The organism is Kitasatospora sp. NPDC059088 (genome assembly GCF_042738155.1).
Lineage (GTDB): Bacteria > Actinomycetota > Actinomycetes > Streptomycetales > Streptomycetaceae > Kitasatospora.
Genome location: NZ_JBHYGR010000041.1, coordinates 1 through 42,321 on the forward strand (window position 1 = coordinate 1; position 42,321 = coordinate 42,321).

41 protein-coding genes and 1 riboswitch are annotated in these 42,321 nt (G+C 74.4%); of the genes, 20 read left to right on the top strand and 21 right to left on the bottom strand.

Translation table 11 applies throughout. From position 1 onward, the window contains the following. Positions 1-141 precede the first annotated feature (141 nt). The gene (locus ACFWXO_RS19865) at positions 142-834 is read right to left on the bottom strand and encodes a transcriptional regulator (protein ID WP_380525162.1); all 693 of its coding nucleotides are present in this window, start codon (positions 832-834) and stop codon (positions 142-144) included. 193 nt (positions 835-1,027) lie between these two features. After that, positions 1,028-1,159, top strand: a riboswitch (cobalamin riboswitch). Positions 1,160-1,257: 98 nt separating this feature from the next. Between ACFWXO_RS19865 and ACFWXO_RS19870 the strand changes: the two genes are divergently transcribed. The 7 genes from ACFWXO_RS19870 (at position 1,258) to ACFWXO_RS19900 (ending at position 8,919) form a co-directional block, all read left to right on the top strand. Continuing rightward, positions 1,258-2,223: a cobalamin biosynthesis protein gene (locus ACFWXO_RS19870; protein WP_380525163.1), complete on the top strand. Its 966-nt coding sequence runs from the start codon at positions 1,258-1,260 to the stop codon at positions 2,221-2,223. Next, the gene (locus ACFWXO_RS19875; RefSeq protein ID WP_380525164.1) at positions 2,220-3,734 is read left to right on the top strand and encodes a cobyric acid synthase; all 1,515 of its coding nucleotides are present in this window, start codon (positions 2,220-2,222) and stop codon (positions 3,732-3,734) included. The genes ACFWXO_RS19870 and ACFWXO_RS19875 overlap by 4 nt, the downstream gene beginning before the upstream one ends. After that, positions 3,731-5,818, top strand: coding sequence for a putative cobaltochelatase (locus tag ACFWXO_RS19880; RefSeq protein WP_380525165.1), 2,088 nt, complete (start codon positions 3,731-3,733; stop codon positions 5,816-5,818). The genes ACFWXO_RS19875 and ACFWXO_RS19880 overlap by 4 nt, the downstream gene beginning before the upstream one ends. A gap of 6 nt (positions 5,819-5,824) precedes the next feature. After that, positions 5,825-6,430: a cob(I)yrinic acid a,c-diamide adenosyltransferase gene (cobO, locus tag ACFWXO_RS19885; RefSeq protein WP_375894599.1), complete on the top strand. Its 606-nt coding sequence runs from the start codon at positions 5,825-5,827 to the stop codon at positions 6,428-6,430. A gap of 4 nt (positions 6,431-6,434) precedes the next feature. Continuing rightward, entirely contained in the window at positions 6,435-7,808 is a 1,374-nt protein-coding gene (locus ACFWXO_RS19890; protein WP_380525166.1) for a cobyrinate a,c-diamide synthase, read from the top strand. 25 nt (positions 7,809-7,833) lie between these two features. Continuing rightward, positions 7,834-8,376, top strand: a complete 543-nt coding sequence (gene cpt / locus ACFWXO_RS19895; RefSeq protein WP_380525167.1) for a chloramphenicol phosphotransferase CPT — start codon at positions 7,834-7,836, stop codon at positions 8,374-8,376. A 66-nt stretch (positions 8,377-8,442) separates the two neighbouring features. After that, the gene (locus ACFWXO_RS19900; RefSeq protein WP_380525168.1) at positions 8,443-8,919 is read left to right on the top strand and encodes an OsmC family protein; all 477 of its coding nucleotides are present in this window, start codon (positions 8,443-8,445) and stop codon (positions 8,917-8,919) included. 7 nt (positions 8,920-8,926) lie between these two features. Here ACFWXO_RS19900 and ACFWXO_RS19905 read toward each other — a convergent pair whose 3' ends face one another. Then, positions 8,927-10,606: a serine/threonine-protein kinase gene (locus tag ACFWXO_RS19905; protein ID WP_380525169.1), complete on the bottom strand. Its 1,680-nt coding sequence runs from the start codon at positions 10,604-10,606 to the stop codon at positions 8,927-8,929. Between the two features lie 59 nt (positions 10,607-10,665). Continuing rightward, a complete protein-coding gene (locus tag ACFWXO_RS19910; RefSeq protein ID WP_380525170.1) occupies positions 10,666-11,253 on the bottom strand; it encodes a TetR/AcrR family transcriptional regulator in 588 nt (195 codons plus the stop codon). Between the two features lie 139 nt (positions 11,254-11,392). Between ACFWXO_RS19910 and ACFWXO_RS19915 the strand changes: the two genes are divergently transcribed. Next, positions 11,393-12,574 carry an FAD-dependent monooxygenase gene (locus tag ACFWXO_RS19915; protein ID WP_380525171.1) on the top strand — a complete coding sequence of 394 codons (1,182 nt, stop codon included), beginning with the start codon at positions 11,393-11,395 and terminating at the stop codon, positions 12,572-12,574. A 139-nt stretch (positions 12,575-12,713) separates the two neighbouring features. Here the strand turns inward: ACFWXO_RS19915 and ACFWXO_RS19920 are convergent, their stop codons facing one another. Together ACFWXO_RS19920 and ACFWXO_RS19925 are read right to left on the bottom strand one after the other, a co-directional pair. Beyond that, positions 12,714-12,857 carry a hypothetical protein gene (locus ACFWXO_RS19920; protein ID WP_380525172.1) on the bottom strand — a complete coding sequence of 48 codons (144 nt, stop codon included), beginning with the start codon at positions 12,855-12,857 and terminating at the stop codon, positions 12,714-12,716. Between the two features lie 4 nt (positions 12,858-12,861). Then, the gene (locus tag ACFWXO_RS19925) at positions 12,862-13,173 is read right to left on the bottom strand and encodes a hypothetical protein (RefSeq protein WP_380525174.1); all 312 of its coding nucleotides are present in this window, start codon (positions 13,171-13,173) and stop codon (positions 12,862-12,864) included. A gap of 119 nt (positions 13,174-13,292) precedes the next feature. Between ACFWXO_RS19925 and ACFWXO_RS19930 the strand changes: the two genes are divergently transcribed. Then, positions 13,293-13,949, top strand: coding sequence for a class I SAM-dependent methyltransferase (locus tag ACFWXO_RS19930; protein ID WP_380525175.1), 657 nt, complete (start codon positions 13,293-13,295; stop codon positions 13,947-13,949). Between the two features lie 7 nt (positions 13,950-13,956). Here the strand turns inward: ACFWXO_RS19930 and ACFWXO_RS19935 are convergent, their stop codons facing one another. After that, on the bottom strand, positions 13,957-14,409 hold the full coding sequence (locus ACFWXO_RS19935) for a hypothetical protein (RefSeq protein WP_375894577.1): 453 nt from the start codon (positions 14,407-14,409) through the stop codon (positions 13,957-13,959). A gap of 76 nt (positions 14,410-14,485) precedes the next feature. Beyond that, positions 14,486-14,995 carry a MarR family winged helix-turn-helix transcriptional regulator gene (locus ACFWXO_RS19940; protein ID WP_375894574.1) on the bottom strand — a complete coding sequence of 170 codons (510 nt, stop codon included), beginning with the start codon at positions 14,993-14,995 and terminating at the stop codon, positions 14,486-14,488. A gap of 138 nt (positions 14,996-15,133) precedes the next feature. Between ACFWXO_RS19940 and ACFWXO_RS19945 the strand changes: the two genes are divergently transcribed. Then, positions 15,134-16,090, top strand: coding sequence for an EamA family transporter (locus ACFWXO_RS19945; RefSeq protein WP_380525176.1), 957 nt, complete (start codon positions 15,134-15,136; stop codon positions 16,088-16,090). A 70-nt stretch (positions 16,091-16,160) separates the two neighbouring features. Here ACFWXO_RS19945 and ACFWXO_RS19950 read toward each other — a convergent pair whose 3' ends face one another. The 4 genes from ACFWXO_RS19950 to ACFWXO_RS19965 all read right to left on the bottom strand — a co-directional run bounded on the left by ACFWXO_RS19950 (position 16,161) and on the right by ACFWXO_RS19965 (position 20,529). Beyond that, positions 16,161-17,054, bottom strand: coding sequence for a hypothetical protein (locus ACFWXO_RS19950; protein WP_380525177.1), 894 nt, complete (start codon positions 17,052-17,054; stop codon positions 16,161-16,163). A 96-nt stretch (positions 17,055-17,150) separates the two neighbouring features. Then, on the bottom strand, positions 17,151-18,185 hold the full coding sequence (locus tag ACFWXO_RS19955; protein ID WP_380525206.1) for a TolB family protein: 1,035 nt from the start codon (positions 18,183-18,185) through the stop codon (positions 17,151-17,153). A 71-nt stretch (positions 18,186-18,256) separates the two neighbouring features. Further along, entirely contained in the window at positions 18,257-19,588 is a 1,332-nt protein-coding gene (locus ACFWXO_RS19960) for an MFS transporter (protein ID WP_380525178.1), read from the bottom strand. Positions 19,589-19,593: 5 nt separating this feature from the next. Next, a complete protein-coding gene (locus ACFWXO_RS19965) occupies positions 19,594-20,529 on the bottom strand; it encodes an alkaline phosphatase family protein (RefSeq protein WP_380525179.1) in 936 nt (311 codons plus the stop codon). Positions 20,530-20,803: 274 nt separating this feature from the next. Here ACFWXO_RS19965 and ACFWXO_RS19970 point away from each other — a divergent pair, with 274 nt between their 5' ends. Next, a complete protein-coding gene (locus tag ACFWXO_RS19970; RefSeq protein ID WP_380525180.1) occupies positions 20,804-22,246 on the top strand; it encodes a cobalamin biosynthesis protein in 1,443 nt (480 codons plus the stop codon). Further along, positions 22,243-23,385 (top strand): Rv2231c family pyridoxal phosphate-dependent protein CobC, encoded by a 1,143-nt coding sequence (cobC, locus tag ACFWXO_RS19975; RefSeq protein WP_380525181.1) that lies wholly within the window; start codon positions 22,243-22,245, stop codon positions 23,383-23,385. Before ACFWXO_RS19970 ends, cobC begins: the two co-directional genes overlap by 4 nt. On the opposite strand, the gene ACFWXO_RS19980 is transcribed toward cobC, so the two are convergent. The 8 genes from ACFWXO_RS19980 to ACFWXO_RS20015 all read right to left on the bottom strand — a co-directional run bounded on the left by ACFWXO_RS19980 (position 23,351) and on the right by ACFWXO_RS20015 (position 30,928). Next, entirely contained in the window at positions 23,351-24,190 is an 840-nt protein-coding gene (locus ACFWXO_RS19980; RefSeq protein ID WP_380525182.1) for an MOSC domain-containing protein, read from the bottom strand. The two genes, cobC and ACFWXO_RS19980, sit on opposite strands and share 35 nt — an antisense overlap. Further along, positions 24,184-24,732 (bottom strand): hypothetical protein, encoded by a 549-nt coding sequence (locus ACFWXO_RS19985; RefSeq protein ID WP_380525183.1) that lies wholly within the window; start codon positions 24,730-24,732, stop codon positions 24,184-24,186. The genes ACFWXO_RS19980 and ACFWXO_RS19985 overlap by 7 nt, the downstream gene beginning before the upstream one ends. Continuing rightward, the gene (locus ACFWXO_RS19990; protein ID WP_375894546.1) at positions 24,729-25,265 is read right to left on the bottom strand and encodes a hypothetical protein; all 537 of its coding nucleotides are present in this window, start codon (positions 25,263-25,265) and stop codon (positions 24,729-24,731) included. The genes ACFWXO_RS19985 and ACFWXO_RS19990 overlap by 4 nt, the downstream gene beginning before the upstream one ends. Positions 25,266-25,306: 41 nt before the next feature. Further along, complete coding sequence (locus ACFWXO_RS19995) at positions 25,307-26,413, bottom strand: LLM class flavin-dependent oxidoreductase (RefSeq protein ID WP_380525184.1); 1,107 nt, start codon at positions 26,411-26,413, stop codon at positions 25,307-25,309. A 266-nt stretch (positions 26,414-26,679) separates the two neighbouring features. Next, on the bottom strand, positions 26,680-27,702 hold the full coding sequence (gene glnII / locus ACFWXO_RS20000) for a glutamine synthetase GlnII (RefSeq protein ID WP_375894540.1): 1,023 nt from the start codon (positions 27,700-27,702) through the stop codon (positions 26,680-26,682). 162 nt (positions 27,703-27,864) lie between these two features. Next, positions 27,865-28,830, bottom strand: a complete 966-nt coding sequence (locus tag ACFWXO_RS20005; RefSeq protein WP_380525185.1) for an SCO1860 family LAETG-anchored protein — start codon at positions 28,828-28,830, stop codon at positions 27,865-27,867. Between the two features lie 215 nt (positions 28,831-29,045). Further along, entirely contained in the window at positions 29,046-29,723 is a 678-nt protein-coding gene (locus tag ACFWXO_RS20010) for a uracil-DNA glycosylase (protein WP_380525186.1), read from the bottom strand. Between the two features lie 113 nt (positions 29,724-29,836). After that, positions 29,837-30,928: an amidohydrolase family protein gene (locus tag ACFWXO_RS20015; RefSeq protein ID WP_380525187.1), complete on the bottom strand. Its 1,092-nt coding sequence runs from the start codon at positions 30,926-30,928 to the stop codon at positions 29,837-29,839. A 175-nt stretch (positions 30,929-31,103) separates the two neighbouring features. Between ACFWXO_RS20015 and ACFWXO_RS20020 the strand changes: the two genes are divergently transcribed. Further along, complete coding sequence (locus ACFWXO_RS20020) at positions 31,104-32,183, top strand: pyridoxal-phosphate-dependent aminotransferase family protein (RefSeq protein ID WP_380525188.1); 1,080 nt, start codon at positions 31,104-31,106, stop codon at positions 32,181-32,183. 52 nt (positions 32,184-32,235) lie between these two features. Here the strand turns inward: ACFWXO_RS20020 and ACFWXO_RS20025 are convergent, their stop codons facing one another. Continuing rightward, positions 32,236-33,876 (bottom strand): APC family permease, encoded by a 1,641-nt coding sequence (locus ACFWXO_RS20025; RefSeq protein WP_380525189.1) that lies wholly within the window; start codon positions 33,874-33,876, stop codon positions 32,236-32,238. A gap of 299 nt (positions 33,877-34,175) precedes the next feature. Here ACFWXO_RS20025 and ACFWXO_RS20030 point away from each other — a divergent pair, with 299 nt between their 5' ends. After that, on the top strand, positions 34,176-35,765 hold the full coding sequence (locus ACFWXO_RS20030; RefSeq protein ID WP_380525190.1) for a TauD/TfdA family dioxygenase: 1,590 nt from the start codon (positions 34,176-34,178) through the stop codon (positions 35,763-35,765). 60 nt (positions 35,766-35,825) lie between these two features. On the opposite strand, the gene ACFWXO_RS20035 is transcribed toward ACFWXO_RS20030, so the two are convergent. Continuing rightward, positions 35,826-36,605 carry a GntR family transcriptional regulator gene (locus ACFWXO_RS20035; RefSeq protein WP_375894522.1) on the bottom strand — a complete coding sequence of 260 codons (780 nt, stop codon included), beginning with the start codon at positions 36,603-36,605 and terminating at the stop codon, positions 35,826-35,828. Positions 36,606-37,004: 399 nt separating this feature from the next. Here ACFWXO_RS20035 and ACFWXO_RS20040 point away from each other — a divergent pair, with 399 nt between their 5' ends. The 6 genes from ACFWXO_RS20040 to ACFWXO_RS20065 all read left to right on the top strand — a co-directional run bounded on the left by ACFWXO_RS20040 (position 37,005) and on the right by ACFWXO_RS20065 (position 42,198). After that, positions 37,005-38,174 carry an ABC transporter substrate-binding protein gene (locus ACFWXO_RS20040; protein WP_375894520.1) on the top strand — a complete coding sequence of 390 codons (1,170 nt, stop codon included), beginning with the start codon at positions 37,005-37,007 and terminating at the stop codon, positions 38,172-38,174. Between the two features lie 8 nt (positions 38,175-38,182). Further along, positions 38,183-39,172 carry an ABC transporter permease gene (locus ACFWXO_RS20045; RefSeq protein ID WP_380525191.1) on the top strand — a complete coding sequence of 330 codons (990 nt, stop codon included), beginning with the start codon at positions 38,183-38,185 and terminating at the stop codon, positions 39,170-39,172. Next, positions 39,172-39,981, top strand: a complete 810-nt coding sequence (locus ACFWXO_RS20050; RefSeq protein WP_375894617.1) for an ABC transporter permease — start codon at positions 39,172-39,174, stop codon at positions 39,979-39,981. The genes ACFWXO_RS20045 and ACFWXO_RS20050 overlap by 1 nt, the downstream gene beginning before the upstream one ends. A 31-nt stretch (positions 39,982-40,012) precedes the next feature. Continuing rightward, entirely contained in the window at positions 40,013-41,098 is a 1,086-nt protein-coding gene (locus ACFWXO_RS20055) for an ABC transporter ATP-binding protein (RefSeq protein ID WP_375894514.1), read from the top strand. A gap of 64 nt (positions 41,099-41,162) precedes the next feature. Further along, positions 41,163-41,870, top strand: coding sequence for an HAD family hydrolase (locus ACFWXO_RS20060; protein WP_380525192.1), 708 nt, complete (start codon positions 41,163-41,165; stop codon positions 41,868-41,870). 7 nt (positions 41,871-41,877) lie between these two features. After that, on the top strand, positions 41,878-42,198 hold the full coding sequence (locus tag ACFWXO_RS20065; protein ID WP_375894509.1) for a DMT family transporter: 321 nt from the start codon (positions 41,878-41,880) through the stop codon (positions 42,196-42,198). The last annotated feature ends 123 nt before the right edge of the window (positions 42,199-42,321 follow it).

The window sequence follows — 42,321 nt, forward strand, 5'->3', positions numbered from 1 at the left end:
CTCCGCACCCACCCCCTCCACCGCCCCCTCCCGCAGCGCGTCCCTCTCGCCTGGGTTGGGTGGTGGGGGGAGGGGGGTGGTGGGCGCGCGGGGCGTTGCCCGCGCGCCCGTGCAGGTGGGTTTCCGGCTCCTTGGGGGTGGTCAGACGGGGATGGTGGGGTGGTGGGTGCTGAGGAGGTGCCAGAAGCGGGGGGTGAGGGGTGGGGTGGGGGTGGTGGGGTGGGTGGTGGTGCCCCAGTGGGAGGGGATGTGGTGTTCCTGGTGGAGGACGGGGAGGACGGCGGCGAGGTCGGGTTCGGGGACGGGGACGAGGCGGGCGATCGGGCGGAGGTGGGGTTGCCAGCGGCCGGCCACGCACTGGCGGAGCAGGGCGTCGAGGGTCTCGCGGCGGCCGGTGGCCTCGACGAGTTCGGTGAGGCGCAGGCCGAGGACCTGGGCGAGGGCGTGGGTCTGGTCCGGGTCGCCGTCCCAGTCGCCGGTCAGTTCGGCCTGGCGGTAGGTGGGCAGGGGGATGCCGACCCGTTCGGCGACGGTTTCCGGGGGGAGTTCCCGGGCGAGGCGGTGGTCGCGCAGGCTGACGGGGTGGCCGGGCATCAGGGCGGCGGCCGGGCACCAGAGGGCGCGGGCCAGGGCGATGAACTCGGTCTCGCCGGGGCGCAGCACGCCGTCCTCCCAGGCGAGGACGTGGCCGGGCAGCAGTCGGACGCCGTGTGCGGCCATGCCCTCGGCGACCTGCTCGGGGGTCAGCCCGAGGCCGGTTCGGTGGGCCCGGGCGGCCTCCGGCGAGAACGGCACCGGGGCGGGGGCGGCGACGGGGGGCTTTCTGCGGCGCATGGCCGAACCGTAGGCGTGGCCTGCGGCGCGGCCCCAGCCGCCGAACGCACGAAGCGGGGGCGCCGGGCTCTTGGTGGTACTGGGCGATCGCACAGGGCGGGGGCGGGTGCGTCGTGTGACCAACCCCTCCGTGACCTCGGTTGACTCCCGGTTCGGGCGCGTGATGGGATCCTGGGGCCAAACGGAGGCATGGAGAGGAAGCCGGTGCGAGTCCGGCGCGGTCCCGCCACTGTCACCGGGGAGCACGCTCGGAAAGTGCCACGGCGGACCGTCAGGGGCCGTTGGAAGGCCCGGGGGTGCGTCGGACCCGGAAGCCAGGAGACTCTCGCCCCCGGTACGTCGATCCAGGGCGCGGACCCTGAGTGAGGACACCCACGCGATGCAGGCTGCCCCGCCCGGTTGGATCCCCGGCTTCTCGATGTTGTGCGCCCGCTGACCCGGGCCGCGGCCTTCGCGGTGGGCGCCGTCGTGGGCTACGCCGCCGATGCCCGGTACGCCGACCCGCGCCGCGGCCACCCCGTCGCCCTGTTCGGCACGGCCGCGGGGCGGCTGGAGCGGCGGCTGTGGCGCGACGACCGGGCAGCAGGAGCCGGGTACACCGCGGTGTGCGTGGGTGCGGTCGCGGCCGGCGCGCTCGCCCTGGACCGTACGGTCGGGCGCCGTCCGCTGGGCCGGGCCGCGTTGGCGGCGGCGGCGACCTGGACGGTGCTCGGCGGCACCTCGCTGACCCGGGAGGCCCGCACCGTCGGACGCTCGCTGGCCGCGGGCGACCTGACGGCGGCCCGGGAGCGGCTGCCGCACCTGTGCGGGCGGGATCCGAGTGCCCTGGACGGGCAGCAGATCGCCCGGGCGGTGGTCGAGTCGGTGGCCGAGAACACGGCGGATGCCGTGGTGAACGCACTGGCCTGGGGTGCCCTGGCGGGCACGCCGGGGCTGCTGGCGTTCCGCGCGGTGAACACCCTGGACGCCATGGTGGGCCACCGCTCGCCCCGCTACGCCCGCTTCGGCTGGGCCTCGGCCCGGCTGGACGACGTGGTGGGCTGGCCGGGCGCCCGGCTGACGGCCCTGCTGACGGTGGCCGCCGCGCCCGAGCCCCGGACCGCCTGGCGGGTCTGGCGCCGGGACGGCTCCGCGCACCCGAGCCCGAACGCGGGCCAGGCCGAGTCGGCCTTCGCGGGGGCGGTCGGGGTCCGGCTGGGCGGGACGTTGCGGTACGGGGAGCGGGTGGAGCACCGGCCCGTCCTGGGTGCCGAGTTGCGGCCGGTGACGGTGGACGACATCGAGCGGGCCTGCACGCTGTCCCGGCGGGTGGGCGCGCTGGCGCTGGGTACGACGGTCGCGGGGCACGTCCTGCTGCGCATGCTGATGAGGAAGAGGGGTGGGGCATGACCAACGCACTGCTGGTCGCGGGGACGACCTCGGACGCGGGCAAGAGCGTGGTGACGGCCGGGATCTGCCGGTGGCTGGCCCGCCAGGGCGTGCGGGTGGCGCCGTTCAAGGCGCAGAACATGTCGCTGAACTCCTTCGTCACCGCCGACGGGGCCGAGATCGGCCGCGCCCAGGCGATGCAGGCGCAGGCCGCCCGGGTGGAGCCGGAGGCGGCGATGAACCCGGTGCTGCTCAAGCCGGGCGCGGACGGCCGCAGCCAGGTGGTGCTGCTGGGCAGGCCGGTGGCCGAGGTGGGCGCGCTGGACTACCGGGAGCGCAAGCCCGTCCTGCTGGAGCGCGCGCTGGAGTGCCTGGCCGATCTGCGCGCCCGCTACGACGTGGTGGTGTGCGAGGGCGCCGGCTCCCCCGCCGAGATCAACCTGCGCGACCGGGACATCGCCAACATGGGCCTGGCCACGGCCGCCGCGCTGCCGGTGGTGGTCGTCGGGGACATCGACCGCGGCGGGGTGTTCGCGGCGATGTACGGGACGCTGGCGCTGCTGTCGGCGGAGGACCAGCGGCACGTGGCCGGCTGGTTCGTCAACAAGTTCCGCGGTGACGCCCGGCTGCTGGCGCCCGGGCTGGAGATGCTGCACGAGCTGACCGGCCGTCCGGTGCTGGGCACGCTGCCGATGCTGCCGGGCCTGTGGCTGGACGCCGAGGACTCGCTGGACCTGTCCACCGTGGTGGACCGGGTGGACGGGCGCGGGCCGCTGGGGGCGGACGTGCTGCGGGTCGCCGTGGTGCGCTTCCCGCGCCTGTCGAACTTCACCGACCTGGACGCGCTGGCCCAGGAGCCGGGCGTGCTGGTGCGCTGGGCGACCCGGCCGGAGGAGCTGGCCGACGCCGACCTGGTGGTGCTGCCCGGCACCCGGGCGACCGTGGCGGACCTCGCCTGGCTGCGCGAGCGCGGCCTGGAGCCGGCGTTGAAGGCGCGGGCGGCGGCCGGGCGGCCGGTGCTCGGGGTGTGCGGCGGCTACCAGATGCTGGCGCACTCGATCGAGGACGAGGTCGAGTCGAAGGCCGGTGTGGTCGACGGACTCGGGCTGCTGCCGACCCGGGTGCGCTTCGGCGTCGAGAAGGTGCTGGCGCGGCCGGTCGGCGAGGCGTACGGGCAGCGGGTGGAGGGGTACGAGATCCACCACGGGGTGGTGGCCGTCGAGGGGGGCGTTCCCTTCCTGGACGGTTGCCGGGTCGGCTCGGTCTGGGGCACCACCTGGCACGGCGCGCTGGAGAACGACGGCTTCCGCCGTGAACTCCTGCGCGAGGTCGCCGACTTGGCGGGCCGGGCGTTCGTACCGGCGCCGGACACCTCGTTCGCCGTGGCGCGCGAGTCCCGGTTGGACCGGCTGGGCGACCTGATCGAGGAGCACGCGGACACCGACGCGTTGTGGAAGCTGATCGAGGGCGGGGTGCCGGCGGCCGGATCGCTGCCGTTCCTCCTGCCCGGAGCACCTGGGAGTGACGCATGAGTGAGGTCCGCTATCCGTTCACCGCGATCGTCGGGATGGCCGACCTGCGGCTCGGGCTGCTGCTGAACGCGGTCTCCCCGGCCGTGGGCGGCGTGCTGGTGCGCGGCGAGAAGGGCACCGCCAAGTCGACCATGGTGCGCGCGCTGGCCGGGCTGCTGCCCGCCATCGCCGTCGTGGACGGCTGCCGGTTCGCCTGCGACCCGGCCGGGCCGGACCCGCAGTGCCCGGACGGCCCGCACGCCACCTTCGGGAGCCACCAACGGCCGTCCCAGCTGGTCGAGTTGCCGGTCGGCGTGGCCGAGGACCGGATCGTCGGCTCGCTCGACCTGGAGCGCGCGCTGGCCGAGGGCGTCAAGGCGTACGAGCCCGGCCTGCTCGCCAAGGCGCACCGCGGCGTGCTGTACATCGACGAGGTGAACCTGCTCCAGGACCACGTGGTGGACCTGCTGCTGGACGCCGCCGCGATGGGCCGCTCCTACGTCGAGCGCGAGGGCGTGTCGGTGCGGCACGCGGCGCGGTTCCTGCTGGTCGGCACCATGAACCCGGAGGAGGGCGAGCTGCGGCCGCAGCTGCTCGACCGCTTCGGCCTGACCGTCGAGATCGCCGCCACCCGGGAGCCGGCCGAGCGCGCCGAGGTGGTCCGGCGCCGGCTCGCCTACGACGCCGATCCGGCCGGTTTCGCCGACCGGTTCGCGGCGGAGGAGCGGGAGCTGGCCGAACACATCACCGCGGCGCGGGAGTTGCTCTCGAAGGTCGAGCTGACGGATGTGGCGCTGCGTCAGATCACGGCGGTGTGCGCCGCGTTCGAGGTGGACGGGCTGCGCGCGGACATCGTGATGGCCCGCACCGCGGTCGCGCTGGCCGCCTGGGCCGGGCGGACGGAGGTGCTGGAGGAGGACGTCCGCAAGGCCGCCCAGCTGGCCCTGCCGCACCGGCGCCGCCGCAACCCCTTCGACGCCCCGGGGTTGGACGAGGAGCAGCTGGACCGCACGCTGGAGGAGCACGCCCAGCCGGAGGAGCCGGAGGTCGAGCCGGATCCGGAGCCGGAGGGTGACGGGCCGGAGCCCGACGGGGACGGTCCGGACGGGGGCGGTGACGGCGGCCCGGGTGACGGCGGCCCCGACGGCGGCGGCGCGCCCGAGCCGGCCGACGGCGCGGCCCCGGAGCCCGCGGCCACGGACACCGAGGCGCCCGAGCCGCAGCCCGTACCGGCCCAGCACCCCTCCCCCGCCCGGGAGTCGGCACCGGTCGCGGCCGGGGACCCGTACCGGACGCGGCTGTTCACCGTGCAGGGCACCGGCCACGGCGCCCAGGGCCGCCGCTCCCCCGCCGAGACCACCGGCGGGCACACCGTCCGGGCCCGCCGCCCGCAGGGTGCGCTCAGCCGGCTGCACCTGACCGCGACCCTCCAGGCCGCCGCGCCGCACCAGGTGGCGCGCGGGCGGGCCGGCCGGGCGCTGGTGCTGCACAAGGACGACTTCCGCGAGCAGGTGCGCCAGGGACGGGAGTCCAACCTGGTGCTGTTCGTGGTGGACGCCTCCGGCTCGATGGCCGCCCGGCAGCGGATGACCGCCGTCAAGGGCGCGGTGCTGTCGCTGCTGATGGACGCCTACCAGCGCCGGGACAAGATCGGCATGATCACCTTCCGCGGCGCGGACGCCGAACTGGCCCTGCCGCCCACCTCCTCGGTGGAGGTCGGCGCCGCCCGGCTGGAGACCCTGCCCACCGGCGGGCGCACCCCGCTGGCGGCCGGCCTGCTGCGCGCCCACGAGGTGCTGCGGGTCGAGCGGCTGCGCGACCCGAACCGGCGCCCGCTGCTGGTCGTGGTGACCGACGGCCGGGCCACCGGCGGGCGGGACGCGCTGGCCCGCTCCCAGCGGGCGGCCACCCTGTTCGCCGCCCAGGGCACCGCGAGCGTGGTGCTGGACTGCGAGTCCGGGCCGGTCCGGCTGGGCCTGGCCCGCACCCTGGCCGGGCTGCTCGGCGGCAGCGCCGTCAGCCTGGACGAGCTGCGCGCGGAGGGCGTGGCCTCGCTCGTCCGCGCCAACCGACCCGTCTCCACCTCGATCCGAAAGGCGGCCTGAGCCGACATGCCCAAGGGTGTCCCCGAGAGCGTTCCCGACGACGGCCTGACGACCCGTCAGCGCCGTACCCAGCCGATCACCGCCGTGCACACCGGCCCCGGGAAGGGCAAGTCCACGGCCGCCTTCGGCATGGCGCTGCGGGCCTGGAACCAGGGCTGGTCGGTCGGGGTGTTCCAGTTCGTGAAGTCCGCCAAGTGGAAGGTCGGCGAGGAGAACGCGCTGCGCGTGCTCGGCGCCTCCGGCGAGGGCGGCACCGTCGACTGGCACAAGATGGGCTCCGGCTGGTCCTGGATCCAGCGCTCCGCCGAGCAGGAGATGACCAGCGAGGAGGCGGCCAAGGAGGGCTGGGAGCAGGTCAAGCGCGACCTCGCCGCCGAGACCTACCGCTTCTACGTCCTGGACGAGTTCACCTACCCGATGCACTGGGGGTGGATCGACCCGGAGGAGGTCGTCGCGGTGCTCCAGGACCGCCCCGGCAGCCAGCACGTCGTCATCACCGGCCGGTACGCGCCCGAGGCGCTGACCGGGGTCGCCGACCTGGTCACCGAGATGACCAAGGTCAAGCACCCCATGGACGCCGGCCGCAAGGGCCAGCGCGGTATCGAGTGGTGACCTCTTGAACAACGTCCCCCGCCTCGTCGTCGCGGCGCCCTCCTCGGGCGCCGGCAAGACCACCGTCGCCACCGGCCTGATCGCGGCGCTCGCCGCGCGCGGGCTGGCGGTGTCGCCGCACAAGGTCGGCCCCGACTACATCGACCCGGGCTACCACGCGCTCGCCGCCGGGCGCCCGGGCCGCAACCTGGACGCCTTCATGTGCGGGCCGGAGCGGATCGCGCCGCTGTTCCTGCACGGCGCGGCGGGGGCGGACGTCGCCGTGGTCGAGGGCGTCATGGGCCTGTTCGACGGGGCCTCCGGGCGCGGGGAGCTGGCCTCCACCGCGCACGTCGCCAAGCTGCTGCGGGCCCCCGTGGTGCTGGTGGTGGACGGCTCCTCGCAGTCCCGCTCGGTGGCCGCGCTGGTGCACGGCTTCGCCTCCTGGGACCCGCAGGTGCGGCTCGCCGGGGTGATCCTCAACCGGGTCGCCTCCGACCGGCACGAGCACCTGCTGCGCGAGGCCCTGGAGGAGGGCTCCGGGGTGCCCGTGCTGGGCGCCCTGCGCCGCTCGGCGGCCGTGGCCACGCCGTCCCGGCACCTCGGGCTGATCCCGGCGGTGGAGCGCTCGGCGGAGGCCTTGCAGGCCGTTGCCGACATGGGCTCCCTGGTGGCGGCTTCGGTCGATCTGGACGCCGTACTGGAACTCGCCCGTACCGCACCGGAGTTGGACGCCGAAGCATGGGATGCCTCGGCGGAGGTCACGCCGGTCGGCGGGCGGCCGCGGATCGCGGTGGCCGGCGGTGCGGCCTTCTCGTTCTCGTACGCCGAGAACGCCGAGCTGCTCGGCGCGGCGGGCGCCGAGGTCGTCCCCTTCGACCCGCTGCACGCCTCGATGCTGCCCGAGGGCACAGCCGGACTGGTCATCGGCGGCGGCTTCCCCGAGCTGTACGTCCGGGAGTTGAGCCGGAACGCCGAACTGCGGCGGGCCATCGCCGACTTTGCGGCGGCGGGCGGCCCGATCGCCGCCGAGTGCGCCGGACTGCTCTACCTGGGGCGGGAGTTGGACGGCCTGCCGATGTGCGGCGTGCTGGACAGCGACGCCCGGATGACCGAGCGGCTCACCCTCGGCTACCGGGAGGCCGTCGCCCTGCACGACTCCCCGCTCGCCCCGGCGGGCACCCGGCTGCGCGGGCACGAGTTCCACCGGACGGTCTGCGAACCGGGCGCCGGCGAACACCCCGCCTGGGGCTGGCGCCTGCCGACCGGGCCGCGGACGGAGGGGTTCGCGGGCGGCAACGTCCACGCCTCGTACCTGCACCTGCACTGGGCCGGGGCACCCGGGGTGGCGGAGTCGTTCGCGGGAGCGGCGGCGGTGTTCAATTCCGGGGCGTCCTGAGGGCTTTGCTCCCTAGGATGCGCGCATGGATGTGATCGTTCTCAACGGCGGCTCCAGTTCCGGGAAGTCGAGCATCGCCCGGCGCTTGCAGGAGCTGCTCCCGGAGCCGTGGCTGCACCTCGGCGCGGACACCATGGTGGAGGCGCTGCCGCCGTGGCTGCTCGGCGGCGAGGAGGGCATCGGCGGCCTGACGGACGGGGACGGCACGGTCGAGGTCGGGCCGGCCTTCGCCCGGCTGGACGCCGCCTGGACGCTCGGCGTGGCCGCGATGGCCCGGGCCGGGGCCCCGGTCCTGGTCGACGAGGTGTTCCTCGGCGGCGCCGCCTCCCAGCAGCGGTGGCGCGCGGCGCTGGACGGCCTGGAGGTGCTCTGGGTCGGCGTGCGCTGCGACCCGGCGGTGGCCGCGGCCCGCGAGGCCGCGCGGGGCGACCGCGTCGCCGGGATGGCCGCCGCCCAGGCGTCGGCGGTGCACGAGGGCGTCGCGTACGACCTGGTGGTCGACAGTTCGCAGGCCTCGGTGGCGGACTGCGCCGACGCCGTCCTCGCCCGTGTCGCGGCCGCCGGATGAGCCCCGCGCGGGCGGCCCGTTGCGGTTGACTGTCCGGGGACACCCCCTTCCCACGGAGGCACCCCCATGGCCAGGCAGTACGAGTACAGCGCCGAGCTCCACTGGACCGGCAACCGGGGCACCGGCACCAGCGACTACCGGGCCTACTCCCGTGACGTCGAGGTGTCGGTCGAGGGCCTGCCGGGCATCCTCGGCTCCGCCGACCCCGCCTTCCACGGCGACCCGGCCCGTTGGAACCCGGAGCAACTGCTGCTGGTCTCGCTCGCCCAGTGCCACCTGCTGTCGTACCTGCACCAGTGCGCGGTGAACGGGGTCGTGGTGACCTCGTACGCGGACCGGCCGGCGGGCACCATGACCGTGACCCAGGAGGGCGTGCGCTTCACCTCGGTGGTGCTGCACCCGCGGGTCGAGGTCGCCGAGCCGGGGATGGTGGAGCGGGCCCTCGGCCTGCACGGGGCGGCGAACCGGGGCTGCTTCATCGCCAACTCGGTGAACTTCCCGGTGCGGCACGAGGCCGAGGTGACGGTGGGGGTCCCGGGCTAGCCGCGGGTCAGAGCGTGAGGGTCTGCCAGCCGCGGGTGATCTGCTCGTGGACGGCCGCCTGGTCCGGCGTGGTCGACCGGGCCACCGCGAGCGCCGCCAGCAGCGCCGTGCCGTCCGCCGGGCGGGCGGCCGGGTCGATGGCCAGGGCACGGGCGACGACGGCCGCGAGCCTCGGGTCGAGGGCCTGGACCGCTGCCAGGGCGGCGGGCTCGGGCCCGCTCTCCACGATCCGGCGGATCACCGCGCCCGTGTTGGTCGCCGCGAACGGGCTGACGCCGTACGCGGCGCAGACCACGCAGCACGCCCAGGCCCACACGTCGGCCGCCGGGCCGGGCCGCTCGTCGCCGAACTGCTCCGGCGCCATGTACGTCAGGGTGCCCGGGCCGCCGCCGGTGGCGGTCAGCCGGGTGCCGTCCACGATCGCCGCGATGCCGAAGTCCAGCAGGCGCGGGCCGGCCGTGGTCAGCATGATGTTGGCGGGCTTGAGGTCCCGGTGCACCAGGCCGAGCCGGTGCACCCCGGAGAGCGCCACGGCCAGCGCCAGGGCCAGGGCGTTCAGCGCCTCGGCGGAGCGGATCGGGCCCTGTTCGCGCAGATGGGCGTCGAGCGGGCGCCCGTCCAGCAACTCCATGGCCAGGTACGGGCGACCGGCGTCCACACCGGTGTCGAGCACCCGGGCGGTGTAGGCGCCGGGGACCATCGCCAGCACCTCGGCCTCGCGCTGGAAGCGGCGCAACAGGTCGCCCTCGGCGAGGAGTTCGGGGTTGATGGTCTTGAGCGCGACCTGGGTGGCGGAGCCCTGGCGCTGGGCGAGGTAGACCGTGCCCATGCCGCCGGAGCCGATCCGGCCGAGCAGCTGGTAGCCGCCGATCGTCCGGGGCTCGTGCGCGCCCAGCGGACTGCCGACGGGCGGGGCGGACGCCACCGGCGGCATCACGGGCGGCATCGGCGGGGCCGGCGGGGCCGGCGGGGTGAACTGCGGGGGGACGTAGGGGCCCTGCGGCGGCTGGGCGGTGGGCGCGTACGGGTTCTGCGCGTCCAGGTACGCCTGGAACGCCTGGGCGGCACCGGCCTCCGGGGCACTCCCCGGCTGCGCACCGACCGCCTTGGGCCGGCCGCTCACGAAGAAGGCGACGAGCTGGAACACCAGGACCGGGAGGACCAGACCGGCCGGCAGGACGAACACCGCGAGCGCCGCGCGGAGGACCAGCAGGCCGACGACCCGGGCCTGGGTCGCGCCCGCCGACCAGATCTGCGGAGGCAGGTCCGCGGTCAGCAGCCTGCGCTGGGTCAGGTAGCACAGCAGGAGGCAGAGCAGCAGGCAGACAACGAACACGGCGATGTACACGGTCTGCGCCGTGTCGAAGTGCAGACCCACCGAGTAGCCGAGGTACCTCGAGTTGACGGGGTCGAACGGCTCGCCCAGCCCGATGTGCGTCATGTTGCCCACGACGTTGTAGGACAGCAACACCACCACCCCGGCGATGCCCAGCAGGCCCAGCACCAGCTCGCCGACGGTCGCGCCGATCCCGCCCGGCGCACCCCCGCCCGCGTCCGCGCCGGTGGCGGCCAACGCCCTTCGGCGCGCGGCCGTTTGGGCACGCACCAGCACCGGCAGCGTCGCCAGCCGTAGCAGCAGCGCCGCACCGATCATGAGCAGTGCGACGACTTCGAGCACACTCAGCATGCTTCCCCCTGGCTGATCGAGCACACGGAGTATAGGGCCGATGCGGCCCGTAGGCGGAGCTACCGGTCCAGCAGGGCGGTGAGGTAGCGGTCGATCTCCGCGCGCAGCTCCTCCGGCATCGGCACGTACCAGTGCCCGCTGCCCGCGGTCGCGTTGAACAACACTCCGTCGCACCAGCGGATCAGCCGGCGGGCGTCGCCCTCGGGGTCGGTGGAGCCGGCGGCGGCGAGCAGGACGGCGCCGAGCTCGGCGAAGCGGGCGCCCAACCGGTCGTAGACGACGCGCAGTTCGGGCCGGCGGGTGGCCTCCAGGGCGAGTTCCAGGCGGGCCAGGGTGAGCCTGCGGCCGCTGGTGAGCGCCTGGAACAGCACCTCGGCGCCGACCTCGGCCAGCATCGCGCGGGCCGGTGCGGCCGCTCGGGGGCGCTCGCCCTCGGTGAAGACCGGGTGGTCGACGGTCTCCCGCTCGACGATCCGGGTGAGCACGAGTTCCAGCAGGGCGGCCCTGGTCCGGGCGAGGTTGGAGGTCGAGCCGGCGGGCAGGCCGGCGGCGTCGTCCACCGCGCGGTGGGTGAGTCCGCGCAGGCCGGCCTCGGCGATCAGGTCGATGGCGGCGTCGGCGATCAGGGTCGGGCGCGGGGGCGTCATGGGTCCGATCATGGCCTTTCCTCGGGGACTACCCAACTCACTACAGCCGTAGTTTACGGCCCACTACATGTGTAGTACGGTGCCGAGCAGTGGCCACTACAGCTGTAGTGACCGAGAGCGTGGGAGAACAGGAGCCCCCATGGGCCAGCACCAGGCGATCGTCATCGGCGGCGGCATCGGCGGCCTCACCGCCGCCCTCGCCCTCCACCGGCAGGGCGTCCCCGTCACCGTCCACGAACGCGCCGCGAACCTGGAACCCGTCGGCGCCGGACTCGCCCTCGCCCCCAACGCCCTGCGCGCCCTCGACCTCCTCGGCGTCGGCCCCCGGCTGCGCGCCCGCGCCACCGACCACCCCGCCGTCGGCATCCGCCACCCCTCCGGCCGCTGGCTCGTCCGCACCACCGGCGCCGCCGTCCGGGCCCGCTTCGGCGACACCGTCGCCGCCGTCGCCCGCGCCGAGGTCATCGCCGCCCTGGTCGACGCGCTGCCCGAAGGCACCGTCCGCACCGACTCCCCCGCCACCGTCACCGACCCCGGCGACCACCACCGGCCCGCCGTCGTCCGCACCCGCGAGGGCGACCGGGCGGCCGCCCTGGTCGTCGCCGCCGACGGCATCCACTCCGCCACCCGCAGCCTGCTCTTCCCCCACCACCCCGGCCCGCGCTACAGCGGATTCACCACCTGGCGCGCCGTCGTCACGCCCGGGGCCCGTCTTCGACCGGCCGCCGCCGGCGAGGTCTGGGGCCCCGGCCGCCTCGCCGGGATCGTCCCGCTCGCCGAGGACCGGGTCTACGTCTACGGCGCCGCCCTCGCCCCGGCCGGCGCCCGCGCCGCCGACGAAGCGGCCGAACTCCGGCGGCTCTTCGGCGACTGGTGCGCCCCCGTCCCCCAGCTGTTCGCCCTCGCCGAGCCGGACCGGCTGCTCCGCAACGACGTCCGGGAACTCGCCGACCCCCTGCCCGCCCACCACCACGGCCGGGTCGCCCTCCTCGGCGACGCCGCCCACGCGATGTGCCCCTTCCTCGGCCAGGGCGCCTGCCAGGCCATCGAGGACGCCGTCGTCCTCGCCTCGCTGCTCACCCCCGCCGGCGACCCCGCCACCGCCCTCCCCGCCTACACCGCCGCCCGGCTCCCCCGCACCACCGCCGTCGTCACCGCCTCCCGCCGCACCGGCAGCCTGGTCGCCCTCCGCACCCCCGCCGCCACCCTCCTGCGCACCACCGCCCTCACCCTGGCCGGCCTCCTCCCCACCCGCACCCTCCTCGGCCGCACCGGCACCCTCTACGACTGGCAGCCCCCCGCCCTCCACCCGGCGGCCTGAGGGTCGGAGCCCGAGTTCACCCGACCACCGGCAGTCGCCCTCGTACTCCCACTGCGGCAACCCGACACCTTTTAGCCGAAGCGCACCCGCCACTCGTCGCCGACCGGCGGCGGCGCGACCTCATCGCCACGCTCGGGGCTCACGGGGCGACCACCTCACCGTGATCGTCGCCGGGCAGCGGCCTCGTCAGCTCCGCGGTCAACTCCGGGTCGGCGAGGATTCTGGCGGTGGCACGCCATTCCGCCATCACGCGGTGCAGGTTGGCGTGTACGTCGAGCTCCACGACATCACGCGTCGCCTCGACGAGGTCGACGACGAACTCCCGCACCTCCTCGGCGGAGAGGTGCCTGACCCAGGGGAACACGGCGGGAAGCGCCAGCAGTACGGCGCGCGCCCTCGTCGCTGCCGATCAGCGCCGTGAAGAGGCGCGCGGTGACATCGGCGGTGTCCTCTCGCTGTCGGTCATGGCGCTCCGTCGTCAGGTAGAGGTCCTCGCCGTCCCGCCGCGTGACGTGCACCCGCTGGGCGCGCTCCACGGTGTCCGCGACGCGCTTGGAGTTCTTCGACAGGTCGGAGAAGGACACGGTGGGAGTCGACATGCTTCGACGCTAGTTCGGAATACGTTCCGACCGTCAATCGCGATCGCCCCATCCGGATGGACGGCCGGGCCCGGCGACGCCCGGCCGGGGTGTCGGTGAGAGCCGGGAGGATGGGCGGCATGACGGACTCAGGGCAATCCATCGCCGACTACTGGGACGCGGCCGCGGCGGCCTTCGACGAGGAGCCGGACCACGGCCTGCGGGCGCCGGTGGTGCGGGAGGCGTGGGCGCGGCGGGTGCGGGGGTGGCTGCCGGGCGGGGCGGTGGAAGTGCTGGATGTCGGGTGCGGGACGGGGTCGTTGGCCGAGTTGGTGGCGGCGGACGGGCACCGGGTGACGGGGGTGGACCTGGCGCCGCGGATGGTCGCGCGGGCCCGGGCGAAGCTGGCGGCGGCCGGGCTGGCCGGGCGCTTCCTGGTGGGGGACGCGGGCGCGCCGCCGCTGCGGGAGGGCGGCTTCGACGTGCTGCTGTCGCGGCACCTGGTCTGGACCCTGCCCGACCCGGAACGGGCGCTGCGCGCCTGGGTGCGGCTGCTGCGCCCGGGCGGGCGGCTGGTGCTGGTCGAGGGGCGCTGGCGCGAGGCGGGCGAGCAGGCGGCCCCGTACGTCGCCGGGGCGGAGCGGCTGCCCTGGGGCGGCGGCGTGGGCGCCGACGAACTGGCCGCGGCGGTCCGCCCGTTGGTCGCGGAGCTGCGTGTCGAGCCGCTCAGCGGGGACGCGGCCCTGTGGGGCGGTCCGGTGCACGACGAGCGCTACGCACTGGTCGCAACCACCTGACGGATCTTCACCAGCCGCTCCCGAAGGTCCCGTTGATCGGGTCGCTGCGGTGGCAGGCGGGGCAGCGGAGGCGGGTGTAGATCGCCACCGTGCCCATGCAGACGTCCTCGCGGCCGTCGAGCGGGGAGGCCGACCGGGCCGGCTCGCCGCAGTCCGCGCAGCGGCGGTGGGGGCGGGCGGTGATCGAGCAGGCACGGCAGACCAGGTGGGTGGGGTGCTCGGCGTGGACGACGACGGGCTGCGGGCCGCCGTGCAGCAGGTGGTCGCACCAGGTGCAGGACTCGTCCTCCTGCGCGGCGAGCATCCGCTCCCTGGTCTCCCGCTGCCACTTGGCCGCGTTCTGCAGCGGCACCTGCACCGGCGGCCCCCACCCGGCGGCGGCGAGCCACTGGGCGCCCTCCGCCCCGGCGGCCCGCAGCTGGTCGTCGACGGCGATGTCCCTGGGGGTCCTGTGCTTCATCGGGTCTCTCCTCCGGCGCGTCGTCCCGATGGGTTAACGCGGCCGGGAGGTGGTGGTCACGCGAACGACCCGGCGGTCAGCCCAGCGGCTCGGTGTCGCCGTGGGCGACGAGGAGCTTGCGGAGCAGGGTGTCGAGCTGGGCGCGCTCGTCGGCGTCGAGGGCGGTGAGGAGGCTCTCCTCGTTGCTGATGTGGCCGGGGAGGGCGGCGTCGATGAGGTCCTTGCCGGCCGGGGTGAGGCGGACCAGGACGGCGCGGCGGTCGGTGGGGCAGGGGTTGCGCTCGACCAGGCCCTTGGCGGAGAGCTTGTCGACCCGGTTGGTGATGGCGCCGGAGGTGACCATGGCGGACTTGAGCAGGGCGCGGGCGTTGAGTTCGTAGGGCTCGCCGGAGCGGCGGAGGGTGGCGAGGACGTCGAACTCGGAGGGGTCCAGCCCGCAGGTGAGGAAGTACTCGCGCAGGGCGTTGTCGACCCGGACGTTGAGCCGCCGCAGCCGGCCGATCAGGGCCATCGCCTCCAGCGGCAGGTCGGGGCGGTTCCTGGCCCACTGCTCGGCGATGTCGTCGACGGTGTCGCGCTGCTGCATGCTCTGTCATCTCCCTCGGACGGCCGGGCTGCTGCCGGTGCAGATATCTTAACATTCACATACTTGACGTTCGCCGATCCCGGGCGTAGAAATATCTCAACGTTCAGATAGTCAACGTTGAGGGGATTGGGAACCGCCATGGACCGCAAGCGCGCAGGGATCGCCGTCACCGCCGCACTCGCCCCGGCCGCCTGGGGCACCACCTACCTGGTCACCACCCAGCTGCTGCCCGAGGGCCGCCCGCTGCTGCTCGCCGCGCTGCGGGCCTTGCCCGCCGGGCTGCTCCTGCTGCTGATCGGCCGCAAGCTGCCCAAGGGGCGTTGGTGGGGGCGCGCGGCGGTGCTCGGGATGCTCAACATCGGACTGTTCTTCCCGCTCACCTTCGTCGGCGCCTACCGCCTGCCCGGCGGCGTGGCGGCCACCATCGGGGCGATCCAGCCGCTGCTGGTCGCCGGGCTCTCGGTCGGGGTGCTCCGGGTCCGGCCCGGGCGGCGGGCGCTGCTCGCCGGACTGGTCGGGGTCGCCGGGGTGGCGCTGCTGGTGCTCAAGAGCGGCGCGAAGCTGGACGGCATCGGCATCGCCGCGATGGTCACCGCGATCGGCCTGATGGCCACGGGCACCGTGCTGACCCGCCGCTGGGGCCGCCCGGAGGGCGCCACCATGATCGACCTCACCGCCTGGCAGCTGCTGGCCGGCTCGGTCTTCCTCGTCCCGCTGGCGGCCCTGGTCGAGGGCGCGCCGCCGGCCCTGAGCACCGCCAACCTGGCGGGCTTCGCCTACCTCGGGCTGCTCAGCACCGCGCTCGGCTACGTGCTGTGGTTCCGCGGCATCGAGCGGCTCGGCGCCGGTCCGGTGTCCTTCCTGGGGCTGGTCAACCCGGTGGTGGCCACCGTCGGCGGCCTGGTGGTGCTCGGCCAGACGCTCACCCCGTGGCAGGTGCTGGGGCTGGTGCTGGCACTCGGCGCGATGCTGATCGGCCAGGCCCCGGCCCGCCGGACCACGCCGGTCACCGCGCCGATCCCCGCCCCGGCAGCCGCCTCGGCCCGCGTCCCCGCCACCGCCCCCGAGCGCCGGGCACCGGCGGTCGCCCGCTGAGGGCCCGCACCCTGCGCTCCCGTCCCCGCCCCGTCGGCCACCGGCCGGCGGGGCACGGACGTACCCGGGCTCAGCCCGTGGCGCGGATGTAGATGTCGGCGGCGCCCGGCAGCCCGCCCGGGACGGCGGCCACGTAGATCCGGCGGGCCGACGGGGCCCGGGTGGGGACGGCGGACGGGCTGGTGGTGGGCGTCCAGGTCGGGGTGGGGACCGGGTCGGGGGTGCTGTCCTCGGGGACGTGCGCGGTACCGCCCGCGCCGCCGGTGCCTCCGGAGCCGTCCTCGGCCCCGTCGTCCGTACCGGCCTCCGGGACACCGCCTCCGGAGCCGTCCGGGTCGGGATCGGCCGGGGCGGGATCCGCCGCGACGGCCATCGGCGCGACGCCCGCCCCGGGGGCCACCACGGCAGCGGGGGCGGAGGCCGACGCGGACCCCGACGGCACGGGCGAGGGCGCTCCCGACTCCCCCAGCGACCCCGCCACCCCCACCGACCCCGCCGACTCCACCGCAGGCTCCGGCAGCTCCGGCGCCTCGGACGGCTCGTCGCCCCCGAGGGCGGCCGCGAGGTCCGGCGGCAGCGGGGCGGCGGGTCCGGGCGCCGGGAGGTCGTAGGCGCGCAGGAAGTCGCCGAGCCCGGGCTCCTTGCCGCCGCCGAGGCGGTAGTGGAGGTAGGCGACGGGCGCGCCGTCCGAGGTGCGGGTGTAGACGGCCCCGACCGGGACGTAGTAGCGGCCCGCGCCTGGGTGCTGGGAGGGGTGGAGGCCCGCCAGCCGTTCGGCGCGGTCCCGGTCGGTCTCCCGCCCGACCCGGCCGACGGTGAGCGCGTTGACGCCGCGCACCATCAGGGCGGCGCCGGCGGACACGCACAGCACGAGTCCGACGGCGACGGTGCGCCGCAGGACCGGTCGGCCGTGCAGGGCGGGCCAGGAGTCGGTGACCACGCGCTCGGGTGGGATGCCGTCCACGGTTGCTCGTTCCCCCGCTTCGATCAGGACGTCCGACCGGCACCTCGGGTCGGGACGTCGCACTCTGCTCGACGTGGGACGCTAGCGGAGAGTTCCTCAGCCCAGGTAGGCGGGGGCGACGGCGGCCTTGGTGACCAGCCGCGGGGCACCGGAGCCGTCGGCCGGGACGGTCCACAGGTCGGCGCCGTAGTCGCCGGGCAGGGCGTACACCAGCGTCCCGGTGTCGGACCAGAGCGCCTGGTCGTCGATGTTGCGCTGCTCGGCGGTGGCGGTCTCGGTGCCGGTCGCGAGGTCCAGGACGTACAGCCGCCAGGGGGCGTCGGGCGACAGGCCGGGGACGCGCTTCTTGTACGCGATGCGGGTGCCGTCCGGGGAGAGCGAGGGGCACTCGACGTTGTCGTGCAGGGTGGTGAGGGTGCGGGCGGCGAGGTCGCCGCGGACGAGGTGGGTCTGCCCGGAGCTGGCGAGGGTGGCGTAGAAGGTGTTGTCGTCGGCGAAGGTGACGCCCCAGATGTTGACGTCGTGCGCCTGGTACGGGTGGCCGTCCTTGACGACGGCGAAGTCCTCCAGGTTCTCCCGCAGGTTCCAGTCCCGCACGTCGACGATCGAGGTGCGGGTGGAGAAGTCCGAGCCCGCGTAGGAGTCCCCGCTGACGAAGACGGTCCAGGCGGCGAGGTGTCCGGACGGCGAGACCCGGGAGCGGGTGGGGATGCCGGCGGCGGGGAAGGAGCGCCGCTCGTGCAGGTGGTCGTCCAGGACGACGGCGCGGTAGGTGTCGTCGAGCGCGCCGTGCTGGGCCTGGAGGCAGATGCCGGTGCCGGCGGCGGCGTGGAAGCGCAGGCACTGGGTGCCGGAGGCGGTGCGCGGGCCGTCGGGGTGGTCGGCGGGGACGCTGGTGATCTCGTCCCGGTGCGGCCCCCAGGCCATGTTGCGGAAGAGCAACTGCCTTCCACTGGTCGGCACTCGGAGCGAGACCGGGCCGGGTTCGACGGCCGGCCCGCCGGCCTGGGCGCGGTCCCGTTCGGAGCTGCGGTCGGCGGCGTAGAGGACGGCGCCGGTGCCGACCGCACCGAGCACCAGGACGGCGATCAGCAGCACGAGCACCCGGCTGCGGTTGTTCCAGGGGTTCACGTTCTGCGGGTTCACGTTCTGCGGGTTCACGTTCTGGGGGTTCACGTTCTGCGGGTTCACGTTCTGCGGGGTCACGGACTCTCCTCCACGCTCTGCTCCACGACGACGGGTTCCGAACGGCGCAGCACCACCGCCGCGCCGGCCACGCACAGCGCCAGGGCGCCCGCGGACCAGGCGAGGGCGGTCGACCCGCCCACCGCGCTCCACAGCGCGCCGAACAGCAGCGAGCAGGCGAACCGGGCCAGCGCCTGCCCGGTGCCGACCAGGGCGAGCCCGGCGCCGCGCTGTTCGGCGGGGACGGCGTCGGCCGCGGCGGCGGCGAGCACGCCGTCGGTGGCCGCGTAGAAGGAGCCGTGCAGCAGCAGCACGCAGAGCACGGCGGGCAGTCCGCGCAGCGGCGAGAGCAGCAGCCCGTACCCGAGCAGCAGGACCCCGTGGCCGAGCAGGAAGAGGCGGCGGCGCCCGATCCGGTCGGCGAGCGCGCCGAACGGGACGGCGAGCAGCAGGAAGGCGGCCGCGGTGCCGAGCGGGAGCAGCGGGAACAGGGTGACGGACAGGCCGAGCCGGCGCTGGATCAGCAGGTAGAGGAAGGAGTCGCTGACCGTGGTGAGCCCGAGCAGGACGGCGCACAGGGTGAGCCGGCGCAGTCCGGGCAGGCGCAGCAGGGTGAGGCTGCTGCGCAGCGAGGGGGTGGCGGTCGACGGCGCCTCGCCGGTCTGCCGGTTCGGCACGAACAGCAGCAGGATCAGCACGCCGAGCGCCGCGACGCAGGCGCTGACCGTGAACACCGCGTCGTAGCCGTGCCGTTCGCCGCCGTCGGCGAGCAGCGGGCTGCCGGCCAGCCGCAGCACCAGGAAGGCGGTGAGCGGGCCGAGCAGGGCGCCCGCGGTGTCCATCGCCCGGTGCACGCCGAACGCCCGGCCGCGGTGGGCGGGTTCGGTGGCCAGCGAGATCATCGCGTCCCGGGGGGCGGTGCGCAGGCCCTTGCCGGTGCGGTCGACGGCGATGACGGCGCCGATCAGCGGCACGGTGTGGACGAACAGCAGCAGGGGCCGGCACACCGCGGAGAGCCCGTAGCCGACGGCCGCGACGGCCTTGTGCCGGGCGGCCCCGTCGCGGCCGCGGCGGTCGGCGAGGTGGCCGCCGACCAAACGGACCAGGGCGCTGAACCCGTTCTGGATGCCGTCGAGCAGGCCGAAGCCGAGCGGGGAGAGGCCGAGTCCGGTGAGCAGGTAGAGCGGCAGCACGGCGTTGACCATCTCCGAGGAGACGTCGGTGACCATGCTGACCGCGCCGAGGGCGAGGACCGCCCCCGGCACCGAGCGCAGGGCGGCGCCCCGCCGCACCTGGCCGGTGGCCGGTGCGACGGGGGCCTTCGAGCTGCGGGAGTCCGCGACGTACACGGGCGTCAGTTCCAGATGCCGGTGATGTCGGAGGCCCCGGCGGAGTTGCCGGCGTGGGCGTTGACGCCGGCCAGGTCCTCCAGGGTGTGCAGCACGTCGTAGTGGTTGTACCGGGTGGAGGTGGAGCTGCCGGGGGCGACGTGGGCGCCGTAGACGAGGGTCGGGATGCGGTTGCCCGACAGCTTGTTGTCCTCGTCGAAGGTCACCACCAGCAGGCTGTTGTTGCTCTTGGCCCACTGGGCGTAGGCGTCGAGGTTGTTCTGCAGCCAGGTGTCGCCGGTGCCGACCGAACAGTCGTGCATGTCGTCGCAGAGGTCCGGGGTGACGAAGGAGACCTTCGGCAGGGTGGTGAAGTCGGTCGGGAAGGCGTCCATGCCGTAGGCGGTGGAGGTGGGCACGTTGCCGAAGCCGAACCACGGGTTGTGCTTCTGGGCGTAGTTGTCGACCCGGCAGTCGGTGGCGCCGACCGAGGGCAGGCCCTCGTTGTAGCTGGCCCAGGTCTGGTTGGCGGCGAGCAGCTCGGAGGCGAGGTTGGGCTGCTGCATCGCGCCGACGTCCACGCAGCTGTCGTCCGTGACGCCCTGGGCGCTGCCGGAGAACAGCATGTAGTAGTTGGGCTGGCTGGGGTGGGTGAGCGCGTAGGACTGGGTCAGCTTCGCGCCGCCGGCCGCCAGGGTGTTGTTGAAGTACGGCGCGTTGGAGCTGCCGATCACCTGCGAGTAGGCGTGGTTCTCCATCATCACGACCACGATGTGGTCGGGCGAGGGCAGGGCGGCGGCGGTGTCGGCGGCCGCGTCGCCGCTCGCGGCCCACAGGCCGAGCGAGCCGGCGACCAGGCCGAGGCCGGTGGCGAGGGCGGTGATCGGGCGGAGCCTGCGGCGACGGGCGGGGCGCGGGCCGGCCGTGGGGGTGCCGGGGGTGCGGGGTCGTGCGAAGGCCATGGGGTCCTCCGGGGGTCGGGGCTTCCGGGGCGGGAGCGCCGAGAACAGTAGGATCGCGGCGTGTCGTGTACCGCACAAGAGAAGTGAAGAACAGACGAACAGCTGCGAGGCGGTCCCGGTACGGAGCAACCGGACGCCGGACCACACCGTGCAGGGCAGCTGCCGGGAACCACGGCGCAGGTCACACCCGCCGCGATTGACCCCCCTCCACCGCCCGTGGTGGGATCACTGGGGCCCGCGAGCACCGGGCCGGGGACGGCAAGGAGTGCGGTACGTGATCGGACTGGTCGCCATCTACGGGCCGGGCCGCCCGCTGACCGACGAGCTGCAGGAGCTCTGGCCGGAGAGCAGCCACGCCTACCGGGCCTCGCGCGGCAACTGCTTCCAGGGGCCGGAGGCGATGCAGTTCGCCCTCGACCGCCACCGCCAGGTGATCGCCGTCGGATCGCTCGCCGCCGTCGTCGGACTGCTGACCGACCCCCGCGTCGACGTCCCGCGCGGCGCCGAGGTGCTCTGCGTGGACCCTGGCCGGCGCTGGGTGATCCCGCTGACCCACTCCGACTCCGCAGTGGAGCTGGCCGAGGAGGTGGCCGGCGCCCTCGGCGTCACCCCGGTGTTCACCGGCCCGCAGCCCGACCCCGGGAACCCGCCCGCCCCCGGGAACCCGCCCGCCCCCGGGAACCCGGCCGACGCCGGGAACCCCCTCGACGTGCTGACCCCGCACGCCGTCCGGTACCGCCGGGCCGGTGCCGGCGAGGCCGCGGAGGCGGCGGCGGACGGCCGGCCGGTACGGCTGGTCACCGAGGTGGCGTACCCGCTGCCCGCACTGCCCCCGAACGTACGGCCGGACGCGCCCGAGGACGCCCCCGTCCTGCGGGTCACCGACCGCGAGGACCCGGACGGCGAGGACCTCCTCGTCGTCCCGCGCACCCTGGTCGTCGGCATCGGCGCGGGCAGCGGCACCGGATCGGCCGACGCCATGCGCCTGCTGACGGACGTGCTCAAGGAGACCGGCTACCTGCGCTCGGCGATCGCCCGGATCGCCACCGTGACCGGCAAGGCCGACCACCCGGCGGTGCGATGGGCCGCGCGCTGCCTGAACGTGCCGGTCGACGAGCACCCGGCCGAGGCCCTGGCCCGGCTCACCGTGCCGAACCCGTCCGCGGCGGTCGGCACGGCCGTCGGCACCGCGAGCGTCGCCGAGGCGGCGGCCCTGGCCGGCGCCGACGGCGGCGAACTCGTCGTCCCCAAGCGGAAGTCGGCCACGGCCACGATCGCGATCGCCCGGGCGGCGGTGCGCGGCCGGCTGGCGCTGATCGGCCTCGGGCCGGGCGCCCACGACCTGCTGGTGCCGCGCGCGCTGGCCGAGCTGCGCCGCGCCTCGGTGGTGGTGGGCCGGCCGGCGGACGTCGAGGCGGTGGCCGCGCTGCTCCGGCCGGGGACGCGACAGGTCGTACTGCCGGAGCCCGGGACGGTGCGGAACGCCCGGGGCGCGGTACTGGACCGGGCCGGGGTGGCGACCGACCGGGCCGGCCGGGCGGTCGACCCGGCCGGGGCGGCCGCCACCCTCGCCGCGCACGGGCACGCCGTCGCGCTGGTCGCCCTGGGCGACGGCGCCGGGCTCACCGTGCCCGCCGGGGCGTACGAGCTCCTACGGGTGCCCGGCCTGCCCGGCGCGCCCGGCCTGCCCGCCGACACGGACGGGGTCCCCGCATGACCGCCACCGACCCGACCGCCACCACCGCCACCACCACCGCCACCGCCACCGCCACCGCCACCGCCACCGCCACCGACCCGGCCACCACGGACCCGGCCGCCGCCGAACCCGACCTGCGCCACCACGGCGACGCCGAGGTGCGCGCCGACGGGAGCGGCCTGGTCGACCTCGCCGTCAACGTCCGCACCGGCACGCCGCCCGCCTGGCTGCGCGAGCACCTGGCCGCCACCCTCGGCACCCTCGCCGCCTACCCCGACCAGGGCGCCGCCCGCGCGGCGGTGGCCGCCCGGCACGGGCGCCCGGTCGAGGAGGTGCTGCTCACCTCGGGGGCCGCGGAGGCCTTCGTGCTGCTCGCCCGAGTTCTGACTGCACGTCACATCGTCGTGGTGCACCCCCAGTTCACCGAGCCGGAGGCCGCACTGCGGGACGCCGGGCACCGGGTGCACCGGGTGCTGCTCTCCCCCGGGGACGGGTTCCGACTGGGCGCCGTCCCCGAGCAGGCGGACCTGGTCGTCCTCGGCAACCCGACCAACCCGACCTCCGTCCTGCACCCCGCCGAAGCTGTCGCCGCGCTCGCCCGCCCGGGGCGCACCCTGGTGGTGGACGAGGCGTTCATGGACACCGTGCCCGGGGAGCGCGAGTCCCTCGCCGCCGCCCGGGACCTCCCCGGCCGGGTCGTCGTCCTGCGCAGCCTCACCAAGACCTGGGGCCTGGCCGGACTGCGGATCGGCTACGCGCTCGGACCGGCGCCGCTGATCGCCGCCCTCGGCGCCGCCCAGCCGCTCTGGCCGGTCTCCACCCCGGCACTGGCCGCCGCCGAGGCGTGCAGCGGCCCGGCGGCGCTCGCCGAGGCGGACCGGGCGGCCGCCGAACTCACCCTGTGGCGCGACTACTTGGTGAAGGGCCTGGCCGCCTTCCCGACCGTACGGCTGCACGGCGAGCCGGCCGCCTCCTTCGTCCTGGTCCGGCTGCCGGGCGCGGCGGCGGTCCGGGCGCGGCTGCGCGAGCTCGGCTTCGCCGTCCGGCGCGGGGACACCTTCCCCGGCCTGGGCGAGGACTGGCTGCGGATCGCCGTCCGGGACGAGGAGACCACCGACCGCTTCCTCAGCGCCCTGGAGGCGGCGCTGCGTCCAGCCTGACCGGGTCGCCGGTGCGGATCGCCCCCGGCGCCAGCACCTGGGCGTACACCCCCGCGCAGGGCAGCGCCGGCATGCCCGCCAGCGGGACCAGCCGGTTGCGTGCGGCCGGGCCCCGCAGCGCCTCCGTCCGGCGCGGCAGCGGGCCGTGCCGCAGGGTGGGGACGGCGCAGCGCGGGGTGGGTGCCACGATGCGCAGCCGCAGGCTCTCCCCGACGGTCAACTCCCGCCCCACCCAGGCGTTCTCGACGAATCCCTCGCCCTCGGTGCGGAGCACCAGGTTCGGCCGGTAGCGCTCCGCCTCGACGCCGAAGGCGAGCAGTGTGGAGCTGGTGATCAGGTGCAGCGGGGCGAAGTCGAAGAACCCGCCGTCCGGTGCGGCCCGCCCCAACTCGTTGACGGTCACCGGCACTTCCGCCTCGATCCCGCGCGCCAGCACCTCCTCCGGGACGGCCCGCTCGACCTCCGCGCCGGGCGGGCGCTCGGCGATCAGGGCGAGCTTGCGGCCGAAGGCCTCGGACAGCTCCGCCTCGCCCGCGGCGCGCCCGTCCGGGCCGGTCACCGCCACCCGGCCGTCCGCCGTGGCCGTCGCCGAGTAGTCGAGCAGCCCGGCCCAGCGGTGGGGGTTCTTGGCGCTGGCCACCCGCCCGGTCTCCAGGCCGAGCAGGGCGCGCGCCCGGTCCCCGGCCAGGCCCCTCGTGGACACCTCGGCCGCCGGGAGGTCCTCCCCCAGCAGCGACTTGACCGGGTAGCGCCGCAGCCGCTCGACCCGGCCGACCAGCTCGCCCGCGGATCCGCCGCTCAGCACTCCGCGTCCTCCGCCCACTCCCGCAGGGCCGCGAAGTGCAGGTCCCGCAGCCCCGCCCGGGGGTCGACCCAGAGCGGCAGCGCCTCGGCCGGGTGGTGCGCCGCGATCCACTCGATGTCCTGCGGCCCGAGTTCGTCGTCCAGCCAGACGAACGGCCGCCCGGCGGCCCAGGCCACCAGGTCCCTGGTCTTCCAGTGCAGCCCGTCCGGGTCCTCCCCGCCCTCGCCGAACAGGTTGGTCCAGCGGACGTACGGGAGCTCGGGCAGCCCGAGGCGCGGGCCGATGAAGGTGTTCGCCTCGTCCATCCAGGTGGTCGCCCAGACCAACTCGTACGGCAGCGAGAGCAGTTCCGGCCCGTGCGCCGGATTCAGCCACACTCGCAGCGGCTCGACCTGCTCCCGCGGCTGCGGAGCGTGCCGGGCGACCCAGGACTCGGGCAGCAGCCGGTGGGTGCCGTAGCCCTCGGGGCAGCGGGAGTCCGGTGCGGCGTAGGGGTTGAGCGGCCCGTCCACGTCGATCAGGAGCAACGGCGACCCGGTCATGCGGCGGCCGCCCAGTCCCGCAGGGTCGCGAAGTCGCCGGCGAGCATGCCGACCCGGGGGTTGACGTGCAGGGTGAGCGCCGGGCCCGGGTGGTGCGCCGCGATCCACTCGGCGTCCTGCGGCCCGAGTTCGTCGTCGACCCAGACGAACGGCCGCCCGGCGGCCCAGGCCACCACGTCCTTCGTCTTCCAGTGCAGCCCGTCCGGGTCCTCGCCGAACAGCTCCGTCCAGCGGACGTAGGGGAGTTCGGGCAGCCCGAGGCGCGGGCCGATCAGGGCGTTCGCCTCGTCCATCCAGGTCGTCGCCCACACCAACTCGTACGGCAGCGCCAGCAGTTCCGGACCGTGCGCCGGGTTCAGCCACACCCGCAACGGCTTCGCCTCGCCGTCGGCGGAGCGCCTGGTCTGCCGATCGGCCCACCAGGTGGGCATCAGCTCGTGCGTCCGGTAGCCGTCCGGCCGCCGCAGCCTCGGCGCGGCGTAGGGGTTGAGGGGTCCGTCCACGTCGAGGAGGAGCAGCGGCTGTCGAGTCATGCCGTGAATTCTCCGGCGGGCGACCGGGATTGACCAGTGGTTTACCCCGCCTGCGGTCGGCGCCACAGGCCGCGGGCGGCCAGCAGCGGCAGGACCCCCTCGCCGAACCAGTAGGCCTCCTCCAGGTGCGGCATGCCCGACAGCACGAACTCGTCGATCCCCAGCTCGTGGTACTCGGCGATCAGGTCGGCGACCTCCCGGTGGCTGCCCACCAGCGCGGTGCCCGCCCCGCCGCGGAGCAGCCCGATGCCGGCCCACAGCCCCGGGTGCACCTCCAGCCGCTGCGCCGAGCCGCCGTGCAGCGCGAGCATCCGCCGCTGCCCCTCCGACTCGCTCTCGGCGAGGGCCCGTTGGGTCTCCCGGACCCGCCCCGGGTCCATGCCGGCGAGCAGCCGTTCGGTCTCCGCCCAGGCCTGCGCGGAGCTGTCCCGGGTGATCACGTGCAGGCGGATCCCGAACCGCACCGTCCTGCCCCGGGCGGCGGCCAGCTCACGGATCCACCCGATCTTCTCCCGCACCTGGGCGGGCGGTTCGCCCCAGGTCAGGTAGACGTCGGCGGAGCGGGCCGCGACCTCGCCGGCCGCCGGGGAGGAGCCGCCGAAGTACACCGGCGGCACCGGGTCGGGCAGCCGGGTCAGGCGCGCCCGCTCGACCCGCAGATGGGGGCCGTCGTGGTCGACGGTCTCCCCCGCCCAGAGCCGCCGGGTGATGCCCAGGAACTCCCCGGTGCGGGCGTAGCGGGCGTCCTTGTCCAGGAAGTCCCCGTAGGCCCGCTGTTCGGCGGACTCGCCGCCGGTCACCACGTTGAGCAGCAGCCGCCCGCCGGACTGCCGCTGGTAGGTCGCGGCCATCTGCGCCGCCAGCGTGGGGCTGAGCTGCCCGGGCCGGAACGCCACCAGGTACTTCAACCGCTCGGTCACCTGGGTCAGCATCGCGGTGGTCAGCCAGGCGTCCTCGCACCAGGCACCGGTCGGCGTGAGCGCCCCCTCGAAGCCCAACTGCTCGGCGCTGCGGGCGATCTGGCCCAGGTAGCCGATGCTCGGCGGCCGGTCGGAGCCGGCCGTCCCGGGCGTCGAGCCGTGCCCGCCGCCGACGATCTGCCGGCTGTCGCCGTTGGTGGGGAGGAACCAGTGGAAGGTGAGAGCCATGGAACGGACACACTCCTGCGGCCGGTGCGGTCTGGGGTCGGTCGGTCCTGCTTCGGTCCTGCTGCTGAGAACTCACCGACAACGACGACAGCCGGCCGCCCACACCCGCGCCAGGTCCACGTGCAGTCGGCGCACGAGGAGGCGGGGACGGGGAGCGGTCATGCGCTCGATTATGCCCGACCCGGCGAACACCGGGCAGGGCAGAGCCCGTAGGCCCTCCCCCGGGCGGGGAAGGGCCTACGGACGGTGCACGCCAGGGGCGGGGATCAGACCTGGCCGGCCTTCTCCAGGGCCGCGCAGCAGGTGTTGATCAGCAGGCGGGTGACGACGTACGGGTCGACGTTGGCGTTCGGGCGACGGTCCTCGATGTAGCCCTTCTGCTCCACCTCGACCTGCCACGGGATGCGGACCGACGCGCCGCGGTTGGAGACGCCGTAGCTGTAGACGTTCCACGGGGCGGTCTCGTGCTTGCCGGTCAGGCGGGACTCGATGTCGGCGCCGTACTGGGTGACGTGGTCCATCACGATCTCCTGGGAGGCGCCGAGCGACTCGCAGGCGGTGATGATGGCGTCGTAGCCCTCGCGCATCGCCTTGGTGGAGAAGTTGGTGTGGGCGCCCGCGCCGTTCCAGTCGCCCCGGGCCGGCTTGGCGTCCAGGGTGGCGTCGATGCCGAACTCCTCGGCGGTGCGGTAGAGCAGGTAGCGGGCGATCCACAGGTCGTCCGAGACGGTCAGGGCGTCGACCGGGCCGATCTGGAACTCCCACTGGCCGGGCATGACCTCGGCGTTGATGCCGCAGATCGCCAGGCCGGCGTCCATGCAGCGGTCCAGGTGCAGCTCGACGATCTCGCGGCCGAAGACCTCCTCGGCGCCGACGCCGCAGTAGTAGCCGCCCTGCGGGGCCGGGAAGCCGCCCTCGGGGAAGCCCAGCGGGCGGGAGCCCTTGAAGAAGGTGTACTCCTGCTCGATGCCGAAGATCGACTCCTGCACGGTGTACTTCTCCTCGACCTCGCGCAGCAGGGCGCGGGTGTTGGACTCGTGCGGGGTGCCGTCCGTCTCCAGGACCTCGCACAGGACGAGGATGTTGTCGCCACCGCGGATCGGGTCCTTGGTGACCTTCACCGGGTCCAGCACGCGGTCCGAGGCGTGGCCCTCGGCCTGGTTGGTCGAGGAACCGTCGAAGCCCCAGGTCGGGATCTTGTCGGCGTTGGGCAGGACGCGAGTCTTGGAACGGAGCTTCGCGGTCGGCTTGGTGCCGTCGATCCAGATGTACTCGGCCTTGATTGCCACGGCGTGTCCCTCGATTGCTGGGTGGTGGATGCCCGCGTAGCGTCGCAAGCCGCCGTTTCCCGGTTGTTCCTCTCGTGTAACGCGCATGTGAACCAACCGTCCGCATCGGCACGGTCACGGTGCGGGAGTGCCGGGCGTGGCACCCCGCACCGCTGCGGGTGCTCAGCCGCGACGCGCGTGCGCGGCCCGGCGGCGCCGGGTGGCCCACAGCGCGGCCGCACCGCCCGCGACCAGGGCGGCGGCCCCGGCGGCCAGCGGGCCGGTGGCGCTGCTGCCGCCGGTGGTGGCGAGCCGCTCGGGCTTCTCCACCGCCGCCTGCGGCACGGCGGCGCGCGAGGTGCCGACGTCCGCGACCGGCTGGGCGGCGGGCGAGGACGTCGGCACGGCGCTCGGGGTGCCCGGCGTGCTCGGAGTGCCGGTGGCGGCGGGGCCGGACGGCTTCTCGCAGCTGACCGAGGCGACGGTGATCTTCCCGGTGACCTTGGCGACGTTCAGGTTGAGCGGGTTCACCTCCACCTGCACCTCCAGGGCCGAGGCGGCGGCGGTGGTCGTGGTGGTGCTCTTCCTGGAGAACTCCACCGACACGCTGCCGACCAGCGGCACGTCCACCTTGGTCGGGCCGTACAGCCCGACGGTGACGGGCTTGCCCAGCACGGTCAGCTTGGCGGGGGCGACCACGTTCGCGGTCGGCTGCCCGTCGACCGGGCAGGTGGCCTCGGCGCTCATCGCCTCCAGGCCGAGCAGCGCGGTGGCGGGCAGGCCGGGGGCGTGCACGTCGGCGTTGACCAGCTTGACGGAGGCGGTGGCGCCCTTGGCGTCGACCCGGGTGACGGACGTGCCGATGTCCGCCTTGACCAGCTCGACCGGGCCGTTCTGGTCGACGCCCGCGACCTTGGCGGTCAGCACCGAGCCGTCCCTCTGCTCGGGCGTCTCCACCTTGTTGAGCGCGATGTCCACCGGGACGTCGACCGCCTTGTTCAGGAAGCTGACGTCCAGGGCGACCTCGGCGGTGACGGCACGGGCCTTGCCCGACGAGGGAGCGGTCGTGGCCGGCGCGGAGGCGGTCGACCCGGTCGTGGCCGGCGCGGCCTGGACGGGCCCGGCGGTGAGCAGCGTGCTCACCGCCACGGCGGCGGAAGCGGAAACGATTCGGCGAGACGGCCGGGACAGCTGGGAAGACCGGAAGGACCGGGAAGACATGGCGAGACCCCCACACAGGTGAAACGATGAGCCGCCAGTCTTCTCAAACGATCCGTCACATGAGCCTCACGGAACGTCATTTCACTCGTTGGGGTGAGATTGACGTCCGGCACTGACCGGGATCTGCTACGGGAGCAACTCCCTTACGGCAGCCGCCAGTCCACCGGCTGCGCCCCCTGCCGCACCAGCAGCTCGTTGGCCCGGCTGAACGGCCGCGAGCCGAAGAAGCCGCGGTCGGCCGACATCGGGCTCGGGTGCACCGACTCCACCGTCGGGATGGTGCCCAGCAGCGGCCGCAGGTTGCGGGCGTCGCTGCCCCACAGGATCGCCACCATCGGACCGCCGCGCGCCACCAGCGCCCGGATCGCCTGCTCGGTGACCGCCTCCCAGCCCTTGCCCTTGTGGGCCCGGGGGTTGCGCGGCTGGGTGGTCAGCGCCCGGTTCAGCAGCAGGACGCCCTGCTGCGTCCAGGGCGTGAGGTCGCCGTTGGACGGCTGCGGCAGGCCGAGGTCGGTGCCGTACTCCCGGAAGATGTTGATCAGGCTCGGCGGGATCGGCCGGACGTCCGGTGCAACCGAGAAGCTCAGGCCGACGGCGTGGCCGGGCGTCGGGTACGGGTCCTGCCCGACGATCAGTACCCGGACGTCGGCGATCGGCTGCTGGAACGCCCGCAGCACGTTCGGCCCGGACGGCAGGTAGGTGCGGCCCGCCGCGATCTCGGCGCGGAGGAAGTCGCCCATCGCGGCGATCTGCCCGGCGACGGGTTCAAGTGCGGTGGCCCAGCCGGGCTCGACGATCTCATTCAGTGGACGCGGTGCCATGGTCGTCACCCTATCGGCCGATACCGACAGGGCGTCACCACGGAGGGTCACCGCGAACGATCACCGGGAGCAGCCACCGGGCCGCCCACCGCCTCGCCGACCGCCGCGCCCGGTCACCCCACCGGCCGCCCCCGCAGCACCACCGTGCGCGGGTCCGCGAGCACCCGGACGTCCGCCCGCGGGTCCTCCTCGTAGACCACGAAGTCCGCCGGAGCGCCCTCCTCCAGCCCCGGCCGCCCGAGCCACTCCCGTGCGCCCCAGCTCGCCGCCGACAGCGCCTCGGCCGGGCTCAGCCCCGCCTTCACCAGCTCCGCCACCTCGTCCGCGACCAGCCCGTGGGCGAGCGAACCGCCCGCGTCGGTGCCGACGAACACCGGGATGCCCGCGTCGTGCGCGGCGCCCACGGTGTCGTAGCGGCGCTCGTGCAGCCGCCGCATGTGCGCCGACCAGGCCGGGAACTTGGCCTCCCCGCCCGCCGCCAGCTGCGGGAAGGTGGCGATGTTGACCAGGGTCGGCACGATGGCCACCCCGCGCTCGGCGAAGGCCGGGATCAGCTCCTCGGTCAGCCCGGTGGCGTGCTCGACGCAGTCGATCCCGGCCGCCAGCAGGTCCGGCAGCGACTCCGCCGCGAAGCAGTGCGCGGTGACCCGCGCGCCCTCCTCGTGCGCCGCCGCGATCGCCTCGGCCAGCGCGTCGCCCGGCCAGCAGGCGGCGAGGTCGCCGCGCTCGCGGTCGATCCAGTCGCCGACCAGCTTCACCCAGCCGTCGCCCCGCCGGGCCTCGGCCCGCACGTAGGCGGCGAGGTCCCCGGGCTCGATCTCGTGGGCGTAGTTGCGGATGTAGCGGCGGGTGCGGGCGATGTGCCGGCCGGCCCGGATGATCCGGGGCAGGTCCTCGCGCCCGTCGATCCAGCGGGTGTCGGCGGCCGAGCCGGCGTCGCGGATCAGCAGGGTGCCCGCGTCACGGTCGGTGAGCGCCTGCTTCTCGCTGGTCTCGGCGTCCACGGCGCCGTGCGCGTCCAGGCCGACGTGGCAGTGCGCGTCCACCAGGCCGGGCAGCACCCAGCCCGTCACCGTCCGGACGTCCCCGGCGGTCGGCGGGCGGGTGAAGCTCACCCGCCCGTCCACCACCCAGAGTTCGTCCCGGACCTCCTCCGGACCGACCAGCACCCGGCCCCGGACGTGCAGCACCGCACCTTCAGTCATGGCCGCACTCTACCGACGGGCGCGTTCCCTGCCACCGGCACGCATGCGGCAGACTCGTTGCCGCACCCACCACCCGCCCCGTGAAAGGCCGTGAAGCCGTGAGAGAGCGCAGCGAGCGAACCGTCAAGAGGAGCGCGTGGGCGAACGCCCTCGCCGAGCGAAGCGAGGCGGGCGCGTGAGTTCCTTCCTCGACCTCCCCCCGCTCAGCGCCGCCGGGTTCGCGGCGATCGAGGACCAGGTCGCCGCGCTGCTGCACACCGGGGCCGACGTCATCGTCACCCAGGGCGAGGCCCTGCTGCCGCTGGAGGCCGCGATCCGCGGCGCCGCGCACCCCGGCTCCACCGCGCTCAACATCGTCACCGGCCCGTACGGCCAGACCTTCGGCAACTGGTTGCGCTCCTGCGGGACGACGGTGGTCGACCTCGCGGTGCCCTTCGACAGCGCGGTGAGCCCCGAGCAGGTCGGCGAGGCGCTGGAGAGCCACCCGGAGATCGACTTCGTCTCCCTGGTGCACGCCGAGGCCGCCACCGGCAACACCAACCCGGTCGCCGGGATCGCCTCCGTGGTCCGTGCGCACGGCGCCCTGCTGATGCTCGACGCGGTCGCCTCGGTCGCCGCCGAGCCGCTGCTCACCGACGAGTGGGGCATCGACCTGTGCGTGATCGGCGGCCAGAAGGCGATGGGCGGCCCGGCCGGGGTCTCCGCCGTCTCCGTCTCCGAGCGCGCCTGGGAGCGGATCGCCGCCAACCCGGCCGCCCCGCGCCGCTCCTACCTGTCCCTGCTGGACTGGAAGGAGCGCTGGACGGACGCCGGCCGCACCGTACTGCCGCACGCCCCGGCCCAGTTGGAGATGCTCGCGCTCGGCGCCTGCCTGGACCGGATCGCCGCCGACGGCCTGCCCACCGTGATCGCCCGGCACCGCGCCGCCTCGGCCGCCACCCGGGCCGGCGCCCGCGCCCTCGGCACGCTCAGCCCCTACGTCCACCAGGACGCCGCCGCGGCTCCGGTCGCCACCACCCTGCGCACCCCGGCCGGGGTGCACGCCGCCGAGCTCGCCGCCGCCCTCGACCCGGCGCTGCCCGTCCAGCCCGGCGGCGGGGCGCTGGCGGCCTCCATGCTCCGCGTCAACCACTACGGCACGGCGGCCTCGCTGGACACCGTCCGGGCCTGCCTGACCGCCCTCGCCACGGCCACCGGGGGCGACGCCGACGCGGCGCTGGAGGCGGCCGGGGCGGCGTGGAAGGCCGCCGCCTAGGAAACGCCGAACGGCCCCCGGATCGCTTCGGGGGCCGTTCTCCCGGCTGCGCTCAGTGCCCGCCCGCGTCCACCACCTCGACGCCCCGGATGTTCCGCTCGATCTCCTCCGCCGGCAGCGCGACGGACAGCGCCCAGTAGTAGATGAGCAGCGAGAACACCACCACGACCCCGATGTCCCACCACAGCGGCAGGTTCCCCTGGGCGCCCACGCCGAAGGTGCCCTGCCAGGAGACGATCCCCATCCCGACCAGGTAGACCGGCAGCCACTGCCCGGCCTTGAAGTCCATCCGCGGCGCGTTCGGCACCCCCTTCGAGGCGGCGTACGCCGAGTACCCGCCGAGCAGCGCGTACCCGATCAGGATCGCCAGCCCGAGGCGCCACAGGGTGTCCCAGCCGGACCAGTAGATGACCAGGCTCGCCACCGCGAAGGCGATCGGCGAGATGACCGTGCCGGCCGGCAGGTGGTACGAGCGCTCCATCCCGGGCAGCCGCTTGCGCAGCACCCCGAAGGCCAGCGGCGCGCCCGCGTACATCAGCACCACCGCCGAGGTGATGAAGCCGACCAGCTTCTGCCAGCTCGGGAACGGCAGGAAGCAGACCACCCCGGCGACCCAGGCGATCAGCAGCCCGAGCCAGGGCACCGAGTTGCGGTCGGTGTACTGCAGGGCCTGCGGCGCGTAGCCGTTGCGGCTGAGGCCGTAGGTGACCCGGGAGCTGGAGGTGATGTAGACCAGCCCGGTGCCCGCGGGCGAGATCACCGCGTCGATGAACAGGATCGTCGCCAGCCAGCCGAGGCCGATCAGCGTGGCGAGGCCCGCGAACGGGCCGCTGATCCCCGGGTAGTCGAGCTTGGCCCAGCCCCCGGCGAAGGTCTCCGGCGGCAGGGCGCCGATGAACACCACCTGGAGCAGCACGTAGATGATCGTGCCGATCACCACCGACCCGAGGACGGCCCGGGGGATGTCCCGGCGGGGGTTGCGGCTCTCCCCCGCCCACTGGATGGCCTGCTCGAAGCCGAGCAGCGCGAAGATCACGCCGCTGGTGCTGATCGCGGCGAGCACGCCCTTGGCGCCGTCCGGGGCGAAGCCGTGCACGGTGAAGTTGGAGCCGTGGAAGTCCTGGATGCCGAGCGCGAAGATCGCCAGGATCGGGATCGCGACCTTCCACACGGTGGCCACGCTGTTGGTGTGGGCGAGGAGCCGGACGCCGAGGAAGTTGATCGCGACGAACACGCCCATCAGCACGGCCGCGACCAGGAAGCCCGTCCCGGTCAGCGTCAGGTCCTTGTTGAGGAAGCCGTCCGCCCAGGTCCAGTGCCGGGCGTAGTTGATCATCGCCTGGACCTCGATCGGCGCGATGGTCGCGGCCTGGAGCCAGGTGAACCAGCCGAAGGACATCCCGGCGAAGCCGCCGAAGGCGTAGTGGGGGTAGCGGGCCGTGCCGCCGGCGACCGGGAACAGTCCGCCCAGCTCGGCATGGATCAGCGCCAGCAGGACGATCGCCACCGCGCCGATGCCCCAGGACAGCAGCGCGGCGGGCCCGGCCGCCACCGCCGCCTTCTGCGCCCCGAACAGCCAGCCGGAGCCGATGATCGCGCCGACCGAGGCGAAGAGCAGCCCGGCGACGCCGACCTCGCGCTTCAGCCCGCCGTGCCCCGTGGGGGGCGATGCCGTCGTCTTGGAATGGGCCATGGCGCCACGCCTCTCACCTCGGGGAATCCCCCCGACAGTGCCGCAGCGGCATCCGCACCCACCGAGAAACGCGCCGCGCCCCACGCCCCCTCACCCGAACGGCCGGAGCGGACGGCACCTGGCCGCCGGTCGGCGCGGCACCATCCGCCCGGCCCGGCCCCGCCCCAACGGTTTTCGGTCACTCCCCCCGACACAGTTCCCCGGGCGTTCATCCGACCGGCACGCGGAACTCACCGGGGACCGGCAGGCTCCGCCCAGAGCCGAAGTTGGCTAGACAACTTACCGCCGAGGAGGAGACCGTGACCGAGCTGCCGCCGTACTGGCTGCGCGACAACTGCCCCTGCGCCGACTGCCGGGACCCGCGCAACGGCCAGAAGCTGTTCCAGATCGACGACCTCCCGCCGGACCTCGCGATCGCCGCGAGCACGGAGACCGACGGCCACCTGGAGGTGCTCTGGTCCGACGGCCACCGCTCCCGCTACCCGCTCGCCTGGCTGGCCGAGCCGGCGGGCGGCGACGGTCGCACCGAGCAGGACAAGCGGCTCTGGACGGCCGCCGACTTCGCCCACGGCATCCCCGAGGCCGACTGGGAGGCCTACCTCACCGACCCCGCCGAGCAGGCCGCCGTCCTCGCCGCCGTCCGGCGCAGCGGCTTCGCGGTGCTGCGCGGGGTGCCCACCGTGGAGCGGCAGGTGCTGCGGGTGGCCGAGAGCTTCGGCTACGTGCGGGTCACCAACTACGGCGAGCTGTTCGACGTCCGGGTCGAGCCGGACCCCAACAACCTCGCGTTCACGAACAGGACGATCGCCCCGCACACCGACAACCCGTACCGCGACCCGGTGCCGACCCTCCAGCTGCTGCACTGCCTGGAGAACTCGGCGACCGGCGGCGACTCCGGCCTGGTGGACGGCTTCCAGGCAGCCGCGATCCTCCGGGACGAGGCCCCCGAGGACTTCGCGACGCTCACCCGCACCCCCGTCCCCTTCGTCTTCCGCGACCGCCGCACCGAACTGCGCGCCGACCGCCCGCTGATCGACGTGGACCCGCTGGGCCGGATCCGCGAGGTCCGGTTCAACAACCGCTCGATCGGCACGCTCCGCGGCGACGACCGGGAAGCCTTCTACGCCGCCTACCGCCGGTTCGCCGCGATCACCCTGCGCCCCGAGCTCCAGCTGACCTTCCGGCTCGGCCCGGGCGACTGCCTGGTCTTCGACAACACCCGCCTGCTGCACGCCCGTACGGCCTTCCAGCAGGACGGCCACCGGCACCTCCAGGGCTGCTACGCGGACCTGGACTCCCTGCACAGCACCCTCGCCGTGCTGCACCGCCGCACCGCCGCCCTGGACGAACTGGCCGGGCTGTTCGCGGGCGAGGGCGCCGGGGAGTACCTGGGCGAGGCCGTCACCATGGCCGAGCACATGCTCCAGGCCGCGGCCGCCGCCGAGGCCGCCGGGGCCCCCGGCCACCTGGTCGCCGCGGCCCTGCTGCACGACGTCGGACACTTCTTTGATGAGCACGGCCACGGCCCGCTGCACGGACGAGATCTGATGGAAGGTCAGGACAACCGGCACAGCCACACCGGCGCCGACCGGTTGGCCGCCTGGTTCGGCCCGGAGGTCACCGAGCCGGTCCGGCTGCACGTGGCCGCCAAGCGCTACCTGTGCGCGGTCGAGCCCGGCTACCGCGCCCGGCTCTCCGAGGCCTCCGAGTACACCCTCACCGTCCAGGGCGGCCCGATGGACGCCGAGGAGGCCGCCGCCTTCGCCGAACTCCCGGGCGCCGTCCACGCGGTGGCCGTGCGCCGGTGGGACGAGCAGGCGAAGGAGCCGGGCCTGCGGACGCCGGACTTCGAGCACTACCGCCCGCTGCTCGCCTCGCTCATGCGGTAGGACGCGCAGGACGCGCAGGACACGTAGGACGCGCAGGAACCCCGAACGACGCCCGGGAGCTCAGTCCAGCTCCCGGGCGTGCCGCGAAAGCGCCGACGTGGCCAGCGAGTTGTGCACGCTGAACGCCACCGTGCCGGGCAGGTAGCGGTCCTGGGACCACTCCACCGGCGTGCCGGTCGGGTCGGTGGTGCGCCGCCGCTCGCGCAGCAGCGGGCCGCCCCGGCGGCAGCCGAGCAGTCGGGCGTCCTCGGCGTTGGCCGCGACGATGTCGATGGTGTGGTCGGCGTCGGTGAACAGGATGCCGTGCTCGCGCAGCACCTCGGTGTGCGAGACGACGTCCGGCGGCAGCTCGGCGACGATCTCGCCGACCCGCGGCGGGTAGATCGTCCGCTCGACCATCACCGGGGTGCCGGACAGCGTCCGCAGCCGGACCGTGACGTACACCTCGGCGCCGGGCTCCAGCCGCAGTTGCTCGCGCTCGGCCGCGTCGGCCGGTCGGCGCACCAGGGAGTCCAGGATGCCGCCGGGCTCCTCGCCCATCGAGTACGCCCAGTGCGTGAAGCTGAGCAGTTCCGAGAAGCTCTGCACCCGGGCGCCGCCGAGCACCACCCGTCGGGTGCCGCGGCGGGAGGTGACCAGCCCGTCGGAGCGCAGCACGGCGAGCGCCTGGCGGACGGTGCCGCGGGAGACCCCGTACTGCTCGGCCAGCGCGCCCTCGGCGGGCAGCCGGCCGGCCTCGCCGTACGCGCCGGTGGTGATGGCCTCGCGCAGATCTGCGGCCACCTTGCGGTACAGGGCTCCGGCCGTGCGCTCGACTGGGCGCCCGGGCTCTACTGCCACGTCACTCAATTGACCCTCCAGGGGCGGTGTCCAGCGCAGCCGTACCGGCACGGACAGCCCGACCTTATCCCGCTGCGCCGTTCGAGCATCGCACCGAACGGATCACGCACCGATGGCCGGATTCCACCGTTCCCGCAGCCGACCCCGGTTCTGGGCCGTCCGTTCACCTTCCCGTCACCGAACTTCGGGTTACTTACCTCCGTCAGCGAAGTTGGCTAGTCAACTCGGACGGTTCCGAACGGATACCGGACGAACGCGGCAAGGAACCCCGACGGATCTCCCGACGGGCCACCGACGGATCCGCGCCCCGGCCACTCGCACGATCGATCCCCCGATCAGATCGGACACCACTCCCGTGCAGCACCCCCTTCGCAGTACACCCGATCAGGAGACTGACCCGTGTCCGTGCACCGTGCCCGCTCCGCCGCCTTCGCGGCCGTCCTGACCGCCGCCGCGCTGTCCCTCACCGCCTGCGGTTCCGCCGGCTCCTCCACCGCGAAGTCCGGCAGCGACGCCGCGGGCGGCAAGAGCGCCAAGACCGCCACCTCGGCCGCCGACTTCGGCGGCATGGACGCCCTGGTCGCCGCCGCCAAGAAGGAAGGCAAGCTGCACGTCATCACGCTGCCGCGCGACTGGGCGAACTACGGCAAGCTGATGGACGGCTTCAAGGCGAAGTACGGCATCGACATCGAGGACGAGAACCCGGACGGCTCCAGCCAGGACGAGATCAACGCGATCACGTCCCGTAAGGGCCAGGACCGCGCCCCCGACGTGGTCGACCTGGGCGCCGCGTTCGCCACCTCCGGCGGCAAGCAGGGCCTGTTCGCCCCCTACAAGGTCGCCGACTTCGACAAGATCCCGGCCTCCATGAAGGACGCCAACGGTCTGAGCTACAACGACTACGGCGGCTACGTCTCGATCGCCTGCGACGCCAAGAAGGTGTCGGCCTGCCCGAAGACCTTCGCCGACCTGCTCAAGCCCGAGTACAAGGGCATGGTCGCGCTCAACGGCAACCCGACCAAGGCGAACGCCGCGTACAGCGCCGTCATGGCCGCCGCCCTGGCCAACGGCGGTTCGCTGGACAACATCCAGCCCGGCATCGACTTCTTCGGCAAGCTCAAGCAGGCCGGGAACTTCAACCCGGTCGAGGTCACCCCGGCGACCATCGAGAAGGGCGAGACCCCGATCAGCGTCGACTGGTCCTACCTGAACGCCGGCTACACCGACAAGTTCAAGGACAAGGGCATCGACTGGCAGGTCAGCATCCCGTCCGACGGCATCTACGCCGGCTTCTACAACCAGGCCATCAACAAGGACGCGCCGCACCCGGCCGCCGCCCGCCTGTGGGAGGAGTACCTCTACAGCGCGGAGGGCCAGAACGGCTACCTGGGCGGCTACGCCACCCCGGCCCTGTTCGACGCCATGAAGGCCGCGGGCACCCTGGACGCGGCCGCCGCCGCCAAGCTCCCGGCCATCGAGAAGCCCTTCACCACCTTCCCGACCGACGACCAGACCACCGCGGCCAAGAAGGTCGTGACGGAGAACTGGGCCAAGGCGATCTCGGGCTGATCTGACTGATGACTACGGCTCCCACCCCGGTGCCGGCCAGCGCCTCCGCCGCCCAGAGCGGCGGGGGCGCCCCCGGCCCCGTCTCCCCCGCCCCGGCCCCGGTCACCGCCACCACGGTGCACACCGAGGCCCCCCGCCCGGCCGCGCGCCGGGCCCGCGGCAGCCGCGCCTGGCTCGCCGCCCTCCCCCTGATCCTCTTCTTCGCGATCGGCTTCGGCCTGCCCGCCGTCGCGATCGTCATCGGCGCCTTCACCACCTCCTCGGACGCCCCCGACGGCGGCGGCGCCTTCACCCTCGACAACCTCACCGGCTCGCTCCAGGGCGCCTACTGGACGGCCCTGTGGGGCAGCGTGAAGCTCTCCCTGCTGACCGCGCTGATCGCCACCGTGGTCGGCCTGCCGCTGGCCCAGGCCGTGGCGACCTCCCGGTTCCGCGCCTTCCGCGAGGCCGTGATGTCCGCCTCCGGCGTGCTCGCCAACTTCGGCGGCGTCCCGCTGGCCTTCATGTTCGTCGCCACCCTCGGCAACTCCGGCGAGGTCACCAGGAAGCTCGGCCTGACCGCGCACGGCTGGAACCTCTACACCTTCTCCGGCCTGTCCGTGGTCTACCTGTACTTCCTGGTGCCGCTGATGGTCATCACCATCACCCCGGCCCTGGAGGGCCTCAAGGTCCAGTGGCGCGAGGCCGCGTACAACAACGGCGCCACCGGCCTGCAGTACTGGCGGCACGTGGCGCTGCCCGTCCTGCTGCCCTCGCTGCTCGGCGGCTTCGTGCTGCTGTTCGGCGCCTCCTTCGCCGCGTACGCCACCGCCGAGGCCATGGTGGGCAGTTCGGTGCCGCTGATCTCGATGCAGATCGGCGACGCGCTGTCCGGCAACGTCCTGGTCGGCCAGGGCAACCTCGCCCTCGCCCTCGGCCTCGACATGATCGTGGTCGCCTGCCTGGTGATGGCCGTGTACCTGCCCCTTCAGCGCCGGAGTGCCAAGTGGCTCGCCTGATCAATCGCATCCGTTTCGGCCGCGGCCTGGTCCTGCTGCTCTGCGGGATCTACTTCGCGGTGCCGCTGGTCTCGTCGGTGGTCTTCAGCGTCGACGACCACAAGAACGGCACCACCTTCCGCGCCTACACCGAGCTGCTGAACGCCCCCGGCTTCACCGACAGCCTGGTGCTCAGCCTCGAACTGGCCGTCGTCACCGTGGCGGTGCTGCTGCTCCTGCTCGTCCCCGCGGTGCTCGCCGCCCGGCTCGGCGCGCCGAAGCTGCGCCCGGTCATCGAGGTCATGTGCTCGATGCCGCTGGTCGTCCCGGTGGTGGCCCTCACCACCGGCATCATCGGCGTGCTGCGCTGGGGCCCGGACTACCTCCAGGACACCCCGTTCTTCCAGACCATGGTGGCCATCCAGAACCCGGACTTCCCGATCGTCCTGGTCATCGCCTACGTGCTGATGGCCCTGCCGTTCGCCTACCGGGCCATCGACGCCGGACTGCGCGGCGTGGACGTGGTCACCCTGGTCGAGGCCGCCCGCAACTGCGGCGCCGGCTGGCTGCGCGCGGTGTTCACCGTCGTCCTGCCGAACCTGCGCAGCGCGCTGCTGAACGGCGCCGTGCTCACCGTCGCCCTGGTGCTCGGCGAGTTCACCACCGCCTCCATCCTCGGCTTCGGCCCCTTCTCGGTGTGGATCAACTCCAACGGCAAGAGCGACGGCCAGATGTCCGTCGCGGTGTCGATGCTCAGCCTGCTGATCGTCTGGCTCGTCCTGCTGCTGATGTCCGCCGTCGGCCGCGGCCGCAAGGCCGCCCGGTCCTGAACCACCCCCCGTTCTCCAGGAGTTACCAGCCATGACCACGGCCACCGCCACCGCCTCCCGGGCCGCGACCGCCGCCGGCGGCGCCACCGTCGAGTTCCGCTCGCTGCGCCGCGCGTTCGGCGCCACCACCGCCCTCGACGGTCTGGACCTGACCGTCCGGCCCGGTGAACTGCTCGCCCTGCTCGGCCCGTCCGGCTGCGGCAAGACCACCGCGCTGCGCATCCTGGCCGGCTTCGAGCAGCACGACTCCGGCGAGGTGCTGGTCGACGGACAGGACATCACCTCGATCCCCGCCCACAAGCGCGACGCGGGCATGGTGTTCCAGTCGTACAGCCTCTTCCCGCACCTGACCGCGCTGGACAACGTCGCCTTCGGGCTGCGGATGCGCGGCACCGGCAAGGCCGAGCGCCGCAAGCGCGCCCAGGAGCTGCTGGAACTGGTCGGCCTGCCGCACCGCGCCGAGCACTACCCGCACCAGATGTCCGGCGGCCAGCAGCAGCGCATCGCGCTCGCCCGCGCGCTCGCCCTCCAGCCGCGCGTGCTGCTGCTGGACGAGCCGCTGTCCGCGCTGGACGCCAAGGTCCGCCTCCAGCTGCGCGAGGAGATCCGCCGCCTCCAGCAGGAGCTGGGCATCACCACCCTGTTCGTCACCCACGACCAGGAGGAGGCGCTGTCCATGGCCGACCGGGTCGCCGTGCTGCGGGCCGGGAAGCTGGAGCAGTGCGCCACCCCGTCCGAGCTGTACGGCCGGCCGGCCACCCCCTTCGTCGCCGAGTTCGTCGGCACCATGAGCCGCATCCCGTGCACCCGCACCCCGGACGGCGTCGAGGTGCTCGGCCGCCGGCACGCGGTCGACGGCACGGCGCCCGCCGACGGCGAACTCCAGGTGCTGGTCCGCCCGGAGAACGTCGTCCTCACCCCGTCCGCGACCGGCCCGGCCCAGGTGGTCACCGCGTCCTTCCTGGGCGCCGTCACCCGGCTCACCGTCCGCCTCGACGACGGCACCGAGGTCAAGGCCGACCTGCCCACCGAGGCCGCCGCCGCCCTCCCGGCCGGCGCGCGCGCCGAGCTCACCCTGCCGGAGCGCCCGGTACTGGTGGACCGCCGCACCGCCTGAGCGGCCCGTCTGGGATCCTCGTTACCGCCTCTGCACCCTCAGAAGAACCACCGAAGGTACCGCCATGCCTGAAACCGTCCCGCCCGTTCCCACTCCCTCCGCCCCCGTCCCCCTCCCCGCCGCCGTCCTCTTCGACATGGACGGCACCCTGGTCGACACCGAGCAGCTGTGGTGGAAGGCCGCCGCCGAACTCGCCGAGGAGCTGGACCACCCGCTCACCGACCAGGACGCCCCCGAGGTGCTCGGCCAGGCCGTCGAGCACACCGCCGCCCACCTGCACAGGGTCAGCGGCACCAGCCGTCCCGAGGCCGAGCTCGCCACGGTGCTCGGCGAGTCCTTCGCCGCCAAGGTCGCCGCCGAGACGGTGCCCCGCCCCGGCGCGCTCGCCCTGCTGGCGGCCCTGCGCGACGCACAGGTGCCCACCGCGCTGGTCTCCGCCTCCCCGCGCCTGGTGGTGGACCTCGTCCTGTCCTCCATCGGCCGCGACTGGTTCGCCGTCACCATGGCCGCCGAGGACACCCCCCGCACCAAGCCCGCGCCGGACCCGTACCTGGCCGCCGCCGAGCGGCTCGGCCTCGACCCGGCCACCTGCGTCGCCGTCGAGGACACCCCCACCGGGGTCACCTCCGCCGCCGCGGCCGGCTGCGCGGTGCTCGCCGTCCCCTCCAGCGCCGTCCCGATGCCCGACGGCCGGCGGATCACCCTGCTGGACAGCCTGGAGCGCGCCGACCTGGCCCTGCTGGGGAAGCTCTCCACCGCCCCGGCCGTTTGACAGCGACATGCCCTACGTCCTGCTCGCCCTCGCCATCCTGAGCGAGGTCTGCGCCACCAGCTGCCTCAAACTCACCGAGGGCTTCACCCGCCTCTGGCCCAGCCTCGGCGTCGGGGTCGGCTACGCGCTGTCCTTCTACCTCCTCGGCCGCGCCCTCAAGCACATCCCGGTCTCCGTCGCCTACGCCGTCTGGTCGGGCGCCGGAACGGCCGCGGTCGCCGGAATCGGCGTGGTCGCCTTCGGCGAATCACTGGGCAAGGTGCAGATCCTCGGCATCGCCCTGATCATCGTCGGAGTCGTCGTCCTCAACCTCAAGGGCGGCCACTGACCACCCCCGGCCCGGGGGGGGGGGCCCCCCCCGCGGGCCGCCCCCCCCCCCCCCCCCGGGACACCAGGGTGACTTTGTGCGCGACAAATCAAATAAAAAAAACAGTGACTGGTAGTTAAAAGT

What these genes read in the sequence shown, in the direction of transcription:
- ACFWXO_RS19865 (WP_380525162.1), bottom strand. Translation starts at nt 834, where the DNA reads ATGCGCCGCAGAAAGCCCCCCGTCGCCGCCCCCGCCCCGGTGCCGTTC.
- ACFWXO_RS19875 (WP_380525164.1), top strand. Translation starts at nt 2,220, where the DNA reads ATGACCAACGCACTGCTGGTCGCGGGGACGACCTCGGACGCGGGCAAG.
- ACFWXO_RS19880 (WP_380525165.1), top strand. Translation starts at nt 3,731, where the DNA reads ATGAGTGAGGTCCGCTATCCGTTCACCGCGATCGTCGGGATGGCCGAC.
- cobO (WP_375894599.1), top strand. Translation starts at nt 5,825, where the DNA reads ATGCCCAAGGGTGTCCCCGAGAGCGTTCCCGACGACGGCCTGACGACC.
- cpt (WP_380525167.1), top strand. Translation starts at nt 7,834, where the DNA reads ATGGATGTGATCGTTCTCAACGGCGGCTCCAGTTCCGGGAAGTCGAGC.
- ACFWXO_RS19900 (WP_380525168.1), top strand. Translation starts at nt 8,443, where the DNA reads ATGGCCAGGCAGTACGAGTACAGCGCCGAGCTCCACTGGACCGGCAAC.
- ACFWXO_RS19905 (WP_380525169.1), bottom strand. Translation starts at nt 10,606, where the DNA reads ATGCTGAGTGTGCTCGAAGTCGTCGCACTGCTCATGATCGGTGCGGCG.
- ACFWXO_RS19910 (WP_380525170.1), bottom strand. Translation starts at nt 11,253, where the DNA reads ATGACGCCCCCGCGCCCGACCCTGATCGCCGACGCCGCCATCGACCTG.
- ACFWXO_RS19915 (WP_380525171.1), top strand. Translation starts at nt 11,393, where the DNA reads ATGGGCCAGCACCAGGCGATCGTCATCGGCGGCGGCATCGGCGGCCTC.
- ACFWXO_RS19925 (WP_380525174.1), bottom strand. Translation starts at nt 13,173, where the DNA reads ATGTCGACTCCCACCGTGTCCTTCTCCGACCTGTCGAAGAACTCCAAG.
- ACFWXO_RS19930 (WP_380525175.1), top strand. Translation starts at nt 13,293, where the DNA reads ATGACGGACTCAGGGCAATCCATCGCCGACTACTGGGACGCGGCCGCG.
- ACFWXO_RS19935 (WP_375894577.1), bottom strand. Translation starts at nt 14,409, where the DNA reads ATGAAGCACAGGACCCCCAGGGACATCGCCGTCGACGACCAGCTGCGG.
- ACFWXO_RS19940 (WP_375894574.1), bottom strand. Translation starts at nt 14,995, where the DNA reads ATGCAGCAGCGCGACACCGTCGACGACATCGCCGAGCAGTGGGCCAGG.
- ACFWXO_RS19945 (WP_380525176.1), top strand. Translation starts at nt 15,134, where the DNA reads ATGGACCGCAAGCGCGCAGGGATCGCCGTCACCGCCGCACTCGCCCCG.
- ACFWXO_RS19965 (WP_380525179.1), bottom strand. Translation starts at nt 20,529, where the DNA reads ATGGCCTTCGCACGACCCCGCACCCCCGGCACCCCCACGGCCGGCCCG.
- cobC (WP_380525181.1), top strand. Translation starts at nt 22,243, where the DNA reads ATGACCGCCACCGACCCGACCGCCACCACCGCCACCACCACCGCCACC.
- ACFWXO_RS19985 (WP_380525183.1), bottom strand. Translation starts at nt 24,732, where the DNA reads ATGACCGGGTCGCCGTTGCTCCTGATCGACGTGGACGGGCCGCTCAAC.
- ACFWXO_RS19990 (WP_375894546.1), bottom strand. Translation starts at nt 25,265, where the DNA reads ATGACTCGACAGCCGCTGCTCCTCCTCGACGTGGACGGACCCCTCAAC.
- ACFWXO_RS19995 (WP_380525184.1), bottom strand. Translation starts at nt 26,413, where the DNA reads ATGGCTCTCACCTTCCACTGGTTCCTCCCCACCAACGGCGACAGCCGG.
- ACFWXO_RS20010 (WP_380525186.1), bottom strand. Translation starts at nt 29,723, where the DNA reads ATGGCACCGCGTCCACTGAATGAGATCGTCGAGCCCGGCTGGGCCACC.
- ACFWXO_RS20015 (WP_380525187.1), bottom strand. Translation starts at nt 30,928, where the DNA reads ATGACTGAAGGTGCGGTGCTGCACGTCCGGGGCCGGGTGCTGGTCGGT.
- ACFWXO_RS20025 (WP_380525189.1), bottom strand. Translation starts at nt 33,876, where the DNA reads ATGGCCCATTCCAAGACGACGGCATCGCCCCCCACGGGGCACGGCGGG.
- ACFWXO_RS20045 (WP_380525191.1), top strand. Translation starts at nt 38,183, where the DNA reads ATGACTACGGCTCCCACCCCGGTGCCGGCCAGCGCCTCCGCCGCCCAG.
- ACFWXO_RS20055 (WP_375894514.1), top strand. Translation starts at nt 40,013, where the DNA reads ATGACCACGGCCACCGCCACCGCCTCCCGGGCCGCGACCGCCGCCGGC.
- ACFWXO_RS20060 (WP_380525192.1), top strand. Translation starts at nt 41,163, where the DNA reads ATGCCTGAAACCGTCCCGCCCGTTCCCACTCCCTCCGCCCCCGTCCCC.
- ACFWXO_RS20065 (WP_375894509.1), top strand. Translation starts at nt 41,878, where the DNA reads ATGCCCTACGTCCTGCTCGCCCTCGCCATCCTGAGCGAGGTCTGCGCC.